The 57,671-nt window shown below is 59.2% G+C and carries 56 protein-coding genes (1 of these 56 running past the window's edge); 7 read left to right on the top strand and 49 right to left on the bottom strand.

Going from position 1 to position 57,671, the window contains the following annotated elements; genetic code table 11:
* Positions 1–805: the 5' portion of a cytochrome ubiquinol oxidase subunit I gene (locus EII30_RS06760; protein WP_124886585.1), read on the bottom strand. Its footprint begins 629 nt before the window's first position; 805 of the gene's 1,434 nt are visible here — the first part of the coding sequence; the start codon lies at positions 803–805; the stop codon falls past the left edge of the window.
* A gap of 292 nt (positions 806–1,097) precedes the next feature.
* On the opposite strand from EII30_RS06760, the gene EII30_RS06755 reads away from it, so the two are divergent.
* Complete coding sequence (locus tag EII30_RS06755) at positions 1,098–2,144, top strand: App1 family protein (protein WP_124886571.1); 1,047 nt, start codon at positions 1,098–1,100, stop codon at positions 2,142–2,144.
* Between the two features lie 37 nt (positions 2,145–2,181).
* On the opposite strand, the gene EII30_RS06750 is transcribed toward EII30_RS06755, so the two are convergent.
* The 6 genes from EII30_RS06750 to EII30_RS06725 all read right to left on the bottom strand — a co-directional run bounded on the left by EII30_RS06750 (position 2,182) and on the right by EII30_RS06725 (position 7,321).
* Positions 2,182–2,745, bottom strand: coding sequence for a YceI family protein (locus EII30_RS06750; RefSeq protein WP_124886570.1), 564 nt, complete (start codon positions 2,743–2,745; stop codon positions 2,182–2,184).
* Between the two features lie 204 nt (positions 2,746–2,949).
* Entirely contained in the window at positions 2,950–3,690 is a 741-nt protein-coding gene (locus EII30_RS06745; RefSeq protein WP_233569382.1) for a type 1 glutamine amidotransferase, read from the bottom strand.
* Positions 3,687–5,054, bottom strand: coding sequence for a Mur ligase family protein (locus EII30_RS06740; protein WP_124886569.1), 1,368 nt, complete (start codon positions 5,052–5,054; stop codon positions 3,687–3,689). The genes EII30_RS06745 and EII30_RS06740 overlap by 4 nt, the downstream gene beginning before the upstream one ends.
* 120 nt (positions 5,055–5,174) lie before the next feature.
* The gene (locus EII30_RS06735; protein WP_124886568.1) at positions 5,175–6,146 is read right to left on the bottom strand and encodes an Fpg/Nei family DNA glycosylase; all 972 of its coding nucleotides are present in this window, start codon (positions 6,144–6,146) and stop codon (positions 5,175–5,177) included.
* Between the two features lie 5 nt (positions 6,147–6,151).
* Entirely contained in the window at positions 6,152–6,649 is a 498-nt protein-coding gene (locus EII30_RS06730; protein WP_124886567.1) for a ribose-5-phosphate isomerase, read from the bottom strand.
* Between the two features lie 36 nt (positions 6,650–6,685).
* Positions 6,686–7,321 (bottom strand): DsbA family protein, encoded by a 636-nt coding sequence (locus EII30_RS06725; protein WP_124886566.1) that lies wholly within the window; start codon positions 7,319–7,321, stop codon positions 6,686–6,688.
* A gap of 149 nt (positions 7,322–7,470) precedes the next feature.
* Here EII30_RS06725 and pepN point away from each other — a divergent pair, with 149 nt between their 5' ends.
* From pepN to EII30_RS06710, 3 genes are all read left to right on the top strand, one after another.
* Positions 7,471–10,041, top strand: a complete 2,571-nt coding sequence (pepN, locus tag EII30_RS06720) for an aminopeptidase N (protein WP_124886565.1) — start codon at positions 7,471–7,473, stop codon at positions 10,039–10,041.
* A gap of 153 nt (positions 10,042–10,194) precedes the next feature.
* Positions 10,195–11,118 carry a mechanosensitive ion channel family protein gene (locus EII30_RS06715; protein WP_233569368.1) on the top strand — a complete coding sequence of 308 codons (924 nt, stop codon included), beginning with the start codon at positions 10,195–10,197 and terminating at the stop codon, positions 11,116–11,118.
* On the top strand, positions 11,115–11,642 hold the full coding sequence (locus EII30_RS06710; RefSeq protein ID WP_370267034.1) for a globin: 528 nt from the start codon (positions 11,115–11,117) through the stop codon (positions 11,640–11,642). The genes EII30_RS06715 and EII30_RS06710 overlap by 4 nt, the downstream gene beginning before the upstream one ends.
* A 12-nt stretch (positions 11,643–11,654) precedes the next feature.
* Here EII30_RS06710 and EII30_RS06705 read toward each other — a convergent pair whose 3' ends face one another.
* The 15 genes from EII30_RS06705 to EII30_RS06635 all read right to left on the bottom strand — a co-directional run bounded on the left by EII30_RS06705 (position 11,655) and on the right by EII30_RS06635 (position 25,995).
* Positions 11,655–12,479 carry a Trp biosynthesis-associated membrane protein gene (locus EII30_RS06705; RefSeq protein WP_124886563.1) on the bottom strand — a complete coding sequence of 275 codons (825 nt, stop codon included), beginning with the start codon at positions 12,477–12,479 and terminating at the stop codon, positions 11,655–11,657.
* A gap of 20 nt (positions 12,480–12,499) precedes the next feature.
* Positions 12,500–14,107 (bottom strand): chorismate-binding protein, encoded by a 1,608-nt coding sequence (locus EII30_RS06700; RefSeq protein WP_124886562.1) that lies wholly within the window; start codon positions 14,105–14,107, stop codon positions 12,500–12,502.
* 115 nt (positions 14,108–14,222) lie between these two features.
* Positions 14,223–14,576: a phosphoribosyl-AMP cyclohydrolase gene (gene hisI, locus EII30_RS06695; RefSeq protein ID WP_124886561.1), complete on the bottom strand. Its 354-nt coding sequence runs from the start codon at positions 14,574–14,576 to the stop codon at positions 14,223–14,225.
* A gap of 9 nt (positions 14,577–14,585) precedes the next feature.
* Positions 14,586–15,350: an imidazole glycerol phosphate synthase subunit HisF gene (hisF, locus tag EII30_RS06690; protein ID WP_124886560.1), complete on the bottom strand. Its 765-nt coding sequence runs from the start codon at positions 15,348–15,350 to the stop codon at positions 14,586–14,588.
* 73 nt (positions 15,351–15,423) lie between these two features.
* Positions 15,424–16,275, bottom strand: a complete 852-nt coding sequence (gene hisG, locus EII30_RS06685; RefSeq protein ID WP_124886559.1) for an ATP phosphoribosyltransferase — start codon at positions 16,273–16,275, stop codon at positions 15,424–15,426.
* Between the two features lie 27 nt (positions 16,276–16,302).
* Positions 16,303–16,566, bottom strand: coding sequence for a phosphoribosyl-ATP diphosphatase (locus EII30_RS06680; RefSeq protein ID WP_124886558.1), 264 nt, complete (start codon positions 16,564–16,566; stop codon positions 16,303–16,305).
* 31 nt (positions 16,567–16,597) lie between these two features.
* Positions 16,598–17,266: a ribulose-phosphate 3-epimerase gene (gene rpe / locus EII30_RS06675; protein ID WP_124886557.1), complete on the bottom strand. Its 669-nt coding sequence runs from the start codon at positions 17,264–17,266 to the stop codon at positions 16,598–16,600.
* 9 nt (positions 17,267–17,275) lie between these two features.
* Entirely contained in the window at positions 17,276–17,806 is a 531-nt protein-coding gene (locus EII30_RS06670) for a DUF805 domain-containing protein (RefSeq protein WP_233569366.1), read from the bottom strand.
* A 306-nt stretch (positions 17,807–18,112) separates the two neighbouring features.
* Positions 18,113–18,910, bottom strand: coding sequence for a DUF805 domain-containing protein (locus EII30_RS06665; protein WP_124886555.1), 798 nt, complete (start codon positions 18,908–18,910; stop codon positions 18,113–18,115).
* Positions 18,911–18,915: 5 nt separating this feature from the next.
* Positions 18,916–20,706: an RsmB/NOP family class I SAM-dependent RNA methyltransferase gene (locus tag EII30_RS06660; protein ID WP_124886554.1), complete on the bottom strand. Its 1,791-nt coding sequence runs from the start codon at positions 20,704–20,706 to the stop codon at positions 18,916–18,918.
* Positions 20,703–21,638, bottom strand: coding sequence for a methionyl-tRNA formyltransferase (gene fmt / locus EII30_RS06655; protein ID WP_124886553.1), 936 nt, complete (start codon positions 21,636–21,638; stop codon positions 20,703–20,705). The genes EII30_RS06660 and fmt overlap by 4 nt, the downstream gene beginning before the upstream one ends.
* Positions 21,635–23,680 (bottom strand): hypothetical protein, encoded by a 2,046-nt coding sequence (locus tag EII30_RS06650; RefSeq protein WP_124886552.1) that lies wholly within the window; start codon positions 23,678–23,680, stop codon positions 21,635–21,637. The genes fmt and EII30_RS06650 overlap by 4 nt, the downstream gene beginning before the upstream one ends.
* Before the next feature lie 13 nt (positions 23,681–23,693).
* Positions 23,694–24,884 carry a methionine adenosyltransferase gene (gene metK / locus EII30_RS06645; RefSeq protein WP_124886551.1) on the bottom strand — a complete coding sequence of 397 codons (1,191 nt, stop codon included), beginning with the start codon at positions 24,882–24,884 and terminating at the stop codon, positions 23,694–23,696.
* A 120-nt stretch (positions 24,885–25,004) separates the two neighbouring features.
* On the bottom strand, positions 25,005–25,259 hold the full coding sequence (rpoZ, locus tag EII30_RS06640) for a DNA-directed RNA polymerase subunit omega (RefSeq protein WP_124886550.1): 255 nt from the start codon (positions 25,257–25,259) through the stop codon (positions 25,005–25,007).
* A 46-nt stretch (positions 25,260–25,305) separates the two neighbouring features.
* Entirely contained in the window at positions 25,306–25,995 is a 690-nt protein-coding gene (locus EII30_RS06635) for a hypothetical protein (protein WP_124886549.1), read from the bottom strand.
* 88 nt (positions 25,996–26,083) lie between these two features.
* Between EII30_RS06635 and EII30_RS06630 the strand changes: the two genes are divergently transcribed.
* Together EII30_RS06630 and EII30_RS06625 are read left to right on the top strand one after the other, a co-directional pair.
* Positions 26,084–26,986, top strand: a complete 903-nt coding sequence (locus tag EII30_RS06630; protein ID WP_233569364.1) for an acyl-CoA thioesterase II — start codon at positions 26,084–26,086, stop codon at positions 26,984–26,986.
* Entirely contained in the window at positions 26,983–27,870 is an 888-nt protein-coding gene (locus EII30_RS06625) for an alpha/beta fold hydrolase (protein WP_233569352.1), read from the top strand. The genes EII30_RS06630 and EII30_RS06625 overlap by 4 nt, the downstream gene beginning before the upstream one ends.
* Here EII30_RS06625 and EII30_RS06620 read toward each other — a convergent pair.
* The 25 genes from EII30_RS06620 to mraZ form a co-directional block, all read right to left on the bottom strand.
* Positions 27,867–28,343: a thioesterase family protein gene (locus EII30_RS06620; protein ID WP_124886548.1), complete on the bottom strand. Its 477-nt coding sequence runs from the start codon at positions 28,341–28,343 to the stop codon at positions 27,867–27,869. The genes EII30_RS06625 and EII30_RS06620 overlap by 4 nt on opposite strands.
* A gap of 98 nt (positions 28,344–28,441) precedes the next feature.
* A complete protein-coding gene (gene ettA / locus EII30_RS06615; RefSeq protein ID WP_124886547.1) occupies positions 28,442–30,124 on the bottom strand; it encodes an energy-dependent translational throttle protein EttA in 1,683 nt (560 codons plus the stop codon).
* Between the two features lie 90 nt (positions 30,125–30,214).
* Entirely contained in the window at positions 30,215–30,718 is a 504-nt protein-coding gene (locus EII30_RS06610) for a hypothetical protein (RefSeq protein ID WP_124886546.1), read from the bottom strand.
* A 10-nt stretch (positions 30,719–30,728) separates the two neighbouring features.
* The gene (locus EII30_RS06605; RefSeq protein ID WP_124886545.1) at positions 30,729–31,346 is read right to left on the bottom strand and encodes a single-stranded DNA-binding protein; all 618 of its coding nucleotides are present in this window, start codon (positions 31,344–31,346) and stop codon (positions 30,729–30,731) included.
* Between the two features lie 259 nt (positions 31,347–31,605).
* Positions 31,606–32,136 (bottom strand): peptide-methionine (S)-S-oxide reductase MsrA, encoded by a 531-nt coding sequence (msrA, locus tag EII30_RS06600; RefSeq protein ID WP_124886544.1) that lies wholly within the window; start codon positions 32,134–32,136, stop codon positions 31,606–31,608.
* On the bottom strand, positions 32,133–33,029 hold the full coding sequence (gene nadE, locus EII30_RS06595; RefSeq protein WP_124886543.1) for an ammonia-dependent NAD(+) synthetase: 897 nt from the start codon (positions 33,027–33,029) through the stop codon (positions 32,133–32,135). Before nadE ends, msrA begins: the two co-directional genes overlap by 4 nt.
* A gap of 54 nt (positions 33,030–33,083) precedes the next feature.
* A complete protein-coding gene (gene dnaE / locus EII30_RS06590) occupies positions 33,084–36,629 on the bottom strand; it encodes a DNA polymerase III subunit alpha (RefSeq protein ID WP_124886542.1) in 3,546 nt (1,181 codons plus the stop codon).
* 113 nt (positions 36,630–36,742) lie between these two features.
* The gene (locus EII30_RS06585) at positions 36,743–37,762 is read right to left on the bottom strand and encodes an RluA family pseudouridine synthase (protein ID WP_233569346.1); all 1,020 of its coding nucleotides are present in this window, start codon (positions 37,760–37,762) and stop codon (positions 36,743–36,745) included.
* A complete protein-coding gene (gene lspA, locus EII30_RS06580; RefSeq protein ID WP_124886541.1) occupies positions 37,662–38,342 on the bottom strand; it encodes a signal peptidase II in 681 nt (226 codons plus the stop codon). The genes EII30_RS06585 and lspA overlap by 101 nt, the downstream gene beginning before the upstream one ends.
* Positions 38,343–38,363: 21 nt before the next feature.
* Entirely contained in the window at positions 38,364–38,948 is a 585-nt protein-coding gene (locus tag EII30_RS06575; protein ID WP_124886540.1) for a DivIVA domain-containing protein, read from the bottom strand.
* 173 nt (positions 38,949–39,121) lie between these two features.
* Positions 39,122–39,433 (bottom strand): YggT family protein, encoded by a 312-nt coding sequence (locus EII30_RS06570; protein ID WP_124886539.1) that lies wholly within the window; start codon positions 39,431–39,433, stop codon positions 39,122–39,124.
* Between the two features lie 6 nt (positions 39,434–39,439).
* Positions 39,440–39,934 carry a cell division protein SepF gene (locus EII30_RS06565; RefSeq protein ID WP_124886538.1) on the bottom strand — a complete coding sequence of 165 codons (495 nt, stop codon included), beginning with the start codon at positions 39,932–39,934 and terminating at the stop codon, positions 39,440–39,442.
* A gap of 107 nt (positions 39,935–40,041) precedes the next feature.
* Positions 40,042–41,250, bottom strand: coding sequence for a cell division protein FtsZ (gene ftsZ, locus EII30_RS06560; protein WP_124886537.1), 1,209 nt, complete (start codon positions 41,248–41,250; stop codon positions 40,042–40,044).
* Between the two features lie 128 nt (positions 41,251–41,378).
* On the bottom strand, positions 41,379–42,734 hold the full coding sequence (locus EII30_RS06555) for an FtsQ-type POTRA domain-containing protein (protein WP_124886536.1): 1,356 nt from the start codon (positions 42,732–42,734) through the stop codon (positions 41,379–41,381).
* Positions 42,735–42,739: 5 nt separating this feature from the next.
* Positions 42,740–44,173 carry a UDP-N-acetylmuramate--L-alanine ligase gene (murC, locus tag EII30_RS06550; RefSeq protein ID WP_124886535.1) on the bottom strand — a complete coding sequence of 478 codons (1,434 nt, stop codon included), beginning with the start codon at positions 44,171–44,173 and terminating at the stop codon, positions 42,740–42,742.
* Between the two features lie 38 nt (positions 44,174–44,211).
* Entirely contained in the window at positions 44,212–45,285 is a 1,074-nt protein-coding gene (locus EII30_RS06545; RefSeq protein WP_124886534.1) for a glycosyltransferase, read from the bottom strand.
* A 15-nt stretch (positions 45,286–45,300) separates the two neighbouring features.
* A complete protein-coding gene (ftsW, locus tag EII30_RS06540) occupies positions 45,301–46,623 on the bottom strand; it encodes a putative lipid II flippase FtsW (RefSeq protein WP_124886533.1) in 1,323 nt (440 codons plus the stop codon).
* A gap of 41 nt (positions 46,624–46,664) precedes the next feature.
* On the bottom strand, positions 46,665–48,128 hold the full coding sequence (gene murD / locus EII30_RS06535) for a UDP-N-acetylmuramoyl-L-alanine--D-glutamate ligase (RefSeq protein ID WP_124886532.1): 1,464 nt from the start codon (positions 48,126–48,128) through the stop codon (positions 46,665–46,667).
* Positions 48,121–49,206 carry a phospho-N-acetylmuramoyl-pentapeptide-transferase gene (gene mraY / locus EII30_RS06530; RefSeq protein WP_124886531.1) on the bottom strand — a complete coding sequence of 362 codons (1,086 nt, stop codon included), beginning with the start codon at positions 49,204–49,206 and terminating at the stop codon, positions 48,121–48,123. The genes murD and mraY overlap by 8 nt, the downstream gene beginning before the upstream one ends.
* Positions 49,203–50,612, bottom strand: a complete 1,410-nt coding sequence (gene murF, locus EII30_RS06525) for a UDP-N-acetylmuramoyl-tripeptide--D-alanyl-D-alanine ligase (protein WP_124886530.1) — start codon at positions 50,610–50,612, stop codon at positions 49,203–49,205. The genes mraY and murF overlap by 4 nt, the downstream gene beginning before the upstream one ends.
* Positions 50,609–51,832, bottom strand: a complete 1,224-nt coding sequence (locus EII30_RS06520) for a hypothetical protein (RefSeq protein WP_124886529.1) — start codon at positions 51,830–51,832, stop codon at positions 50,609–50,611. Before EII30_RS06520 ends, murF begins: the two co-directional genes overlap by 4 nt.
* 59 nt (positions 51,833–51,891) lie before the next feature.
* Positions 51,892–53,688, bottom strand: a complete 1,797-nt coding sequence (locus EII30_RS06515) for a penicillin-binding protein 2 (RefSeq protein WP_124886528.1) — start codon at positions 53,686–53,688, stop codon at positions 51,892–51,894.
* Positions 53,689–53,749: 61 nt separating this feature from the next.
* Entirely contained in the window at positions 53,750–54,382 is a 633-nt protein-coding gene (locus tag EII30_RS06510; protein WP_124886527.1) for a hypothetical protein, read from the bottom strand.
* On the bottom strand, positions 54,379–55,338 hold the full coding sequence (rsmH, locus tag EII30_RS06505; protein ID WP_124886526.1) for a 16S rRNA (cytosine(1402)-N(4))-methyltransferase RsmH: 960 nt from the start codon (positions 55,336–55,338) through the stop codon (positions 54,379–54,381). The genes EII30_RS06510 and rsmH overlap by 4 nt, the downstream gene beginning before the upstream one ends.
* Before the next feature lie 12 nt (positions 55,339–55,350).
* Positions 55,351–55,779: a division/cell wall cluster transcriptional repressor MraZ gene (gene mraZ, locus EII30_RS06500; protein ID WP_124886525.1), complete on the bottom strand. Its 429-nt coding sequence runs from the start codon at positions 55,777–55,779 to the stop codon at positions 55,351–55,353.
* Positions 55,780–56,104: 325 nt separating this feature from the next.
* Here mraZ and EII30_RS06495 point away from each other — a divergent pair, with 325 nt between their 5' ends.
* On the top strand, positions 56,105–57,046 hold the full coding sequence (locus tag EII30_RS06495) for a DNA cytosine methyltransferase (protein WP_124886524.1): 942 nt from the start codon (positions 56,105–56,107) through the stop codon (positions 57,044–57,046).
* A gap of 4 nt (positions 57,047–57,050) precedes the next feature.
* Here EII30_RS06495 and EII30_RS09080 read toward each other — a convergent pair whose 3' ends face one another.
* Positions 57,051–57,470 carry a NaeI family type II restriction endonuclease gene (locus EII30_RS09080; RefSeq protein ID WP_370267037.1) on the bottom strand — a complete coding sequence of 140 codons (420 nt, stop codon included), beginning with the start codon at positions 57,468–57,470 and terminating at the stop codon, positions 57,051–57,053.
* Positions 57,376–57,579: a NaeI family type II restriction endonuclease gene (locus tag EII30_RS09185; protein WP_370267029.1), complete on the bottom strand. Its 204-nt coding sequence runs from the start codon at positions 57,577–57,579 to the stop codon at positions 57,376–57,378. Before EII30_RS09185 ends, EII30_RS09080 begins: the two co-directional genes overlap by 95 nt.
* Positions 57,580–57,671 lie beyond the last annotated feature (92 nt).

Below are 57,671 nucleotides of genomic sequence, written 5' to 3'. Positions count from 1 at the left end.
TGGCGTCAGCTCCGGAGGCGCTCTCGTAGATTGCCTCGGCGGCGGCCATTTTCATTGGCTGGGTTTCGGTCATCACAATACCCAGTTCGTGGCCGGAGAAGCCAACACCCAGGAAGCCGATAATGTTTGCCCAGAGGCCAAACTTCAGGCTGCTGCGCATCATCTCGGTGTGCTGGTTGCGCTTCAGGTGCCAGGCTGCGGTTGCGACGATCACGGTTGCCGCGAACATAATGGACGCGAACACGGTGTGTGGGAACTGCAGCAGCGCAACCGGGTTGAGCACAACGTCGATGAAGTTGTCGAGTTCGGCCCTGCCGCGCTCCTCATTGATTGTGAACCCGACCGGGTTTTGCATAAAGGCGTTCGCGGCGAGAATGAAGTACGCTGAGAACCAGGTGCCCATTGACAGACACCAGATTGAAATCAGGTGGATCTTTTTAGGCAGTTTGTCCCAGCCGAAGATCCACACACCAATAAAGGTTGCTTCAAGGAAGAAGGCGATCAGGCCCTCCATAGCGAGCGGGGCGCCGAAGATGTCACCGTTAAAGCGTGAGTAGTTTGACCAGTTCATGCCGAACTGGAACTCCTGCACGATACCGGTGACAACACCCATCGCAAAGTTGACTAGAAAGATTTTGCCAAACAGTCGCACCATCTGCAGCCACTTGTCTTTACCCGTGCGGACCCAGATGGTCTGCATGATAGCGATCAGAAAGCTAAGGCCGATTGTCAGCGGTACGAAGATGAAGTGGTAGAGGGTTGTTAACCCGAACTGCCATCTGGCAAGCGTTACCGCGTCAAGCATCTCAAACACTTATTACCTCCATCAGGAGGGAGCGCCTGGCGAGGTGCCTGGCACCCCACTGTGTGTTACTTACCTTATTTTGAGATATGTTACTTCTAAGGTATGGTGTCAGCCCGTTGCCGACAAGATCTATTTTAGCGAAGCTGTGAATTATCTTAAAATTCGCTTCGATATCAAAATATTAATTTAAAATACTCACTTTCATCTGATAATTGCGTAGGTTTTCAGCAGATTCACCGCCTAGATTCAGGCAAATGTTTCTGCCCTAGGAAAACTCCCGTAAGATAGACTGGTGAATTCTTCTGACGGCGGCAGCAAGCCGCGTTTTCCTTTGCGCCTTGAACGGTGGTTTCACGGCAAGCGTGTGCAGCGAGCTAAGAAACGCGGCAAGGTTGCGACGGTTATCCCCTTCTACAGCTACGGTTCTAACAGGTGGATCCGCATCCTCGGCAGAACCCTGCTGTTGCACGCCGAAAGTCCCGAGCATCAGCACCACAGTTCGGCTGGTCACCCGCTCACCCGGGTGCGCGGTTGGCGCTCTTTTACGAGCGTTCACGCCGCCGACGAGTCGATTGAGATCTTCGCAAACGGTCAGCTGGTGGCAACCACCAAAACCGATTCAGGCGGTGTGCTTGACGCGGTTGTGAACGTTGATTTACCGACCGGCTGGCACACGGTTGAACTGAAAACAGCCCACAACTCCACGAAAGCGGTTGTGCGGATCATCGACAATTCAACCCCGATCGGCATCATCTGCGATGTTGATGACACAATCTTAAACACCGCTCTGCCGCGCCCCTTTGTCGCCGCTTGGAACAGCTTTGTTGCCAACGAGAACGCCAGGCTGGCAACCCCCGGCATGCCGGTTTTAATGGATCACTTAAGCGCCTCAAACCCTGGCGCACCGGTTATTTATGTCTCCACCGGGGCATGGAATGTGGCGCCGGTACTAACCCGCTTCCTGAAACGGCACCTCTACCCCGCCGGCCCTTTCCTGCTAACCGACTGGGGTCCAACCCATGATCGCTGGTTTAGAAGCGGATCCGAGCACAAGCGCCGGGAGCTGCGCCGGATTATCTCCGAGTTCCCCAACACCCGCTGGGTTCTAATCGGTGACGACGGTCAGCTGGATGAGGAGATCTACCACGAGTTCAGTTCGGAGTTCCCGGATCACATCGCTGCTGTCGCGATCCGCCAGCTGTCAACCGGTGAGGCGGTGCTAGCGGGTGGCCGCTCAAAGGCACAACAGCATCGCGCGGTTAGCGGTGTGCCCTGGGTTTATGGCCCTGACGGGGCGGTTTTGCGGCAGCAACTAAAAGAGCTGGGGCTGATTCGCTAAAACCAACCCCAGCTCACTAGCTCACTTAACCCCTGTTTTAGCTCTGCAGCACCGCCGCAATCTCAAGTGTCAGGGTGACGGTGTTGCCGACAATCAGGTTGCCGGTCTTTTCGACTGTGCCACCCCAGGTGAGGTCGAACTCTCGACGGTCGATTGACGCAACCGCGGTCAGGCCGAGACGCTGTGCATCGTAGGCGTCGGTTCCGATGCCGCCGAGCTCGAAGCTGAAAACAACCGGCTTGGTGACACCGTGCAGGGTGAGGTCACCGTGGATCTCGCCGGTTTCTGCGCTGTTGAAGCGCACCTCGGTTGATTTGAAGCTGATCTCCGGGTACTTCTCGGTGTCGAAGAAGTCCTCGTTCTTTAGGTGTGCGTCACGGTCAGCGTTGTTGGTGTCGATTGAATCGGCAGCAACGGTGGCTGTGACGGCGGATTTTTCTGGATCCGCCGCGGTTGTGATCTCGCCTGAGAAGGTGTTGAAGTTGCCACGCACCTTGCTGAGGCCCATGTGGCGAACACTGAAGCTCACCTCTGAGTGGACGGGGTCAATGGCCCAGACACCCTCCTGGTAGCCTGCGATGTCTGCTGCTGTAATTGCCATGCTTTTCTCCTTTACAGTCTGTTGCCGGTGACTGTTGTGTCTTCGGCGCATGACAAATACAACTGGTCAGGCAGCGAATCTATTCCAACAATTTGAAAAAATATTTATCCTTGCCATAAGCAGTGCTAATAACGCGGGTCTAGCGCGGCAGCCCGCAACCTGTTTAGCGGCGGGGTACGGATCCACCCCACGCCCGTGCGGGGTCTAGCGCGGCCGAGATTTTGCGGCCTGGCGTGCCTGGTTTATCGCGGTGTCGTCGATTGCTGCGGGGGTAAACTCGCCGTACCGGTTAATCGCCGCAACCCTGATCAGGTGGTCGGTTATGCTCGGGTTCTTCGGCAGCAGCGCCCCGTGCAGGTAGGTGCCGATAACCTCCCGGTAGCGAGCTCCCTCGGTGCCGTCCTCGGGGTTGTTACCGTCGCCCTGCTTTACGGAGCCGAACGCCTCCGCGTCGGGACCGAGCACGGTGTTGCCGCTGTGGTTTTCGTAGCCGATAACCTCCCCCAGCTCACCGCAGTCGAGCACAATATTGCCGATCATGCGGGTTTGCCCGCCAACGGTTGTGACGTCGAGGATGCCAACGCCCTCCATAATCTCGCCGTTAACCGTCCGGAACTCTTTGCCGAACAGCTGATACATGCCGCAGATCATCAGCATCGGCACCCCGCGATCCGCCAGCTCGCTAAGCGCAGCGGCTTTGCTTTTCAGGTCTTTAGCAACGCGCACCTGACCGGAGTCCTGCCCGCCTCCCCCGACATAGATATCGCCGTCAAGCGGTAGTTCGTCACCGCAGTTGACGCTCACCAGCTCGGCCTCAAAACCGTGTTGGCGGATCCGCTTCAAAAGCGCGAGGACGTTACCGCGATCACCGTACATGTTCATGTCGCGTGGATAGAGTGACACAACCCGCAGCGTGCGCTGCTCGGTTTTCTCCTGCTTGCTCACCAAACCTCCTCAACGTCGGTAATTTCGCTTAAGATTTTGCGCAGCGCGAGCATCGCGGTGTAGGTGCAGTAGATGCGTTTCACCTGCCCGCGGCTTGTTTCCCGGAACTGTTTTAGCCCCTTCGCCAGATCGGGTTCAACCTGCTGCACAGTAACCTCGTCGTGATCCAGTCGCACCGCCATATCCCAGGCGCGGGTGCCGCTGACCAGGGCAACGGGTTTGCCGTTCAGTGCTTTAAAATCAACATCCCACAGCCACGACATGTCACGGCCGTCCGCGTACTGGTCGTTGATCGCGATCATCACCGCGGTGTCGGCGTTGCTGTAGGAGGCGAGGCCGAGCCTGAAACCTGCCGGGTTTTTCACCAGCACGAGTTCGAGCGGGCTGCCGTCAAGCTCCAGACGCTCACCGCGGCCGAACGCGGGTTTAATCTGTTCAAGCGATTTCACCAGGTCGGCGTCCGCGGGTTTACGGCCGAGCTGCTGGGTAATGATTTTGACAATGCCGAGCGCGGCCGCCGCGTTGAGTTGGTTGTAGAGACCGGTTAGCTGCAGTTCCGCGGCATAGCGCCCACCCGCGAGCGAGAACTCGGCGGTGTTGCCGCGCGTTGCCACAAGCGTCACCGTCTGGTCGATAGCGCCCTGATCGGCGGTTTCAAAATCGCCGGTCGCCGCCGCAGCAGCTACTGCAGCATCGCTCGCCGTCGCCGGATCCTCCTCCAGGATCACCTCGATCAGATCGTGCAGCTGCTCATCACTCGGGAAGAGCCGCTCCAGCTCCCGACTAACCCCAAACCTGTGCACGGTCGCCTGGCCGCCTTTCGCGATCTTATCCCCGATCGCGTTCACCAGCGGATCCTGCCCGTTCACCAGCAGATGCCCGGTTGTGGCGTCGGCGATCCGCTCTAAAAACCTCGCCGTTGTGTCAAGCTCGCCGAAACGGTCAAGCTGGTCGCGCAGCACGTTAAGCAGCACCGTGTAATCGGGTTTAACCCGGTTGATGAAGTGCATTGCGTGCGCCTCGTCAAGCTCTAAAACCGCGATGTCGGCAGCCAGGTGGCCCGCGGTGTTCGCCTCCGCAACAGCCGCCGCGATCACACCGCGCGAGAAATTCGAACCGGTTTTGTTGCTAAAAACCGTTAACCCCTGCGCCTCCAGCATCTCAACGATCATCTTCGTTGTTGAGGTTTTACCGTTGGTGCCGCTCACAACCACAACACCGCCGGGCAGTCGGGTAAGGATCCTCGCCAAGTAGTTACTGTCGAGTTTATCGACCACGAGGCCGGGCAGCGCGGATCCGCCGCCACGTAATTTTGCGAGGCGCAGCACAGTTTTACCAACCAGGGTGGAGAGCATATGACGCATGAGCAAAAGCGTATCAAATTTCAGCGGTCGTGAGCTTGAAACATGCCCTTAGCGCGGGCACTATTTTTGCTGCCAAAGGCGCTGTTCTTTGCCGCACAGAAACCGCTTCTGGCGTGGCCACTATTTTTGGCAGCCGGGGCACCAGTAGAGCTTCCGCGCACCAAACTCTTCAAGCACAATGTTTGTGCCGCATCTCGCGCACGGGCTCTGCTCTTTTTTATACACCCAGTGGCGGTCATCGCGGTTAATCAGCGCCTGCTCGTAGGCGCTGCCGGTCAGCCCGTCAATCGTAATCATCTGCCCGACGCGGATCCCGATATCGAGCAGTTTCGCCCAGTCATCCCATAATTCCTGAAGAATCTCGGGTGGCAATTGCTTCGCCGGGGTGTGCGGGTTCAAGCCCGCGCGGAACAGCAGCTCGGCACGGTAGACGTTCCCGATCCCGGCAACCACCGCCTGATCCATTAAAACCAGCCCGATCGGGGTGGCTTTTTTGTGAGCCCGCTCAACAAACCGGGCCTTCGCAGCCTGACTGTTGTCGTTGGCGGGGTCGGGTCCGAGCCGATCCAGCACCCGCTTAACCGCCTCCCCGTCGATTACCTCGCAGACGGTCGGGCCGCGCAAATCCGCGCAAACACTGTCGGTGAGGAGCCTCGCACGCACCTGCCCAACCGGCTCCGGCGGCCAGCTTACCGCCTGAGCCTTCTCAGCCTCGCTGCGCACCCGATCCTGCTCCGCCATGCGCAGCCTGGTTTTGCGTGGCGCGCCAATCGAGGTGACCGAGTCCTCGGCACTCTCATCGACCGCGGCAAACTCGCCAGCACCGTGAATCTCAATATCGGGGTGGATCCTAACCTCCCCCGCAAAATCCCAGGCGCCGTAAATTCCCAGGTGCACACGCAACCACAGCTCGTTTTCAAACCCTAAAAACAGCTGTTTTCCAACCGCCGCAGAGCTGACGAGCGTGCGGCCGTTAATCAGTTCGGCGTCGACACTAAACCTGCCCTGCGGGCTTGTCACCGCAACCGGTTTGTTTAAGAAGTTGCACTCGAACTGTCTCGCTATCCGGTGAACGGAGTGCCCCTCTGGCATACCCGCTAAACCCCCGGCCGATTCACGCCCTTACCGGCAATATCACCGGTTTGCTCGTATTCTGCGAGCTGGGCGATGCGGCGTTCGTGGCGTTCCTCCCCCGGGAAATCGGTTGCGATAAACCGGTCAATCAGCGCAATCGCCTCAGCGGCGGTGTGCTGTCTCGCACCGATTGCGATCACGTTCGCGTTGTTGTGTTCACGCGCAAGCTCCGCGGTTGCCAGGCTCCAGACGAGGGCGGCGCGGATCCCCCGCACCTTGTTTGCGGCGATCTGCTCGCCGTTGCCGGATCCACCAAACACAACACCGAGCGCGGTTTCACCGGCCGCCTGATCTGCTGCGACGGCGAGCGCCGCGTTAATGCAGAACGTAGGATAGTCGTCGAGCGGATCATATTCGCTTGGCCCATGGTCGATAACCTCGTGTCCTGCCTCACGCAGATGATCCTGCACCAGTTTGCTGAACTCCAGCCCGGCGTGATCGGTTGCAATGTGAATACGCATATCTTAAAACCTAACCTGTTTCTCTCGGGGTGCGCACTAGAACTGCGGTGGTGCGGTGCGGGTGCGTTTCACCTCGTAGAAACCTGGCACGGACGCCGCCATCACAATACCGTCCCACAGTTTCAGCGCGTCCTCACCGGTTGGTGCCGGGGTGACAACCGGGCCGAAGAAAGCAACGCCGTCAACCGCGATAATCGGGATACCGACGTCGTTTCCAACCAGTTCGAGTGCACGCTCGGTGTTTTCACGGAGGATCTTGTCGAGGCCGTCGTTTCCTGGCTCGTAGGAGGTGTCAGGATCCGCCGCGGAAATCAGCTCAGCTGGCAGGCCGAGCGCAGCGAGGCTCTCGGTAATTACCTGGGTGATATCGGAGTTGCCGCCCGGGTGGATCCGCTCACCCAGCTGGGTGTAGAGCTCGCCAACAACCTGGTCGCCGTGATCCGCCCGCGCCGCCTCGATAACGCGCAGCGCCTGCATGCCTTTTGCGTGACTGTGGCGGTGAGAGTCGCTCATGTTGCGGCCGTCGTTTAGGATTTTCAGGCTAAAGGGATGCCAGGCAACTGTGAAGCCGCGCACCCTGCTAACCTCGGTTAGCCAGCGGCTTGTCATCCAGCACCAGGGGCAGATGGGGTCGAACCAGAATTCCACGCTTGCAGGATTATTTTCAGCCATAGCAACCAGTATAACCCGCTAATGTGATGAAAAACCGTAAATCTAGAGCTAGGACACAGCCGCGAAAGGTAGACTCTGAGACTGTACAAGAACTTAAAAATAGTCTCTAGCGTACGAAGATAATCAACTACATAAGAAGGGGGCGGTTAGTGCCGGGCACAAACCTAACACGAGACGAAGCACAGCAGCGTGTGGATCTGGTCAGCGTAGACAGCTACAGGGTAGAACTTGACCTGACGCAGGGGCCAAAGACCTTTAACTCAACAAGCACTGTTAAATTCAGTGCGAAAGCGGGTGGCAGCACCTTTATTGACCTGGTTGCCAAGAGTGTTGAAGCGGTGACGCTCAACGGTGAGGCGCTTGATCCGGCAGAGGTTTTTGCCGACAGCAGGATCCAGCTGCCAAACCTGAAAGAGCGGAACGAGCTGGTTGTAAAAAGCACCCAGGCATACACCAACACCGGTGAGGGTCTGCACCGTTTCCAGGATCCAGCAGACGGCGAGGTCTACCTCTATTCACAGTTCGAGGTGCCAGATTCCAGGCAGGTTTTCGCGGTTTTTGAGCAGCCGGATCTGAAGGCAACATTCCAGTTCGTTGTCACCGCGCCAGCGCGCTGGGAGGTTATCAGCAACCAGCCAACACCGGAGCCAACCGCGGCCGGTGTTGCGGGTGAGCAGGCAGACAACCCTGGCGAGGAGATCGCAACCTGGGAGTTTAGCCCAACCCCGATTATGTCAAGCTACATCACCGCGATTGTTGCTGGTCCGTACCATGTTGTGCGCTCGGAGCTGACCAACGCGGAGGGTCGTGTGATCCCGCTCGGTGTGTTCAGCCGTAAATCACTCGCTGAGCACCTTGACGCCGACTACATTTTTGAGAAAACCCGTGAGGGCTTCGAGTTCTTTGAGAAAGAGTTCGACTACCCGTACCCGTTCGCCAAATACGACCAGATGTTCGTGCCAGAGTACAACATGGGTGCGATGGAGAACATTGGCGCGGTCACCTTCACCGAGGCGTATATTTTCCGCAGCAAGGTGTCTGACGCGATTAAAGAGCGCCGCGTTGTCACAATCCTGCACGAGCTCGCCCACATGTGGTTCGGTGACCTGGTAACAATGCGCTGGTGGAACGACCTGTGGCTTAACGAGTCCTTCGCCGAGTACACCTCAACCCTCGCAACCGCTGAGGCAACCGAGTGGACCGAGTGCTGGACCACCTTCGCATCCAGCGAAAAGAGCTGGGCATACCGCCAGGATCAGCTGCCATCAACCCACCCGATTGTCGCCCCGATCCGCGACCTTGAGGACGTGATGGTGAACTTCGACGGTATCACCTACGCGAAGGGTGCTTCCGTGCTGAAAACCCTCGTCGCCTATGTTGGCCGCGAAAAGTTTATGCGCGGTGTTAGCGCCTACTTTAAGAAGCACAACTACTCAAACACTGAGCTGCCTGACCTGCTCACCGAGCTGGAGAGCGTCAGCGGCCGCGATCTGAAGGCGTGGTCTGCTGCGTGGCTTGAGACCGCGGGCGTAAACACCCTCACCCCGATTTTCGAGGTTGACGCTGACGGCAAATTCACAAGCTTCAAGATTGAGCAGAGCTACCACCCCGACTACCCAACCCTCAGGCCGCACCACATCGCGATCGGTCTTTACAGCGTGGTGGATGGCAAACTCGTCCGCACCGGCCAGGTTGAGGCCGATGTAACCGAGGCGCTAACCGAGGTGCCGGAGCTGGTTGGGGTTGCCCAGCCGGATCTGATCATCGTCAACGACGAGGATCTCACCTACGCGAAGATCCGCCTCGATGAGCGTTCTCTTAAGACCGCGGTTTCACATCTCAGCGACTGCGAGGATTCACTCGCCCGCGCCGTTATCTGGAGCGCCATCTGGGATGCTACCCGTGACGCACTGCTGCCCGCTCAAACCTTTATTGACGCGGTCACCCAGCACGTGCACGCGGAGGATCAGGGAACAACCCTGCGCACCGTGCTCGGCCAGTTCCACACCGCCGTTACTCTCTACCTGCCGCACGCGAAACGCGAGCAGGGCATTGTTGCTGCCGCTGACGCTCTCTGGCAGCTAACCGAGGGTGCCCCTGCCGGTTCTGACCGCCAGTTCCAATTCCTCACCGCGTTTGCTGCGCTCACGAGCAGCGAGGAGCAGCTGAACATCGTTGCCGAGCTGCTCGCAGGCGACCGCAAACTGCCAGAGTTTGAGCTCGACACTGACCTGCGCTGGACCCTGCTAAAGGCTCTCGCCGCCGGCAACCGCGCCGGTGAGACCGAGATTGCGGCGATGCTGAAAGAGGACACAACCGCTAACGGTAACCAGTATGCTGCCCAGGCGCGCGCCAGCATCCCAACCGCGGAGGCGAAAGAGGCCGCTTGGCAGAACTATGTTGCAACCGAGGGTGTGCCAAACGCGATTGTGCGTCACGCCGGTTCCGGTTTTACTCGCTCAGCGGATCCGGAGCTGCTGCGCCCGTTCATCAGCGTCTTCTTCGCCAACGTGCTGGAGGTCTGGAACACCAGAAGCCACGCGATTGCTGAGGAGATCGTTGAAGGCTTCTACCCACTGCCGCTCGCAGATGACGAGCTGCGTGACGCAACCCAGAAGTGGCTCGACGATAACGCTGACGCACCAGCTGGTCTGCGCCGTCTGATCAGCGAGGCACTGTCTGATGTGGAGCGCGCACTAGCGCTGCACGCAATCGGCTAGTGTCTAGCCACTGACCGGTCGGTTAGCGAGTATCCGCTAACCGATTTGGTTAGGGAGTATCCTTAAACCACAATGGCGCTGCCTGCGGGAATATAATTATTTTCACCGCAGGCAGCGCATTTTTTAGCAAGCCACCCCTGAGAGGAGATGTTCGTGAAGGAAGTTTGGGCCTGGATTACCGCCTTCTTCGCCGGAAACGAAACAGCGTGGAGGATCGTGCTGATCATCGTCATCTCCCTTGTTAGCTGGTGGATCCTGCGCATCCTGATCAGGCGCAGTGTCGAGCAGATTGTGCACGGTGTGAAGAAGTCGCAGCACATCGACTCCACACAAGAGATTAAGGTTTCGGGCCTGGTAAAAGAGCGTTCGATTCAGCGCACCCGCACTCTCGGCGCGGTCGGTAGGAGCATCAGCACCTGGGTTGTTTTCTGTGTTGCGCTGATTCTCGTGCTCGGTGAGCTCGGCGTTAACCTGACCGCCCTCCTGGCGTCCGCCGGTTTTATTGGCGCGGGCCTCGCTTTCGGTGCGCAAAACATTGTGAAAGACGTCTTGAACGGCATCTTTATGGTGTTTGAGGATCAGCTCGGTGTTGGCGACTGGATCAACGTCGGCACGATTGAGGGAGCCGTTGAGGATGTTGGTGTGCGAGTCACCCAGATCCGCGCGATCGACGGCACGCTATGGTTTGTCAGGAACGGCGAGATTCTGATGCTCGGCAACTCCTCCCAGGGTCACAGCCAGGCGATTATTGATGTCACCGTGCGCGCCGACCAGGATCTCGACAGGGTGCAGGAGGTTATGCTGGAGGCTGGCCGCGCACTGCTCGCTAACCCCGAATACAAGCGGAAAATCACCGGCAACCCCGAGATGTGGGGTGTGCAGAGCATCTCCAGTGACAGGGCAACCGTCCGGTTCAGTATCCGCACCAGGCCGGAAGCGCACTGGTCGGTGCAGCGGGCGGCTCTGAAGGAGATTAAGAAGCAGTTCGCTAACGAGGGTATTCGGATGGCGAAACAGCTGCCGGACCTGCAGGATTTGCAGGGGCTGCCTGGGCTTAACGGTGAGGCAAAGTCGTGAGCGATGCCTCCGCGTCTAACACTGCCGCGCCCAACGCCGGTGCTAACTCTGGCATTGCTAACTCTGCTGGTGCCGCATCCGCCGCGGCTGGCACCCCGAAGCCCCGTCTAACCCTGCGCAGCGGACCAACCGGTGACGCGGTCACTGAGACGGTTTGGAGCCAGGTTGGCGGAACCCCCACTTTTGAGGCGCTTGTCCGCAATTTTTATGAGCGAGTGCGGGTGGATCCGCTGCTCGCCCCCATGTACCCGGACGCTGACTGGGAGGGCGCGATCTGGCGGCTGCGCTCGTTTTTGGAGCAGTACTGGGGCGGCCCGGCAGAGTATTCTGCGCAGCGCGGCCACCCGCGACTGCGGATGCGGCATCAGCCCTTCCCTATCACTCCGGCGGCGCGTGACAGGTGGCTAACCCACATGTATGCGGCGCTCGATAGCGTAGAGCTGCCGCCGATGCACGACGCGGCGATCCGTGACTATGTGACGCGCGCCGCGCACGCGCTGGTTAACACGCCCGAGGGTGAGTGACCGGTTAGAGCCTTATCTAGCGCTCGGATCATTGCCGCGGCTAAGCTCGTCCCAGTCGCTGATTCTGGCGTCGTTATCCTCGGCAGCGTTCTCGTCAGCGGCAATATCTTCGCTGTCGTCAATGTCATCAGCCGCGTCACTTTCGTCCACGGATTCAGCAGCAGCTTCACCGGCAGCTTCGGCAACTCTTTCGTCATCGTGTTCGTGTTTCTCGGCGGCAACATCATATTTCTTGCTGCTCTTCCACCGGTGAGCGCTAAACAGCACAATAATGCCGAGCAGCTGCCCGAGCACGGCAACAAAGATCGTCACCCACACCAGGCTTGAAAGGCTGTGATCTGTCACAAGCTCCGTCTGACCCGCTCCGGTGATCCCGGTTACCTCGCCGAGCTGGGTAGCGACGGTGGCTAGCGGATCCGCCAACAAAGACGCGCTAACCAGCACAATCGTGGTGGCGAGAGCGATGACGATGAGCGCGAGCAGGTATTTGAACACCCTGCCAGCAATGGCGATAACCAGCGACGCAACCAGCATCGCGATCGCGGCAGGAAGCAGCACAGGGTGCATTCCGGCGCCGTTCGCGGATAGCTCGGTGACGGCGGAGCTGCCAGGGTCCAGCTGCACTGTCACCCAGGTTTGTGTGATCAGCACGATCAGCGCGATAGCGGTAACACAGAGCAGCGTCACCACGTTGCGCTGCGAGAACCTGATCGCCCGGCCAGCGGGCAGTTGCGCCCCGCTGACACCGCCCGCACCGCCGGTGATGATGGTGCCGGTGTCAGTGAGACTGTATTCACCCTTAGCGTTGTTGCTGTTTGCTCTGCTGTTACCTGACATGTTCTGCCCTAGCTGTTGTTTTATGGAGCCGATAGACTGTTTGCGATCGCAACCGCACGCAGCGGAGCCGCAGCCTTCGACTCAACCTCTCTCGCCTCGGCGGCGGGATCCGAGTCCGCCACAATCCCAGCCCCCGCCTGCACGGTGGCAACGCCGTTCTTAATCGTTGCGGTGCGGATCGCAATCGCCAGGTCCGCGTGCCCTCCCAGGCCGAAATACCCGACAACTCCGCCGTAAACGCCTCGCCTCACTGGCTCCAGCTCGTTGATAATGCGCAGCGCCCACGGCTTCGGCGCACCCGAGAGCGTGCCCGCCGGGAAAGTAGCCTTCAACGCATCAACCGGGTTGCACTCGCTCCTCAGCTGCCCCTCCACGGTGGACGAGATGTGCATAATATGGCTGAACCGTTCCACGATCATAAACTCGCTAACCGCGACGGTTCCCGGCTCGCACACCCGCGACAGGTCGTTACGGGCGAGATCCACCAGCATAAGATGCTCTGACCGCTCCTTATTGTCGGCGATCAGCTCCGCCTCCAGCGCCTGATCCGCCGCCGGATTGTCGCCGCGCGGACGCGATCCCGCAATCGGGTGTGTCAAAACCGAGCCCTCGTTAACGGTGACAAGCGCCTCCGGGCTCGACCCAACAACGGTGAAAACCTCCCCCGCGCTGTCTGTGCAGCTGAGCAGATACAGGTACGGGCTCGGGTTTAGATGCCGAAGCACCCGATAAACATCGAGCGGATCCGCGCTGCACTCCTGATCGAAACGCTGCGAGAGCACAACCTGGAAAATATCGCCGTCAACGATCCGACGCTTCGCCTCCAACACCTGCTCGGTAAACTCCGCCTCGGTTGTAAACCTGCGTGGGTTTGCCTCCGAGTCGCTGTTAAAGGTGTGGATCGGGGCGGCCAGCGGTTTTGCAAGCTCCGCCGCCATCTCATCCAGCCGCGCCTGCGCGCGAGCCCACTCGGCGTCAGCTGCGGCTGTTGCGTCAGCTGCGCTGGCGGTGGGGTTGGATGTGGGGCTGGCTGCCTCGGCGCTGCCTGCGGTGGTGCCTGCCGGATCCACCCCATCGCAAAGCACGTTAGCGACCAAAACAACGGTGCCCTGCCGGTGGTCGATAACCACCATGTCGGAGACGAAGCCGAGATACTGCCGCGGCACCTCCTGGGCGTCGGCGGTTCTCGGGATAATGTTTTCAAACTCGGTGACGCTCTCCCAGCCGAGGTAGCCGACAAAACCGCTCGCGAGCGGCGGCAGGCCGGGGTACGCGGGGGTTTGCCAGCGGTCGTAGACGGCGGTGAGAGCTGCCGCGGGCTGCAGCTGTGAGACGCCGCCGGGTAGCAGGCGCTCCTCGGTTAGATCGGAGTTTTCTGCCTGCTGCCACTGCGCCCTGCCGTCTTTTTCGGTTAAAACACCGAACAGGCGGGTGCCGACGAAGCTGTAACGGTCGAAGATTCCCTGCGCCGCGGACTCCAACAAAAACGTGCCTGGCCGGTTGTTTGCCAGTTTGCGATAGATGCTGACCGGGGTGTCTGCGTCGGCAAACAGCTCCCGACACACGGGCACAACCGTTTGCCTGGTGCGAAGATCCAAAAACTCGGCTTTTGCAGTAGTTAAACTCACCCGTATATCTTATAGCTTTTATGCCCCGGGAAGATGGGAAAGCCGTTAGTCGCAGGCATTGCCGCCCGACAGGCGAAGCGCCGCCGCTGGGAGGCTAAGCGTCGCCGCTGGGAGGCTAAGCGTCGCCGCCCGCAATCCTCCGCCCGTCGAAGCAGCTGCGCTCCCCCGTGTGGCACGCCGCCCCCACCTGCTCGACCTGGATCAGCAGGGTGTCGCTGTCACAGTCGTGGCTAATCTCCCGCACAAACTGTTTGTGGCCGGAGGTGTCGCCCTTCCGCCAGTATTCCTGCCGCGACCGGGACCAGAAGGTGACACGCCCCTCACGGATGGTGCGCCTGAGCGCTTCCTCGTTCATCCACGCGAGCATCAGCACCTGCCCGTTTGCAACGTCTTGAATAATCGCGGGGATTAGCCCGTCACTGTTGAACTTCAGCGTCGCCGGATCAAACTCTGTGCCGTTTTCTGTCATGCTCTGCCCCTACCCACGCACCGTCACACCCGCGTCCGCGAGCGCCTGTTTCACCTCTCGGATGCTGAAAATGCCGTGGTGGAATACTGAGGCGGCGAGCACCGCATCCGCCCCCGCAGAAACCGCTGGTGCGAAGTCGCTGAGCTTGCCCGCCCCGCCGGACGCGATCAACGGCACATCGGCGATTTTGCGGACCGCGGCGGTTAGTTCCAGGTCGAAACCAGCCTGGGTGCCGTCGGCATCCATCGAGTTGACGAGCAGCTCACCGGCGCCACGCGAAACAGCCTCTTTCGCCCAGGCGAGCGCGTCCAGATCGGTTTCGCGTTTCCCGCCGTGGGTTGTCACAACAAACCCGGACGGCATCCGCTCACTGCGTTTAATGTCGAGCGACAGCACAATCACCTGGTTGCCGAAACGGTCGGCGATTTGGTTAATCAGCTCCGGGTTTGCGATCGCGGCGCTGTTAATCCCGATTTTGTCGGCGCCAACGCTTAAAAGCTTCGCAACATCGTCAACGGTGCGCACACCACCGCCCACGGTCAGCGGAATAAACACCTGCTCAGCGGTCTGTTTCACCATCTCGTAGGTGGTTGAGCGGTTGTCGACAGTCGCGCTCACGTCGAGGAAGGTGAGCTCATCCGCCCCCTCGGCAGCGTATTTCGCGGCGAGCTCAACCGGGTCACCGGCGTCTTTCAGGTTCAAGAAGTTGACGCCCTTCACAACCCTGCCGTTTGAAACGTCAAGGCAGGGAATAACTCGAGTCGCAAGTGTCATTTTTGCCTTCTCTGGTGGATCCGTAAAAATCGCCAATCTGGTTTGCTTAGCGCCGCAGCTCTCACTGCCGCACCTAAAGCCGGGCTGCGTGAATCGCGGTCACCAGGATCGCCTTCGCGCCGAGATCGTGGAGGCGGTCCATAATGTGCGCTGCCTCCGAGGCGGAAACCATCACCTTCACGGCAACCCAGCCGGGGTTGGCAAGCGGCGCAACAGTTGGCGATTCAGCGCCCGGACAGATCCTGGTTGCCTCCGCCAGGTGCTCCTCCGCCAGGTCGTACTCCATCATGACGTATTTACGGGCAACCAAAACACCCTGCAGACGCTGCAGCAGCCGCTTCGTGTGCGGGTTAACATCCGGCAGGGTTGTATCGGTGCCGATAAGCAGCGCGGTGGACTCTAAAATCACCGGTCCAAACACGCTGAGACCCGCAGCGCGCAGGGTTGCACCGGTGGAGACAACGTCCGCAACCGCGTCTGCGACGCCGAGGCGCACAGCCGATTCGACGGCGCCCTCAAGTTTCACGAGGATTGCCTCGATCCCGTGCTTGGCAAGGAAGTCGGCGACCAGCTTCGGGTAGCTTGTCGCGATCCGCTTGCCCCGTAAATGCGCAAGCTCAGAAATCTGGTCAGCCGGTGCTGCAAACCTGAAGGTTGAGTCGGCGAAATCCAGCGACGCGATCTCGGTTGCCGCGGTGTCGGAGTCGAGCAGCAGGTCGCGTCCCGTGATCCCCACGTCAACCGCGCCAGAACCAACATAGGTGGCGATGTCGCGCGGCCGCAGGTAGAAGAACTCAACACTGTTTTTTGGGTCTTCCGCAACAAGCGATCTGCTGTCTCGTCGGCCACGGTAGCCCGCTTCGGCGAGCATCTGCGAGGCGGTTTCTGAGAGCGATCCCTTGTTGGGCACAGCAATTCTCAGCACTGTTTGCTCCTTGCTAAAAGCTGCTTGTTACAGCTTTTTATATATGTCTTCGAGGGTTAGACCTTTTGCCAGCATCAAAACCTGCAAATGATAGAGCAACTGGCTTATTTCTGTTGCGCAGGCGGAATCTGACTCGTGTTCAGCCGCCATCCACACCTCCGCAGCTTCTTCAACAATCTTTTTGCCAATTTGATGGATCCCCGCATCCAGCCGCTTCACGGTGTCGCTGCCCGCTGGGCGCGTTTCGGCTTTCTCGGTTAGCTCGGCAAAAAGTTCGTCAAAGGTTTTCACCCTATAAGATTACCGGTTTTTTGCGGTAGTTTTAAACCCCGCAGCTGTGTTGCCGTGCGCTGGCCCGCAATTTTTCAATCTGCTCAGCTGGATCCCCGCTGTAAACAGCAGACCCCGCAACAAAGATGTCCGCCCCCGCTTCCGCGGCAATCCCGATCGTGTCAACCGTCACACCGCCGTCAACCTGCAACCAGGTTTGGGTGCCGTGTTTCTGACGCGCCTCGGTGAGCAGCCGCAGCTTCGGCATCACCTCAGAAATAAACTTTTGCCCACCAAAGCCCGGCTCAACGGTCATCACCAGAACCATGTCAAACTCTGGCAGCAGCTCCAGATACGGCTCAACCGCGGTCCCCGGTTTTAGCGCGATGCCGGCACGGGATCCGATCTCCCTGAGCCTCCGGGCAAGCTTCACCGGTTCAGCGGCCGCCTCCGCGTGAAAGGTCACCGATGCTGCACCAATCTCGGCGTATCCCGGCGCCCACCTGTCTGCGTCGCTAATCATCAGGTGCACATCGAGCGGGATCGGCGAAACATCCTGGATGCGGGAAACCATCTGCGGCCCAAATGTCAGGTTAGGCACAAAATGGTTGTCCATAACATCAACGTGAACGGAGTCTGCTGTGCTGATTCGCTGCAGCTCTGACTCCATGTTGACGAAGTCTGCGGACAGGATACTCGGGTGGATTCGCTGTGGGTTCACAAGGCTAGCTTACTTGTTTTCGCTGACCACTGTTTTTCGTTGTCTGCTTGGAACACCGGGAACCGGCGCGAAGCCGTTATACAGATCCGCAAGGCGGCTACCCGGTACCGGATCAAAGCGCTGCCCCGCCGCTTTCGACGGCAGCAGTGTAAACACCACCAGCACCAGGTTGATGAACGGCACAAGCCCAAGCCAGGTTAGTGCTCCGTGCAGGTTAGCGTCCTGCAGTCTCCGCCAGGTGACCGCGAAGCTCGGCAGGAACAGGATTATACTCAAAAGCGCGTTGAGAAAGAGCAGCAAAGATATCTGCGGGGTTCCTATAAAGAACAGCAGCTCAAGAAAATAGAAGATGTCAAAGTCCTCGATTATGAACGCCTCAAAACCGTAAATCCTGAACGATGCGGCGTACCAGCTGACTGGCCCGGAGATTTCTTCATAGTAGATGATCAGAAACGGCAGCAGGATCACGATCCGCACCAGCAGCATCAGAAGCTGTGGCCACCAAAACTCGCTGCGGGAGGCGCGGCCGTTCAGCTTCACGTAACCGCGAAAGAACCGTTTCAGCGCCTGCCCGGGTGTCGCCCCGTAGAGTGGGAGGCTTAAATCTGCGGGATTTACGGCTCCTTTGTTCAGGGCTGGGGGGTAGCATTCCGTTCTGCTTACTCATGCCATAAATATATAATCAGCTGGCGTATAGGCGCTGTGAAAACAGTTGGAGTCACCGCGCTCTGGAACTAGCTGGCTAGAGCCTGAGCGAAACAGGAGAAGGCGGAGCCTGCGGCGCTTAGCGCTACAGACTCCGCCGTGGGATAACCGGTTTGGCGCTGCTAAACCGGCGGGTCTGGGTTATTGCTGCTGCGGTGGATCCTGCTGCACCGGCGGCTGCATATACTGCGGCGCTGCTGGTGGTTGCGGTGTTGGCTGCGGTCCCACGTAGCCCGGGGCTGGATAGCTCGGTGACGGGGTGTTTGGCGCTGGGTGCTGGGATCCGCCGCCCGCTGGTAGTTTGTCGAATCGCTGGCCCTCTGGTTTTGCTGGCAGTGCAGCCATGATGAGGACGGCGAGGTCTCCGCCTGGGATGAATTTCAGCAGGGAGAATGCGCCGTGGAAGTTTGCGTCTTGTAGCCGTCGCCAGCTGAGCGCGAGTGTTGGCAGTAGCAGCGCGATCCCGAACAGCGACGAGATGAAGCCCATTATCAAGAACTTTGGTGTGAAAAACAGCGCAAGGAAAGCAAAGAAGTATTCGGCGGAGGTTGAGTGGTATGGGTCGTAGTAGGACTCGTAGTCGAATATAGCGTCGACGAAGTAGAGTAGAACATTCAGATAGAGTGGCAGCATCAGCAGCCACAGCACAGCGTTTGCGATCAAAATGCCTAGTTGCGCCCACCAGAACTCGCGGATGGAGGCGCGTCCACTGAATTTGAAGTAGCCGCGGAAGAATCGGGCGATTGCCTGCCAGAAGGTTGCGGTGTAGAGCGGCAGTGACATGTCGCGCGGGTCTGTTGTGCCACGCAGCGGCACCTGCGGGGCCTGCACGAACGGCTGCTGGCCCCGCCCGTACGGGTGCTGGCTTTGGTCGTATGGCTGGCTGTGCGGGAATGTCTGCTGATTTTGCAGGTTTTGCGGGTTTTGCTGCTGTGTCATGTCTATCAATCTACTACTGTCTTCGTCTCTCTCGCAGCCCGCGGTTCGCTTTTCAGCCTAATTTCATTCTCCGGTTGATGATTTTTTTGCTTTCGGCCGGTGTTTTCATCCTCTGGTACGACCTTTTGCAACAGGCTGATAAACATTGCGTCGGTTCCGTGTTTGTCTGGCCACAGCTGCACGGATAGCGTTTTCCCTGTTTGGGTTAGTGGTTTGCCGGTTACCCGGTTTAGCACCTCTAGGGTGTCTAGCTCGACCATGTCACTGTGGCGTTTTAGTGTCCGTTTTAGCACTCCCCGGGTTTCTGCCGGGTGTGGTGAGCAGGTGACGTAGGCGAGGTAGCCGCCCGGTTTTAGTTTTGTGACCGCCTTGTCTAGCAACTGTTCTTGGAGTTTTACGAGCTGCGGCAGTTCTGCTGACTGTTTCCGCCAGCGCGCTTCTGGCCGCCTGCGTAGCGCGCCGAGCCCGGTGCAGGGGGCGTCAACCATGATCCGCTCAAACATCTGGCCGCTATATGCGGCATCGTCTCGCCCGTCTGCGTTGGTGACGGTGACGATGTCTTGGTAGCCGCACACCGCCTCGGTAACGAGTTTGGCGCGGTGTTGCTGTGCCTCGTTTGCCCACAGTTTCGCACCGGTCGCTTCGGCTTCGGCCGCGAGCAGCGCGGTTTTCCCGCCGGGGCCCGCACACAGGTCGAGCCATTTTTCGGCGGATCCACTCTCTCCCGCCCGCGCGAGTGCCAGCGCCGCCAGCTGCGACCCCTGGTCTTGCACTCGCAGGGTTCCGGGCGGCAGTTCTAATCCCTCGATCAGCCTTGCGGGGTTTCCTCCCCGCAGCTCCAGTCCGCACGGCGAATACTCGCTCTCGGCCAGCACACCCTCCGCCGCGTCGGCCGCCTCGCTAGGGGTTTTGCCTGTGACCGCGCCGGCTGCGTTCTCGGTTTGCCCGCCGCCTGCTGCTTCGGCTGCCTTCTCGGCTTCCCTGCCGCCTGCTTCTTCGGCGTCGGTGTAACTGAGGCTGTCTGCGAGCACAATCAGTTCTTCTCGGCTGACGCCGCTGCGTGGCAGCAGTGCGAGGTTTACTCGCGGGGTCTCGTTGTTTGCCTCCAGCAGTCGCGCAGTGTCGATGTCGCCTGCTCGCAGGTTGAGCTGCTGTGCTTCTCGAAGCGCTCTAACAACCCATTCGGGGTGTGAGTGGATCTGGGCGAGTTTCGCGTCCTCGCTAATCTCTTGTTTGCGGATCCGCTCAAGCCACCCCTCAAGCGGTGTGCGCGTCAGCGTCCGCAGCACCCCGTTGACGAAGCCCGCGGCTTTTTTGTTGGCGACGAGCCGCTGCAGTTCAACGGACTCGTAGATTGCCGCGTGGTGGGCTACCCTGGTCGCAAAAATCTGGTGTGCCGCGAGCTGCAAAACCCTGAGCGTTCGCGCGTCGATCTGCTGCCAGTTGCGCTCTGCCGCGAGCGCGATTATCGCGTTGTATCTGCCTCGAAGCCGCAGCGTCCCGGCCACGAGCTCGGTTAAGAATCCGGCGTCGCGCACGTTAAACCGGTGTTTTTTAATCACTGAAGGCAGCAGCAGGTTGGCATAAGCGTCCCGATCATCAACGTCTCTCAGGATGTCGTAGGCGGCTAACCGCACCCTGTCTACCCGCGGTTTTTGAGCCCTGGTGGATCCCGCCGCACCGGCCCGCTGCGTCCTCCCGCGCCCTTGCAAACCGCCGTGGCCGGGCTCGTTAGCCCTCCCGTGTTTGCGGGTTCGCGCGTCGCCGGCGCGACTGTTTCGCTGGTTGTGGTTCACAGTGTCACCTGCCCGCCGCGGCCGCGTAGCCAGTCAGCCGCCGCCATTCTTGGTTTGCCCGCAGGCTGCACGGTTTTCAGCAGCAGTGCTCCGTTAACTGTCTGCCAGATCACGCCCTGTTTTGTCTGCGTTATTGTGCCAGGTGTGAGACCCTCGGAACCGTTTCCCTCTTCACCGTTCTCGCCGGGTAGCGGCTCGATCTCGTGGAGTTTCAGGGGTGCGCCTGCGATCTCCAAGTAGGCTCCCGGCTCCGGTGTGACACCTGCCCAGTGTGCGAGGATCTCGGCTGCGGGCAGGGCGGGATCTAGTTTGCCGTCTGCTCTTGTCAGCTTGTGGGCGTAGCTTGCTTCACCCTGCTGTGGGGTGCCTGCTGCCGGATCCGCCGCTAATAGCGCGAGTGCGTCGGACACGGTTTTGGTGCCGAGCTGCGCGAGCTTTTCAAGTGCTTCTCCGGCGGTGGTGCCTGGTTTCACGGTGAGGCTGTCGCTTGTCAGAATCGCGCCCGCGTCGAGTGCCATAACGAGGCGGAACACTGAGATGTAGAGTTCGGTTTCTCCCGCCATTAGTGCGCGCTGCACGGGCGCGGCACCTCGCCAGTTGGGTAGTTTTGAAAAGTGCAGGTTAACCCAGCCGTGTTTTGGTGTTTCTAGCAGCTCGGTTTTTAATAGGCCACCGTAGGCGACAACAACGCCAACGTCGGGCTGTTTTGTGGCTGCCCAGGCGGTTGCTTCCGCATCTAGCCGGTTCGTTTTGTAGATTTCAAGCCCTGCTGTTTCAGCGTACTGTGCAACGGCTGAGGGCGTGAGTGTTTTTTTGCGACCCTGGGGTGCGTCTGCTCGGGTGATAACACCGACGATTTCATGCCCTGCCCGCTGCAGTGATTCAAGGACCGGCACCGCGGTTTCTGGTGTGCCCGCAAATATTACTCTCATAGTTTTGTGCTCTCCTCCGCGGTTTCGAGTGTTTCGGCTTTCGCCAGGTCGTCAAAAATTGTGACATCATCAAATCTTAGCCGCAGGTTTTTACTTCTTCTGCCGCTGTAGCCCTGCCCGCTATATCCTTGCCCGGACTGGCTTTTACTCTGCCGCTGCGCCGCGATTCCTTTGCTGCCTGCCGCTCCGGTAACAACCTGTGCGCGTAGCGCGGTCGCAACCTGTTTACCCTGCGAGTAACCGAACCTGACAAGTGACTGCGCTTCCCCGTTTGGCGTTTTAACCATGCCGAGGTTGTCCACACCCGGAATCTCTGCGACGGCCGCGAGCGCGTTTGCAACCTGGGTTTTTGTGCCTGTGAGCTCTGCCACCCTGACCGCTGGCGGATATCTGAGCGCGTTTCTGTCTTGTAGTTCTGACTGTAACCAGGGGCTTATTTGGCCTGTGAGGAACGCCTGCACTACGGGGCCGGATCCGCTCGCGAGCAAACACAGCCCGTCGGGCGCGGTTTTAGCGGCGGCGTTCTCCCACCAGCGCAGTGTGTTCTCTGCTGCTTTCAGGGTTGGCGCTGACAGCATCCTTTCGGCGTCGAGCAGCACGGTTGCACGGTAGCCGCCCGCGGCGATTGGTTCTGCCCCGGGTGTTGCAACAACAATCGCTGGTCTTGAGTCGATGGCGCCGATCGGTGTTTTGCCGTCGCTGACGAGGATCCGCACGCCGGGGAATAATTTTTTAAAGTCTGCCGCTGTGCGTTCACTGCCGGGGCCAACGATCGCGAGTTTTACGCCGCGGCAGTTGCGGCACTGCCAGTGCGTGTTGTCTAGTGAGCAGAGTGAACACTCGGGGTTGTGGGCGGTGGCTTTCAGCGGTCCGGAACAGTTCTTGCAGCCTGCGAGAGCGCGACATTTTTGGCAGATGAGTGCGCTGCTGTACCCGGGTTTGATCACCTGCACGAGCACGGGCCCGGTTTTTAGGCCATGTCTGATTGTTTGCACGGCAACGCTCGGGATCCGTCCGGTGAAGGCGGGAGCAGCCCCGGCGTCGGCGTGCCTGATCGTCACCCGTTGTGGCGGATTTTGTTGCGCTAACACCAGCCCCTTGTCGATAAACCGCTGCATTTCAATGGAGCGCACATGCCCCGCAAACAGCACCCCGCAGCCGGTCAGCTGTGATCTTAACAGCGCGGCATCGCGGGTGTGTACGTATGGTGAGAGTGGTTCGGCAAATAGCGGATCCGAGTCATCCCAGACGATCACGGCTGCGAGGTTGTGTGCCGCGGCGTAAACAGCTGAGCGGTTGCCGACGATCACGGTCGGCTTTTCCTGCAGTGTTTTCAGGTGCGCTAGATAGCGGTCTGATTTTGACTGTTTCGCGTCAACCCTAACCACGTCTGTCACCCCCCGCGCAGTGAGCGCCGCCGTCAACTGCTCCAGGTCACGATAGTCTGGCACAGAAATAATCACGCTGTGGCCGCTCTGGTGGATCACGCCAGCGAGCTCGCTCAGTCGCTCCGACCAACCGCCTACCCACTGCCCGCTGCTCAGCCTCACTGGACCGTGTGAGAGCTCCATCGCGAGTTTGGCACCGCCGAGTAGCAGCCCCGCGGGGGTTTCTTCCCCCGGCTGAACCGCTGCATTTTCGGAGGGGTCTTGCTCGGCGGCCTCTAGCTCGGCGAGGAATTGTTTTTCTGCTCTCACGTGCCTGGTTGGGATTGCGAGCCGGATAATGTCGCAGGCGGAACCTGCGGCGCGATCCGCTGCCGCTCTAACAAGCTGCCACACCTCGCGGATGAGCAGCGGGATTGGCGTTACCAGCGAGTCGATTGCCGCGAGCTCTCCCGTGTAATCACTGCTGTGTTTCAGTTCGATAACCCAGCCGAAGCTGCTGCGACTGTTGCCTCGGAGCGGCACTTTCACTCGCTGGCCGACCCGGATATAACCCTGTAGCGCAGCAGGTATTTTATAGTCGAACAGGTGGTCTAGTTGCGGCAGCCTGCTATCAAGCAGCACCGCCGCAACACTAAACTCACCCTCCGCGCACATGGTCTGCCGTACGCTATCTACCGATTACCTCTTGCAGCTCGGCAAGCTTGGTTGGGTGTTCCCACGCGAACTCTGGCAGTTCACGCCCAAAGTGACCGTATGCTGCGGTTTTAGCGTAGATGGGCTCTAGCAGGTTTAGCTCTTTAATAATCGCGAGCGGGCGCAGGTCAAACACCTCACGCACCGCTTTTTCGATGCGCTCTACCGGAACGGTTTCGGTTCCGAAGGTTTCAACATACAGCCCAACCGGCTCAGCCTTGCCGATAGCGTAGGCAACCTGCAGCTCTGCACGGCGGGCAAGCCCAGCCGCCACAATATGCTTCGCAACCCAGCGCATCGCGTAGGCTCCTGAGCGGTCCACCTTCGACGGATCCTTCCCGCTGAACGCGCCACCACCGTGCCGGGCCGCACCACCGTAGGTGTCGATGATAATCTTCCGGCCGGTTAAACCAGCGTCGCCCATCGGCCCACCAATCACAAACGGACCCGCGGGGTTGATCAAGAATCTGGTGTCTTTGCTGCTGATGTCAAGCTGCTCAAGCACCGGGTTGATCACGGTGTTAACCACGTCACGGTGCAGCTGCTCCTGGCTGATGTGCGCAGCGTGCTGGGTTGAGAGCACAACCGTGTCAACGTTCACAGCCTTATCGCCGTCGTACCCTAGGGTCACCTGGGTTTTACCGTCTGGGCGCAGATAGTCAAGCTCACCACTTTTACGGACGGCGGTTAGTCGCTCTGCAAGCCGGTGTGAGATCCAGCTGGCAAGCGGGTGCAGCTCAGCTGTCTCATCGCAGGCGTAACCGAACATAATGCCCTGATCGCCAGCTCCCTGCAAGCTCAGTTCGTCTCGCACCTCACCGCTGCGTGCCTCCAGCGAACTGTCAACACCGCCTGCAATGTCTGCCGATTGCTGCCCGATTGACACAGTAACACCGCAGGATGCGGCATCGAAGCCCATCTCGCTGCTGGTGTAACCGGTCTCTTTAATAACCCCGCGCACAAGCTGCGGAATCTCAACATAACCGCTTGTTGTCACCTCACCGGCAACGTGAACAAGACCGGTTGTGACCATCGTCTCAACCGCAACCCTGGCACCCGAATCCTGCGCCAACAGAGCATCGAGGATTGTGTCTGAGACCCGGTCACAAATCTTGTCTGGGTGACCCTCAGTAACTGACTCTGATGTAAAGTATCGCAGGTTCATAGCGGCTGCCTTCCTGTTTGGTTTGGTGGTGGTAAATGGGTAAAAGTAAGCGTCGGACCTTACAAATTCAGGTTACCGACGCCCTGGGACATTTTGTTCCCAATCTTAGGGTTTTGTTGGTTAAGCGATATCCTCACTCAAAACAAGCTTGCCCTCTGCGATCTCTCGCAGCGCAATCGTCAGTGGTTTATCGTCAACAGAACAGTCGACCAGCGGGCCGATGTTTTCAAGCAGATTACCCTCGTGCAGATCCGCATAGTAGTCGTTAATCTGACGCGCACGCACCGCAGCAAAAGAAACCAGTGAGTACTTTGACTCAACCTTCTTGAGCAAATCATCAATCGGCGGATCAATAATGCCATCGTAAACAGCCATAAAATTTGCCTTCCTATTTCAACTAAAACAGTCTACCGGTTTTCTTTTAAACTCGCACAATCACAGCGCCATATTTTGTCGTTAATCTGCTCCAGCCTGGTGCCTGAAACAGCTTAACCTCCCGCTCACCCACCAAAAACCCGAGCGTTTCAAGACTGAAGGCCGCTCCCGCAGGAACCCCGTCGAGCACACTGCGACCCCACACCTCACTGCGCAGTTTCTGCACAACCGGCTGCCCACTGCCCACAGGCAGCGCCTCGCTGATCTCGCGCATTCCCGCGTTAGCAACGTCGCGCAGTGACTGGGCGGTGACCGTTCCAGCAAACTGCCACCCGCTAACCGGCGGCGAAACCCCCGCCCACACGGCCGTTGTTTCACTCGGCGGCAGCTGCAGCAAAAACTCTCCGTCGTCTGCCACACGAGCAAACCGCTCAGTTAACGCCTTCGCGAGCACAACCTTATCAACCGATTCCGCCTCAGACACCGCCGGAACCGCCCGCTGCACCATCACAGTTGGCGTCCCATCAAGGATCATCTGCGGCTCCATAGTGCAACCGGTTATCGCAAAAACCCCGTTTGGCGCCGTATTTCCAGAAGATGCGGGGCTGGTGGATCCGCCCACAAAAGCCCGGAACTGCACTCTCACCTGCGGCAACCCAACCTGTGATAGCCGAGACAGGAACGTCACCAGGTCGCGGGTTGCTGCCGGGTCAGGAATCAAAATCGCCGAGCTCATCACACTAATCTTAGCCGCTTAGCTTCGGCGCTGTCTCAGGGAAAATATCTCCGGCGGCTAAGCCTCTAGGGTACTAAAATAGAAGTGTTTGTCTCTTGAGAGGAAAGCCATGCCGCAAACCAGCCAAAACCCGGTTAGTTCCGTCCCGAATCTGGCAGCGCTGCTGTCGGTGCAGAACGTTGGTGCGCGAACCAAGTATGACATCTTCACCGGCATCGCAAACCCCGCAGACACGGGGCGCAGTTTCGGCGGCCAGGTGCTCGGGCAGGCGCTGATGGCCGCGGGCAGCACCGTTGCGGACACACAGGCGCTGCACTCGATGCACGCCTACTTCCTGCGTCCAGGCGACGCAACCGCGCCGATGGTGTTTGAGGTGTCCAGACAGTTCGACGGCAGGTCGTTTAGTAACCGCCGCTCGGAGGCGTACCAGGAGGGCGAGGTGATTTTCTCGCTGAACGCCTCTTTCCAAATCCCGCAGGAGGGGCCTGTGCACGCCGAACAGTTCGACATCTCGTCAGTACCCGCACCCACGGAAATCCCCGACCTGGAAACCACGCTGGTTGGTGATGTTCCACGCCTGACCGCGATAAAAAACCGCCCGGTTGATTTCCGGTTCGTTGAGGGGCCGATCTACACTGAGGCGCTCGCCCCGCACACAAAACAGCATGTCTGGCTGCGCACCAAATATGAACTGCCCGAGAATCAGCTGCTGCACCGCGCCGCCCTGGCGTTCGCGAGCGACTATCTGCTAATCGAACCTGCGCTAAGAAGCACCGGTCAGAGCTGGTCCACACCGGATTTGAAGGCCGCGAGCCTCGACCACGCGATGTGGTTCTACGGTGATTTCCGGGTTGATGACTGGCTGCTCTACGTTATCGACTCGAAGGCGCTCGGCTCAAACCGTAACCTCAGCACCGGTTCGTTCTACAACCGCGAGGGCAAACTGGTCGCGAGCGTCGCGCAGGAGGCGATGGTGAGGATCAGCGCGTGACCGGGATTAACGGCGCCGCTGCCCAGAGCAGCACCGAAGCAGCCGGCACCGCAGCCGCAGGCACCACAGCTGCCGGCCGCACGCCCACTGCGGGCCCGAGGCAGCTGAAAACCGAGCTGGTTGGCGGCGGCAAGCACCGGCTCGTGTTCCTGCACGGTCTAATGGGCAGGGGCCGCAATTTCTTTGAGACCGCAACCTCGCTCTCCGATATCGCAACCTCCTTGCTGGTGGATCAAACCAACCACGCTGCTTCTCCGTGGACTGCCGAGTTTAGTTACGCCGACATGGCTGACGATGTTGCTGACGCGATCCGAACAGCCTTTGGCGCCGGTGAGAAAGTGATTGTGATCGGGCACTCAATGGGCGGTAAAACCGCGATGCAGTTGGCGCTGCAGCATCCCGAGCTGGTTCACGCGCTGGTGGTTGTTGACATCTCCCCTGTCCCCCGGCCGGACGCTGGTGTCTTCCCGGATCTGTTGGGGTCGCTGCTTGAGCTTGACCTGAACGCGATCCGCTCAAGAACCGATGCCGACAGGCTGCTTCGCGACAAAATCCCCGATGAGCGCACACGGGCGTTTTTGTTGCAGAGTCTCATCCGCGGCGATGGCGGTTTTTGTTGGGAGCCGAATCTCCCGCTGCTGCACGCCAGTCTGCAGACGATTATGGGGTTTGCACCACCGGTCGGCGCGAGTTTTAACGGGCCGGTTTTGTGGATAGCGGGCGGCAACTCCGACTATGTTCGGCCGGGTGATTTACCCCGGATGCAGGAGCTTTTCCCGGATGTCTACCCGGTTGTGGTTGACGATGCAAGCCACTGGGTGCACGCAGATAAACCGGAGCAGTTTCAGGCGCTTCTGCGCGAGTTCATCACCTCGGACTGCTAACGGCCGAGTTTCAGCGGGTCGTCGCTCCACTGTTTCGCAATTTTGCGTCCCTCGCTGTCGAGCCGCTGCGGCTGCATTGTCTCCCCGTTGACGATCACAACGGTTGTGATTGCGCGAGCAACAACCCGCGCTTCCCCATTTTCTGCTGTGGTGGATCCGTCAATCACCTCGTAGTGCACTTCAATGCTTGATCCTCCCAGCTTGCCGATCCACATCGCGATTGTGATCGGGTGTTCAGAGTATTCGAGGACGCGCAAGAACTCGATGTGTTGTGCAGCAACAAGCATTTTTGGGCCGGCCGGGTCGTCTGAACGGAAGTACCCTTCCAGTCCGGTTTGTTCGCGGGCGGTGCCGAGCCAAAAGAGACGCACTCGTGCCTCTTCCAGATACCTGGCGAAGGCTACATTGTTGATGTGCCCGTAGGCGTCCTGGTCTCCCCAGCGAAGCTCAATTTCAACGTGTGCGCGAGCCATTTGTCTCTCTTCTCTCTATTGTTTCGCCTGCTTAATCACGATAAGGGGCTAACCGGTTTGTTCCCGGCCAGCCCCTTATCGTGGGTTAGAGTCTGTGTTTAGCCGCGTGTCAACTTCCGGTAGGTGACACGTGACGGCTTTGCAGCCTCCGGTCCGAGACGCTCGATCTTGTTCTTCTCGTAGCCCTCGAAGTTGCCCTCGTACCAGTACCAGTTGGCGGGGTTGTCTGCGGTGCCCTCGTATGCGAGGATGTGTGTTGCAACGCGATCCAGGAACCACCTATCGTGGGTGATAACAACCGCACAGCCAGGGAACTCAAGCAGTGCGTTTTCAAGGCTCGCGAGTGTTTCAACGTCGAGGTCGTTGGTCGGCTCGTCAAGCAGCAGCACGTTACCACCCTGCTTCAGTGTGAGCGCGAGGTTTAGTCGGTTGCGCTCACCACCGGAGAGCACACCGGCTGGTTTCTGCTGGTCTGGGCCTTTAAAGCCGAAGCTTGAAACGTAGGCGCGTGAGGGGATCTCAACCTGCCCGACCTGAATAAAATCGAGCCCGTCAGAGACAACCTCCCAAACGGTTTTCTGCGGGTCGATACCGGCACGGCTCTGGTCAACGTAGCTGAGTTTCACGGTTTCACCGATCTTCAGGTCGCCAGAGTCAAGCGGCTCAATGCCAACGATTGTTTTAAACAGTGTGGACTTACCGACACCGTTCGGGCCGATAATTCCAACGATGCCGTTGCGTGGCAGTGAGAAGCTGAGGTTGTCGATGAGGACGCGATCCCCAAAGCCCTTCTTCAGGTCTTTCGCCTCCAGCACGGTGTTGCCGAGGCGTGGACCCGGTGGGATCTGGATCTCCTCAAAGTCGAGCTTTCTGGTGCGCTCCGCCTCAGCAGCCATCTCCTCGTAGCGTGCAAGACGCGCCTTGGATTTCGCCTGCCGTCCCTTAGTGTTTGAGCGAACCCACTCGAGTTCCTCTTTCAGACGCTTCTGCAGTTTTGCGTCCTTCCGGCCCTGCACCTCAAGACGCTCAGCCTTCTTTTCGAGGTAGGTTGAGTAGTTACCCTCGTATGGGTAGAGGCGACCGCGATCCACCTCGGCGATCCACTGAGCAACATGGTCGAGGAAGTATCTGTCGTGGGTGATCGCAATAACCGCGCCCGGATACTGCTGCAGGTGCTGCTCCAGCCACAGCACGCTCTCAGCGTCCAGGTGGTTGGTTGGCTCGTCAAGCAGCAGCAAGTCTGGTTTTTCGAGCAGCAGTTTACAGAGCGCTACACGACGCTTCTCACCACCGGATAGGTGTGAAACAATCTCATCTGACGGTGGACAGCGCAGCGCGTCCATCGCCTGTTCAAGCTGGTTGTCAAGATCCCAAGCGTCAAGCGCATCAATCTGCTCCTGCAGCTCACCCATCTCGGGCAGCAGCACGTCATAGTCGGCGTCGGGGTTTGCCATCTCGGCGCTGATCTCGTTGAAGCGGTCGAGTTTCGCTTTAATCCCGGCAACACCCTGCTGCACGTTCTCGAGCACGGTCAGGTCCTCGTCAAGCTCCGGCTCCTGCATCAGAATGCCAACGGTGAAGCCAGGCGTTAGCTTCGCCTCACCGTTTGACGGGGTGTCTTTGCCCGCCATAATCTTGAGGATCGTGGATTTACCGGCGCCGTTCGGACCAACCATACCGATTTTGGCTCCGGGGAAGAACGACATAGTAACGTCATCCAGGATCACCTTGTCGCCGTGTGCTTTACGCGCACGAACCATTTGATAAATGTACTCTGCCATTTCTGTTGAGCTGGGCTCGTCCCCTCTTGCTTGGTTGATAAAACTTCTATACTAAACTACCAGTCTACCGGCGTTACCGGGCAACCTGCACTACCAGTCAATCGGCCTGGTTTCACCGATTATGCAGATGTTTTTCTCTGCCCCAAGCGCATCAGCGCGGGTCGCCACAAAGGTGCGATCCGCCTTCGCTACCTGCCCGAGCAGGCACTCCTCACCAACACGGACAGCAACGAAGATTGAGTCCGCCTCGAAGTTGATTCTGGTTTTATCGAAGCTAACGGTCATATCTGCTTTGTTAAAGCCTGCCGCGACCAAGTGGTCAACGAGTGGCTGCCCGGCAACAGGTGTCTCAGAGGTGGCGAACTGCTGCATAATCCAAATAAAATACTCTTCGTTTTCTGCGGCGGATCCACCGGGATAGAACTGCGGTTCTTTCTCGGGCACCTGCTGTTCTTGCCGTTTCACCTCAGGCTTTGGCCCATCCAGCAGTGAACAGCCGCTGAGCACGGTTGTCACTGCCACAGCCGCCGCAATAACGGTGGCAATTCTGGTTTGCTTTGCCACACTCTGGCGCGCACTGCTGAAAAGACTCATGGATCTAATTCTACTGTGCCGACGTTAAATCTCCCCCTGAATCGGCCTCCGTGGCGCTGGTGTCAACAGAAAGCGCGTCTCCCGTGGCCTTGGTGTCGCCAGCAGAAGCTACAACAGGGCCATCGTCTGCGGGGTTAGCTCCGTACAAAACTGCGCTCGGGTCAGTTTGACCGGCGTGGTTTCCTGCCTGCCAGGTGGCAGGTGCGGTGCTGTCTGCCCAGCTTGCCTGACTGTGATGGGAGTTGTAGTCGCATCCCATCTCACCGCCGCTTTTTATTGCTCGCTGGAAGTTTGAGACACCCCAGCGCAGGTCGTGCCCGAGCGAATCGGCATCCACCTCGATGGTTAGCCCCTTGTTTTCCGCCTTCTCCCACTCGCGGATTCTCAGCTTACCCGACACGATCACGCGCTGCCCCTTTTGGAACGAACGCAGCGAGTTCTCACCGAGTGAGCGTGTCGCGTTAATCGTAAACCAGTTGGTTCGCCCCTCTTTCCAGGTGCTTGTTTTGACGTCAAACCATCGCTCGTTCTCTGCTAGACGGAACGTGCATTTGCTGCCGCCGTTAGCAAACCTGATGGCTTTTGGATCCGTTGCGATGGTTCCTACAACAGTAATATGGGTGCTCATTTGCTCTCTCCCAGCTGCTTTGTCGCGCCCTACCTGTGGGCGCTGATATGAGTGTGTTTCTTATAGGTTTAGAGGCACCGGCGCCGTGCCATGGATATCTCAACCGGTGCCTCTGTACTCATTCTTGCGCAGGTTAAAAGTAAAAGAGCTGACGCCCCTGTTTCTGTGGACAACTCTCCTTCAAAACGGGTTTTCCACAGACCGAAAACAGCGGTTCATCACCACCAAAATCAGCGGCTAGCCACCAACTAAACAGCGGTTAAACGCCGCGATACCACTTCGCGAAGTTTGCCCGAACCTTCTGCACCTTGGGAACAGCAACCGCGAGGCAGTAAGCCTGTGTTGGGTTCTTCGCAAAATAGTTCTGGTGGTACTCCTCCGCGTCCCAAAACTCGCCCAGCGGCGCAAGCTCGGTGACAATCTCGCCGTCCCATAGCTGCCTAGCCCGCTCAACCGCCGACTGCGCAGCGGCCAGCTGGTCAGGATCCGCATAGAAAACCGCGGAACGGTACTGTGTGCCGACGTCGTTGCCCTGCCGATTCAGCTGGGTGGGGTCGTGGATAGTGAAGAAAATGTCGAGGATCACGTCGAACGGCACCGTTTCTTCGTCGAAGGTGACAGCAACAACCTCAGCATGACCGGTGGTTCCCTGGCACACTGAGCGGTAGTCTGGGTTTGGCACTGAGCCGCCCGTGTAGCCGCTAACCACATCGCTGACGCCCTTCACGCTGCGATACGCCGCATCGAGGCACCAGAAGCAACCGCCGCCTAAAACAACCGTTTGTGTCACTGTTTACGCCACCAATCATCGCTTGGAGCAACCGGCATCCGCCGTTTATGCTCAGATTTTAGATACAACGCCGTAAGTTTACTACTTGCCGCCTCACTAACCGTCTCACCGGCCAGGTAGTCGTCAATCTCCCGATAGCTCACCCCGAGGCTTTCTTCATCGGTCTGACCGGGCTGATTATCTAGCAGGTCGGCTGTTGGGGCCTTCTGCCAGAGCCGCGGCGGAGCACCCAGCTCAGCGAGCATCGCAGCTCCCTGGGATTTGGTGAGGCCCGCGAGCGGCACAATGTCGGCTGCCCCGTCGCCGTGCTTTGTGTAGAAACCGGTTATCGCCTCCGCCGCGTGGTCGGTTCCGATCACCAGCAGGGAACGCTGCGAGGCGATTGTGTACTGCGCAACCATGCGGATCCGCGCCTTAATATTGCCCCGGTTAAAATCACTGATCACAGCATAATCGGTGGCGGGCGGATCCGCTGCCACCGCGCCCTCGGTTGCCTCCGCGCCCTTGGCTACCACCGCCCTCTCCGCGGCGGCACAGGAGTCTGCTAGCGCGTCAACGCTCGGTTTAATGTCGACCGTCAGCGTCAGATCGGGCTGGATAAACTCCAACGCCAGCTGCGCGTCAGCCTCATCGTGCTGCACACCGTAGGGCAGCCGGACAGCAACGAACTCTGCCGAGTGTCCTGCTTGCCGCAGCTCAGTAACCGCGAGCTGCGCGAGCCTCGCCGCAAGCGATGAGTCCTGCCCGCCGGAGACGCCTAGCACAAAGCCGCGGCAGCCGGGAATGCTCTGAAAATACTCAACTAGGAAACGCACCCGGTTGCGGATCTCACTTTTCGCGTCAGCTTCCGGGTTGACGCCCAGCCGGGTTGCTATCTCGGTTTGTCTGACCATAGTTCGATTCTAGTGGTTTGTTTAACACCATGTCACCGGGTCACCGCCCCCGATCTAAACCTCCTGCAGGCACTGGGGACCGAGCACCGCTTTCAGCTCACCGTAAAGGTCGGGGGTGACCCTGACGCTCTGGCGCAGCTGGAACACGCGCACCTGGGATCCGCTGACGAGCTGCAACTGCACCTCAGCATCGCCCTCGAAACGGCGAAGCAGCTGTTCCAGCGCCTGCATCCGCTCAACGGTTGCCCTGCGGTCGAGGATAGTCAGCCTCAGGGTTTTGTCGAGGTTGATGTTTGCTGCGTCGATCGGCTGGATCGAGGCGGCGTGCAGCGACCTGCTCTCGTCACGCTCCTGCACCCTGCCGCGGATCGCAACCACCTGGTCCGCCGCAAGCCCCGGCGCACACTCCTCGAACGCTTTGCCGAGCAGCATCACCTGAATCTCACCCGAGAAGTCCTCAAGGGCGAGCATGCCGTACTGGTTACCGGATTTGGCGGTGCGGATCTCAACGCTCGTCAAAAGCCCCGCAACGGTTAAAATCTCGCCGTCAGAGACGTTTTCTGAGTTGAGCACGGTCTCAATAGAGTGGCTTGCCTCCCCCGCCAGCACGGTTTCAAGGCCGCTGAGCGGGTGATCTGAAACATACAGGCCGATCATGTCGCGCTCAAACTTCAGCTTGTCAGCCTTCGCGTACTCCGGCCACTCCGGGATCGCGTTGTTTGCGCTATGCTGCGTGCCAGCACCGCCGTCGCCCGCGTCACCGGCGTCGTCAAACAGCGAATCAAAATCGAAGCCGACGTGTCCCTTCTCTTCATCACGCTTGTCGCGCACCGCCTGCTCAATCAGCGGCTCAAACGCTTCAATCAGTGACCGACGGGTGTGCCCGAGCGAGTCGAACGCGCCCGCTTTAATCAGTGATTCAACGGTGCGGCGGTTTAGCACGGCGGCGGGAACCTGCTTCACAAAGCTTGTAAAGCTGTCGTATTTCTGGGATTCGCGCGCCGCAATAATGCCCGAGATAACGCCCTCGCCGACGTTTCTTACCGCCCCAAGCCCGAAGCGGATATCGTCGCCGACCGCGGCAAAGCTGTGCAGCGACTCGTTAACGTCAGGCTGCAGCACCTTAATGCCCATGTGCCGGCACTCGTTAAGATACATCGCCAGTTTGTCTTTGTCTTTGTTGCCGATGCTGGTTAAAAGCGCCGCCATATACTCTGCCGGATAGTGTGCCTTCAGGTACGCGGTCCAGTAGCTGATAACACCGTAGGCAGCCGAGTGTGCCTTGTTGAAAGCGTAGTCAGAGAACGGCAGCAGAATATTCCAGAGCGTTGTAATCGCTTCCTCCGAGAAACCCCGCTCTGTCATACCGGCGGAGAACCCGGCGAACTGTTTATCCAGCTCCGCTTTCTTCTTCTTACCCATCGCGCGGCGCAAAATATCCGCCTGGCCGAGCGAGTAGCCAGCAACCCGCTGCGCAATCGCCATAACCTGCTCCTGATAGATAATCAGGCCGTAGGTTGTGTCAAGAATATCGGCGAGCGGCTCCGCAAGCTCCGGGTGGATCGGTGTAATCTCCTGCAGCCCGTTCTTCCGCAGCGCATAATTGGTGTGCGAATCCGCACCCATCGGCCCCGGCCGGTACAGCGCCAAAACCGCTGAAATATCCTCGAAATTGTCCGGTTTCATCAACCGCAAAAGGCCACGCATCGGACCGCCATCCAACTGGAACACGCCGAGGGTGTCACCCCTGGCCATCAGCTCGTAGGCGGCTGTGTCGTCGAGGCTCAGCTCCTCCAAAACCAGGTCGATACCGCGGTTTTGTTTAATGTTGGTGACAGCGTCCGAGATAATCGTCAGGTTTCGCAGGCCCAAAAAGTCCATTTTGATCAAACCCAAACCCTCACAGGTTGGGTAGTCAAACTGGGTGACGATCTGGCCGTCCTGTTCACGCCGCTGCAGCGGAATAATGTCGATTAGCGGGTCGCTCGACATAATCACACCGGCCGCGTGCACACCCCACTGCCGTTTCAGCCCCTCCAGGCCACGCGCGGTCTCAAACACCTTCTGCGCTTCGGGCTCCTCATCAACAACCTTGCGGAACTCGGCGGCCTCTTTATAGCGCGGGTGGGCCGGATCCACAATCCCGCTGAGCGGAATATCTTTGCCCATAACCGCGGGCGGCATCGCCTTGGTGAGTTTGTCACCCATCGAGAACGGGTGGCCGAGCACGCGCGCCGCGTCTTTAATCGCCTGCTTCGATTTGATTGTGCCGTAGGTGACAATCTGCGCAACCCGCTCATCACCGTATTTCTCGGTGACGTAGTGGATCACCTCTGACCGGCGCCGATCGTCAAAATCGACGTCAAAGTCCGGCATCGAAACACGGTCAGGGTTGAGGAACCGCTCGAAGATCAAGCCGTGCTTGAGCGGATCCAGGTCGGTGATGCGCATCGCATACGCGGCCATCGAGCCCGCACCGGATCCACGCCCCGGCCCGACGCGAATACCGTTGTCTTTCGCCCAGTTGATAAAGTCGGCAACCACCAGGAAGTAGCCGGGGAAGCCCATTTTGCTGATCACGTCGATCTCGTAGTTTGCCTGTTTACGCACCTCGTCGGGGATGCCGTCCGGGTAGCGGTAATTGAGGCCCCGCTCAACCTCTTTAATAAACCAGCTCTCCTCGGTCTCCCCCGCAGGCACCGGGAAGTTCGGCATGTAGTTTGCGCTCTCGTTAAACTCGACGTTGCAGCGCTCCGCGATCAGCAGCGTGTTGTCACACGCCTCCGGCAGCTCCCGAAACACCTGCCGCATCTCCGCGGCGGTTTTCAGATAGTAGCCGTCACCGTCGAACTTGAAACGGTTTGGGTCATCGAGCGTGGATCCGGACTGCACCGCCAAAAGCGCTTCATGGTCCTTCGCGTCCGCCGCGTGTGTGTAATGCAGGTCGTTGGTTGCAACCAGCGGCAGGTTCAGTTCCTTTGCAAGCCTGAGCAGATCGTCGGTGACGCGCCTTTCGATCTCGAGGCCGTGATCCATTAGCTCGCAAAAGAAGTTCTCTTTGCCGAAAATGTCTTGGAACTCCGCGGCCGCCTCCCGTGCCAGATTGTACTGGCCGAGCCTCAGCCGGGTTTGAATCTCACCCGACGGGCAGCCGGTTGTTGCGATTATGCCCTGACCGAATTTTTGCAGCAGCTCGCGATCCATTCGCGGCTTAAAATACTGCCCCTCCATTGACGAGTAGCTGGAGAGTTTGAACAGGTTGTGCATGCCGGTTGTGTTCTCGGCGAGCATCGTCATGTGCGTGTAGGCGCCGCCGCCTGAGACGTCGTCACCGCCGCCGTTACCCCAGCGGACACGGCTGCGATCACTGCGGTGTGTGCCCGGGGTGAGATACGCCTCAATCCCGATAATCGCCTTCACACCGCTGTCTTTTGCGGTGCGCCAAAAGTCGTAGGCGCCGAACATGTTGCCGTGGTCGGTCATCGCGATCGCCGGCATTTTCTCTTCAGCAACCGCCTGGATCAGCTCCTTCACCCTCGCCGCACCGTCGAGCATCGAGTACTCGGTGTGAACGTGAAGGTGTGCAAACTGGTCTGCCATGCGGGTGCTCCAATCAGCTGGGTGTGAGCTTCCAATTCTAGTGGCTAAATCGGAGTCAAAGCTCCGAGTCTGTCAGCTGGGTAAGGCGCCAGCTGATCCAACGCCGCACGCGGTTAAACCACCAAGCGCTCCAGCGCCTCCGCCAGATCAACCGCGTATTCGCTCTGAAAACTCACCCGTTTCGCGCTCGCGGGGTGCGTAATCTCCAGCTCCACCGCGTGCAGCCACTGCCGTTCCAGCCCGAGCCGCATCGACAGCTGCGGGTCGGCGCCGTAGACTGTGTCACCGACGCAGGGGTGGTGCTGCGCAGCCATGTGCACGCGGATCTGGTGGGTGCGCCCCGTCTCCAGCTCGATCTCGAGCAGGGTTGCGTGCGCGAACGCCTCAAGTGTTTCATAGTGGGTTATCGCGTGCCTGCCGTCGGCAACCACCGCGAACTTCCAGTCCGAGCGCGGATCCCTGCCGATCGGCCCGTCGATTGTCCCCGAGAACGGATCCGGGTGCCCCTGCACAACCGTGTGGTAAATCTTCTTCACCTCGCGGTCGCGAAACTGCCGTTTCAGCTCCGAGTATGCATACTCGCTCTTGGCGACAACCATAACACCGCTGGTTCCCTGGTCGAGACGGTGCACAATCCCCTGCCGTTCGGCGGGACCGCTCGTTGCAATGTTGTAGCCGAGACCGGCGAGCGCACCGAGCACGGTTGGTCCGTGCCAGCCGAGGCTCGGGTGTGCGGCAACGCCCGGCGGCTTTGAAACGACCACAATATCGTCGTCGTCGTGCAGAATCTTAAAGTCCTCAACGAAGGTTGGAATAACCCGCGGCGGCTCCTTCGGCTGCCACCTCACAACCAGCTGCGCGCCCGCAACCAGCCGGTCGCTTTTGCGCAGCACCCGGCCGTCAAGCTCAACGCCACCGTCAGCGATAATCGTCACCGCGTAGCTGCGAGAAACCCCGATCAGCTCCACCAGCGCGGCGTCCACGCGCACGTCCGAGAGCCGATGCGGCACAATAAAGAACTCCTGCCGCGTCTCAGCCACGAGCGCTCCGCTCCGCGGTTTTTGGGCGGGTGGATCCCGCTGCCTCCGCCGCTGCCGGATCCGCCGCGGGATCCGCCGCTGCATCCTCTGCATCCTCTGCTTCCTCCGCCGCGTCTGCGTCCTCTGCTTCTGCCTCTGGATCCGCCGCCCGCTCGCGCTTGTACCTGGTGCCGTCTGGCCTGAGCCCGAACAGCACGAGCAGGACGATCAGAATAACCGAGCCGACGATTGCTATGTCCGCGAGGTTGTAGACCGCGGAGAGCAGCCACGGCGTGTAGATGTAGTCAACCACGTGGCCGATCGCGAAGCCGGGTTCGCGCAGCAGCCTATCGTAGAGGTTGCCGAGTGTGCCGCCGAGCAGCATCCCGTAGCTGAGCGCCCACAGGCGTGAGCGTACTCGCCACAGCTGCACGATCAGAACCACCGCAACAACGACCGCGAAAAGCGTGAAAACCCAGGTGTGGCCGCTTAAAAAGGAGAAGGCGGCGCCGGGGTTTAGGACGTACAGCCACTGCACCGCCTCGCCGATAACCGGCACTGTTTCCCCGCGCGGCAGTGTGTTTTCAGCCCACAGTTTAATCAGCTGGTCGGCGACGGCGATGGCAACAGCAACGGCTCCCAACAGTATTACCGCTGGGAGCCGTTTAGAACTGTTTTCCCTTTGCTGTGTCACTCGTGTATGCAGCTTTAAGGACTAGTCGACGTTTGGTGCACCGGCTGGTTCTGGTGAACCCTCGAGGCCGCGCAGCTGTGACTCAATGTATGAGCGCAGGGTGCTGCGGTACTCTGACTCGAAGTCACGCAGTTCGCGGATGGTGCCCTTCAAGTCGTCACGTTCGCTGCTGAGCAGGCGGAGCACGTCAGCACGCTCGGTCTCTGCCTCAGAAACAAGGCGCTTAGCGGTTGCTTCGCCCTCGCTGATCAGCTGGTCACGCTGGTTCTCACCGTCGTGAACATACTTGTCGTGCAGTTCGAGAGCCATCTGCAGCATCGCGCTTGACTTCTGTGCGTCAGGTGATGCGCCGCTGGTCTGATGTGAGCTTGACTCCTGCGAAACGAGCTCTTTCTCCTGCTCAAGCTTTGCAGTCAGTGAGGCAATCTCCTCGTTAAGTTTTGCAATAGTTGCCTCGTGACCTTTAAGGGTCTCATGAACCTGGTCAAGGAAGGTGTCAACCTGCTCTGAATCGTAGCCATCACGGAACTTGGTAATTGTGAAGGTCTGCAGACGGACGTCCTCAGCTGAAAGCTCACTTGATGGCACTTCGATCTGTTCTTCCATTATTTTCTCTTCCTAAAGATATAAAACCCTTACCCATCAACGCTACCAAAAACAGCTGAAATTTGCATCTAAGCAGCTTTGAGGTATCCAAAAGCCCGGCCGCTAAGGGCAAGAACCCCCGCTCCGCGGCGACCCAGGGCGACCCAGCGGCGACCCAGCGGCGACCAAAAAAGCTACACCAGCAACGAGATTCTCAGCGACTGCAGCAGTGAGAGTGCGATCCACACCGCGAGCATTGTCAGCATTAGACCGAGGTCGAGCTGCACCTGCCCGATACGAACCGGCGGCACAACCTTCCTGATGAAGCGCAGGGGTGGATCCGTCACCGTATAGATCAGCTCAACGATAAACAGCAGAATCTTGCGGGGCCGAAACGCCGGGTTGACGACGCGCACCCACTCCAGGATGAAGCGTGCCCAGAGCACGATCAGGTAGGCGCGCAGCGCGAATATCAGGATCAGCAGCGCGAGAGGTAGGATGCTCATGCCGGGTTAGGAGGCCGGGGAGACGAAGAAGGTTTCTTCTTCAGCGCTGTCAGCAACCGGCTCAACCGGCTCACCAACGGTGATGTGCTCAGGGGTGAGCAGGAACACCTTGCCGGTTACCCGCTCGATGTGGCCGTTGAGGCCGAGCACGAGACCGCTGCAGAAGTCGATGATCCGCTTCGCGTCGGATTCGCTGAGGCGTGACAGGTTGAGGATCACGGGCACACCGTCACGGAAGTTCTCGGCAACAACCGGCGCGTCCGCGTAGTGTGTCGGGTGCACGGTGAGGATCTCGTTCATCGCCTGCACGGGCAGCTCCTGCACGGGGGTGACCCGGCGCAGCGGTGTGATCTTAGGTTCTGGGCGCGCAACAGCCTGCTGTGTCGCTGGAGCCTGCGGTTCAGGCTTAGACTCAGCAATCTGCGCGGTGTTGTTGTTGGCGTTGAGGTCCTCCTCAGCAAGACCCAACATAACCATCGTCCTCTTAATTGCGCCGCTCATCATCTACTCCTAAAAATCACGTGAACACTTCTGAGCTTAGTTCCACACAGCAAAAATATGCTGTATTGCAACCGTGTTTTTGCCGTTATTCAGTTGTGGCCTTAGCGCTACCGCAGGAAATCAGGGATGTCCAGGTCTGAATCGTCGTCAGCGCCGAACGCCGGATCCTGCAGCTGCGTCTCAATTGGCGGGTTCGCCAGCGAGTCAGCGAAGGAGGTGTTGCCGGTGTCGTTTGAGCCAGGTGTCTCAATCGGACCGGTTGCGTTCACAGCGCCGGCAGCGGATCCCTGCAGCGGCACCGGTGATGGCTCCTGCTCGTAGACTCCCCTGCGCGGCTTCACAGCGCCTTTCGCGTCTGCGCCGCCGTGCACGGCGTTGTCGTCGAAACCGGCGGCGATAACGGTTATCCGAATCGCGTCACCGAGTGACTCGTCGATAACAGTTCCGAAGATAATGTTGGCTTCCTCGTGCACAACCTCCTGCACAAGCGATGAGGCGTCGTGGATCTCGTTGAGCCCCAGGTTCGAGGATGCCTGGATCGACAGCAGCACACCGTGCGCGCCCTCGATTGAGGCCTCAAGCAGCGGCGATGACACAGCCAGCTCTGCGGCCTTAACTGCGCGATCCGCACCGCTTGCAGAACCGATACCCATCAGCGCGGAGCCTGCTCCCTCCATAACCGATTTAACGTCGGCGAAGTCGAGGTTGATCAGACCCGGGGTTGTGATCAGGTCGGTGATGCCGGAGACACCGGCGAGCAGCACCTGATCCGCCTGCGCAAAGGCGTCGATCATGCTGATGCCCGGATCAGAGTCGGACAGCAGTCGGTCGTTTGGCACAACGATCAGCGTGTCAACCTGTTCGCGCAGGTTGTGGATGCCGCTGTCAGCCTGTGAGGCACGACGCTTGCCCTCGAAGGAGAACGGGCGGGTTACCACGCCGATTGTTAGCGCGCCGTTGTTTTTAGCGATGCGAGCGACAACCGGGGAAGCGCCGGTGCCGGTGCCGCCGCCCTCACCGGCGGTAACGAACACCATGTCGGCGCCGCGCAGCACCTGGTCGATCTCCTCCGTGTGCTCCTCGGCGGCGCGTTTACCCTTCTCGGGGTCTGCGCCAGCGCCCAGGCCGCGGGTGTATTCGCGACCGATCTCGAGTTTCACGTCGGCGTTGCTCATCACAAGCGCCTGAGCGTCGGTGTTAATCGCAATAAACTCAACACCCTTGATGCCCAGTTCAACCATGCGGTTAACAGCGTTAACACCACCGCCACCAACACCGACAACTTTAATCTGTGCGAGGTTATTGCTAAATGTCACCTTAACTCCGATTTAAACCTTAAACTTCAACCTAAAGGTTAAAGTGTATACTGAGTAATTCTTTTTAACCGTAAGGTGAAAACCTGACAGAACCCAGAAGACACACCGCGATTTGCAAAAGCGAATTTTTATTGGAACACCGGTGCTTCGGTTGAGGACACGTCAATCAGGCTGATCTCCCGGCCGCCGAGCGCCGCAATCATCTGCTGCAGCAGCACACCCTTCAGCTGATTCTGTGAATCATCTCCCCACAAAACCGTCAGCCCGCTGCCCATCGCGAACGTAATATCGTTCGCGGTTGTGGCGCTGACCGCAATAAACTGTTCACGCAGCGCCGGATCCATGTCACGCAGCGCGCGGGTCGCCGCGGCAAACGCCGGGCTTGTCACATCCGTCAACTCCCCCTGCGCGAGCGGCGCTCCGGGAAGCAGCTCCGGTGTTTCCGCGACCTGCACACCGGCCGCGTCAAGCACCCGATAGCCCTCAGCGGACTGCATACTGATAACCGGCACACGCTCCTGCACCCGCACAATCAGCGTCTGCGGCGGCACAATCTCAATCGCATACCGCTGAATCAGGTTGAACTGCCCGAGCGACTCAAACACCTGCTGTTCGTCAACGAGCGCGAGCGGTGTGCCCCGCAGCGGATCCAGCGCCGCCTCAACAGTGCCCGCATCAAGCGTTGTCACACCCTCGACGCGGATCTCTTTCACGCTCATAATCGGTGTTAAAACGCCGATCGCAACGGCGCCCGCGGTCAGCGCAACAATCGCACCGGCAATCAGCAGGCGACGTTTTGTCCGCCGAGAATAGCGCAGGAAGCGTCGGCGCTGCTGTTTCGTCCGCCGTTTCGCGTCACGCTTGGCGCGGCGCAGATCACGCTTCGCCGCAGCAACACTGCCACCGGTTAGCCTCGACAGGAAGCTCGGTTTTGCCGCCGCGTCAGCCGCCAGCTCAGCGTCAAGCGCCTGCTCGGCTGCCCGCTGGCGCTGCCGCAGTTTCGCGGCCCTCACCGCCAGTGGCGCGTCGGGGTGAGACGGATCCGCGAGCCCCGCTGCGTCGCCGTTTCCGGCGCTGCCGCTCGCCGCTAGCCGGTCGAGTTCCGCAACCGCGCTGGTTGCGACGCGATCCGCGTCCCATACCGAGTTGGCGAGCTCTTCTTGTTTGTGCAGGCGGCGCAGCTGTTCATAGTCGGTGCTGTCTGTGCCGAGACGTTTGAACCAGCGCTGCGGCAGTTCTGCGCTGCTCTCGTTTGCGGCATCACCGTCAAAAACAACGGCGGTGTCAAGGTTTGCTGTGTCGAGGTTCGCGGTTTCAAGATTCGCAGCATTGAGGTTCGCGGTTTCCGCGTTTGCCGCGGCCTCGTCACCTCCGCCGCGACCGAAAATGGCGCTCTCGAAGGAGTCCTCGGGGGTTGCCGAGTTCTGGTCAGCGGCACCGTTCCGGCGCCGACTGATCCCGTCAAAGCCCCCGGGTCGCTTCACAGCGGCTACTTACCCCCGCCCGGCGGCAGCTCGGCTGCAACACCGTAGCGTTTTTCAAGCGCGGCGAGAATCATCGGGCAGATCCGGTAGAGGCTACCAACGCTCATGGTCACAACAATGTCGCCTGGCTGTGAGAAGTTTGCGATGTACTCGCACGCCTCATCCCAGTCCTCGATCAGCGCAACCTTGCTCTGGTCGACAAACTTGTCGGTGACCAGTTTGCCGGTGACTCCCGGCACGAACTCCTCACGCGCCGCCTCCAGATCGAGTACAACGGTGTGATCCGCTCCCGCCTCAAGAATCTCAGCGAACTCGCTCGCAAACAGCTGTGTGCGAGAGTAGAGGTGCGGACGGTGCACGGCAATAACCCGGCCGCTGCCAGCAACTGTTCGGGTTGCGCCGAGCAGCGCCTTAATCTCGTTGTGGTGGTGTGCGTAGTCGTCGTAAACCTCAACACCGTTAACGCGGCCGTAGAACTGCAGGCGGCTGGTCACACCCTGGAAGTCTTGCAGCGCGTCAACCGCTTGACGCAGTGTGTAACCCATGTGCAAAAGCACCGCGATCGCACCGGTTGCGTTGTAGGCGTTGTAGTCGCCAAACAGGCGCAGCTGCACCGGCAGGCTCTCGCCGTTTGCGGTGACGGTGAAGCTCACTCGGGCGCTTGTGTCAAGGTCGCTGAGCCTAACATCAGCGGACTCGCTCTGCCCGAAGGTGATGATCTCGCGGTCGGTTGCCAGCTGCTCGGTAACCTCTTTCGCGCCCGGATCGTCAGCGGAGATAACAACCGCCTCGGTTGCGGCGTTCGCAAAATCAACAAACGCCTGCATAAAGTTTTCGCGTGAGCCGTAAAAGTCGAGGTGCTCAGGATCAACGTTGGTGATCAGCGCAACCGCGGTGTTGTAGAGCAGGAATGACTTGTCTGACTCGTCTGCCTCCAGCACGAAGGTGTCTGCGCTGCCGGCACTCGCCGTCTCACCCATCCCGACGATTGCCGCGCCGTTGACGTATGACACATCGTTGCCGCCGTGCCTGAGCCCGTGCGCAACCATACCGGTTGAGGTGGTTTTGCCGTGCGCACCGGCGACGGAGATAACGCGGTCGTGCCGGCTCAGCCAGTGCAGCGCCTGCGAACGGTGCAGCACCAGAATGCCGCGCTCACGCGCCCGCACATAGGTTGGATTGTCCTCCCTAAGCGCACCGGTAACAACCAGTGTGTCGATGTCTTCTGCGTAGCGGGCCTCGTGCCCGATTTCCACGGGGATCCCGATGTCCCTGAGCGCCTGACATGTTGAGCTGTCGCTGCGGTCACTGCCGCTCACTTTAACTCCCGCGCGGTGCATCATCCGCGCAATCGCGTTCATTCCAGCGCCGCCGATTCCCACGAAGTGAACACGGCCAAGCTGCTCTGGTATCTCTAAATCGAAATCAGCGTGAATCATGTCTTTTAGCGTACCGTTTTATCGCAGTGAATACGCTGTTACGCGCCGATTGCCTGCTTGACCATCGCAAAAAGCGCAGCGGTGCCGTCGAGCCTGCCAACGGTTCTCGCGTTGTCGCTCAGCTGCCGCAGTCTGTCACCGTCAAGCAGCAGCGGGATCACCGTCTCACTAACCCACTCGGGCGTGATGTCTTTGTCGTCGACGCGCAGGGCTCCCCCCGCCTCAACAACGGCCCGACAGTTAAACGCCTGCTCGCCGTTACCGTGCGAGTAGGGCGAGAAAATTGCCGGGATGCCGAGTCCCGAAAGCTCACTGACCGTGGTGGATCCGGCCCGCGAAATCACCAGGTCGGCGCAGCTAAACGCATAATCCATCCGATCACAGTACTGCAGAATGTGATAGTTAGCCGAGGGCTCTTGACGCACCTCGGTGAGCCCTCCCCAGACGTGCAAAACCTGTGCACCGGCCTGCTCTAGCAGGTTGGCGCTGCGGTAGACACCCTCGTTGATACCGCGAGCACCGAGCGATCCGCCCGTCACCAACAGGGTTGGCCGGTCGGGCTGCAGGCCGAAGTGCGCGAGCGCCTCAGCGCGGAGGGCTGCGCGATCCAGCGCCTCAATCTCGGGGCGCAGCGGCATACCAACGGTTTTCGCGTTGTGGATCGGGGTTCCCGGGAAGGTCACACCAACCCAGGGTGAGTGCCTGGCGGCGAATTTGTTGGCGAGCCCCGGTTTTGCGTTGGCCTCGTGGATCACAAACGGCACGCCCTCGGCACGGGCGGCGCGGTAGGCGGGCGCTGCTGCGTATCCCCCAAAGCCGACAACAACGTCGACGCCCCGGTTCCTAAGGAGGCTGCGCACCTGAGAAACCGCGCGACGATACTGCTGCGGGAACCGCAGTGCGTAGAGGCTCGGTTTTCTCGGGAAGGGCAGCCTGGCGATTGTGCTGAGCTCAAAACCGCGCTGGGGTACGAGCCTTGCCTCTAGCCCCTCGGCGGTGCCGAGCGCGATAATCGTCGAGTCCGGCTCGTGCCTGCGGATGTGTTCGGCGAGCGCGAGCAGCGGGTTGACGTGGCCTGCTGTGCCACCGCCCGCGAGCAGATAAACGGTCATACTGTTGTGCCCTCCTTAGTGCCCAGGGGTGTAGATCATAACCGGGTCGGCGGCCGAACGAGCACCGGAGCGACCAGCTTTCCGCTCCCCGCCAGCGGCGCGACCAGCATCGCGCTCTCCGGCAGCGGAGCGACCCGCGGCCTGCTTCCCGGATCCGCCCGCCTCGCTATCGGCTTTTGCTGCGGCCGCGGTGTTGTTTCGCGCGATTGAGATAACCACGCCCATCGCGCCCATACAGGCGACGAGCGCGGTGCCGCCGTAGCTGATCAGCGGCAGCGGCACACCGAGCACCGGCAGGATCCGCAAAACAACCCCGATGTTGATGAATGCCTGGCCGACAATCCAGATGAGGACGCCGCCGACAACGACGCGGCTGAACCGGTCCTTTGCGCGGTTTAGCACCCGCAGCATCAGGAACGCGAGCGCAACATAGGCGGTAATCACCGCGGAGGCGCCGATCATGCCGAGTTCTTCACCGATGATCGCGAAAATATAGTCGTTTTCTGCGGCCGGCAGCCAGGACCATTTGGCGCTGGAGTTGCCAGGGCCGACTCCGAAGAGGCCGCCGGATGCGAGCGCCCACAGGCCGTGGGTTGGCTGCCAGTCGAGTCCGCTGTAGTCGCCGCTGTCGGAGCCGAGGCTGAAGAGCCTGCGCATCCGGTTTTCGCTTGTGACGACGAGCACAAAAACACCGACGAGCGCTGTTCCGACTGTTAGCATAATGGTTTTCAGGCTGATGTTACCGAACCACATGCAGCCGAGCAGTGCGAAGCCCATAACAATCGTGGTTCCAAGGTCTTGGCCGAGGATCACGGAGAGCAGAATAATCGCCGCCCCCGGAATCAGCATCGGGAACACCTCGTTTTTCACGTTTGTCATCCGGTGCCTGCGCGACGAGATAACGAAGGCAACCCAGAGCACCATCGCGAGCTTTAAGAACTCGGAGGGTTGCAGTGACAGGCCAGCGATGCGGATCCAGTTTCGGTTACCCCACACTTCCTCACCGAGCGGGGTGAAAACCAGCAGCTGGAAAAGCAGCGCCCCAACCAGCAGCAGCGGTGCGAAACGCCGGTAGACCTCCGGTTTTATGTAGGCGGCAACAACCATCACAACCAACCCGAAGAGCGCGTATGATGCCTGCCGGGAAGCGGTTCCCAAAAAGCCTTTGTCTTGCAGGTAGGAGGTGACAGATGATGCCGAGAGCACCATCACAACACCGAAGCCCACGAGGATCAGCGACGCACACCACAGCCCGACAACGGTCGGGTCAGTGTTGGTTTTTAAGACACCGGGCAGGGAGCGCTTTAGGAGGCGCCGCTGTTTTTTAGTGCTGCTCATTACTGCCCTCGTTCGCTGGGGTTTTTAGGGTGTCTTAAAAACTATAGCCCGAGATGCTCCGAAACCGCTCTAATGAACAGCTCTCCCCTGTCACTGTAGCTGGCAAACTGATCCATTGAGGCGGCGGCCGGCGCGAGCAGCACCGTGTCACCGGAGTTCGTAAGCTGATCGGCCAGCTTTACCGCCTGCTGCATAACCGGCAGCCCCTTCTCCGCATCAACCTCGTTCACCGGCACAGCGGGCGCGTGCTCAGCAAACACCGCTTTTAGGTGTTCCCGATCCGCGCCAACGATCACCGCACCGCGCAGTCGTGGCGCGTGGGTCTTAACCAGCTCGCTGAGATCCACTCCCTTTAACAGGCCCCCGAGGATCCACACAACACTCGGCTGTGACTGCAGCGCGGCGTGCGCGGCGTGCGCGTTGGTTGCTTTTGAGTCGTCGATCCAGGTGACACCGTTGTGCACCGCGATCAGCTGCATCCGGTGTGCGTCAGGGGTGAACTCGAGCAGTGTCTCATGGATCACCTCCGGCGAGATGTCGAATGATCTGGCGAGCGCTGACGCCGCGAGAGCGTTCTGCACCATGTGGGGTTGGGCGATGCCGCGCTCGATCAGCTCGTGCAGGCTGATCAGAGGCAGGGCGCTGGTGCGTCTTTCGGCGTGGAATCCGCGATCCACCAGCAAATCTTCAAACACCCCAAGCTCAGCAACCAGCGGGGTGTCGAGTCCGAAACTGACCGCGCGGGCGCCCTCTTGAACATCTGCCTGCTCAACCATGCTGAGCGTCACCCTGTCAGCGCGGTTAAACACGCAGGCGGTTTTGGTGCGCTCAAAAACGTTCGCTTTTGCGCGCTTGTAGGCGTCGAAGTCGCCGTGCCAGTCGATGTGGTCGGCGGCGATGTTGAGGCAGGCGCTCGCCCACGGCTCAACCGTGTGCACGTCATGCAGTTGGAAGCTGGAGAGTTCAACAATCAGCACGTCAAAGCCGTCCGGGTAGCGGATCGCGTCAAGCACCGGGGTTCCGATGTTGCCGAGCGGGGCAACCCGGTAGCCCGCGTTTTTGAAGATGTGGGCGGTCAGCTGGGTGGTTGTGGTTTTGCCGTTGGTGCCGGTGATGGTTATCCACTCGGCGGGTTTACCGGTCTTGTCGCGCAGCCGCCAGGCGAGTTCAATCTCGCCGAAGATTGGTGTGTCTGTTTCAGTCGCCCACGCCCTGATCGGGTGCGCTGCGGGATACCCCGGTGAGATGACAATCAGTTCGGGTTCAAACTCCTGGATCGCGTGAAGCTGCTCGCTGTCGGATCCAACAAACAGGGTTGCGCCGATAACGTCGAGCAGCGGCTGCCTCTCGGGGTCTTGTGCGCCCGCGACAACGAAAACCTCACAGCCGAGCTCGGCGAGGGTGTCTGCGACGGCGAAACCGCTAACGCCGAGACCAACAACCGCGGTTTTTAGGCCCCGCCAGTCTGCGTGCCAGCTGCGCAGCGAATCAACCCTGCTAGTCATTGATAATCAACCACTCTCCGTAGAACATGCCGACGCCCGACAGCGCCAAAATACCCGCCATAATCCAGAACCGCACAACAACCGTGACCTCTGGCCAGCCACCGAGCTCGAAGTGGTGGTGGATCGGTGACATTCTGAAGATCCGCTTGCCGCCCGTGACCTTGAAGAACAGGCGCTGCAGAATCACCGAGAGTGTCTCCATAATGAAAACACCGCCGAGCACGATCAAAAGCAGCTCGGTTTTGGTGAGGATCGCGAGCGCCGCGATTGCACCGCCGATCGCCATGGATCCGGTGTCACCCATGTAGAGCAGCGCCGGTGAGGTGTTCCACCACAGGAAGCCGATGATTGCGCCGGTGAACGCCGCAGCGATAACAACCAGGTCCATCGGATCCCGCACCTCATAACAGCCCGGTTCAAGGCCCGCGAAACAGCTCTGGCTGAACTGCCAGAAACCGATAATGATGTAGGAGATGAACACGAAGATTGAGGTGCCCGCGGCGAGGCCGTCAAGACCGTCGGTGAGGTTAACCGAGTTGGAGGTTGCGGTTGCGATAAACACAACCCAGAGGATGAAGAGGATCAGGCCGATAATTGTGCCCGCCGCCATCAGATCAAAGGCGGTGTCGCGGAACAGCGAAATGCTCGTGGAGGCGGGGGTGACACCGTGCTCGTTCGGGAAGTTCAACGCAATCAGCGCAAACGCAACACCAACAGCCACCTGACCGGTGATTTTTGCCCAGCCGCCGAGACCGAGTGACTGCTGTTTGAGGGTTTTCATGTAGTCGTCAACGAAGCCGACAATACCGCAGCCAACCGACATCAGGATAACGAGCAGCGCCGAAACGGTCGGGGTCTCCCCCATAATTGCCTTCGCAACAAAGTACGCAAACACCGCGCCGGTGACAAACACGATCCCGCCCATTGTCGGGGTGCCGCGTTTCGCATAGTGTGATTTCGGGCCGTCCTCGCGAATGAACTGACCCCACTCGAGTTTCCTAAACCCCTTCACAAACAGCGGTGTTAACACCAGCGTGTAAAGCAGTGAGATAACCCCTGCAAGAATAACCGCGATCAAGCTAGCGCCTCCCCGAGTTTATCGCCGAGGAATCTCAGCCCGGCTGCGTTCGATGACTTAATAAGCACAGTATCATTTTGCCGCACCTGCTCGCTCAGGTAGGCAAGCGCGCTGTCCTGGTCGGTAAAGTAGTGCGCTTCCTGCTCGTCCCAGACTCCCTCGTTGATCGAGCTAATATACATCCGCCTAATGTTTTCACCGACGATCACAACCTGGTCGATGCGCAGTCTGACCGCGAGCAGCGCAACCCGGTCGTGTTCCTCACCGGCGTACTCGCCCAGCTCGCTCATCTCCCCGAGCACCGCGATTGTGCGGCCGTGCGGATCCGCAATCTGCGCGAGTGTTTTCAGCGCGGCAGCCATCGAATCGGGGTTGGCGTTGTAGGCGTCGTTGATAACGGTGATGTTGTCGCGGCAGTGTGTGACCTCCATCCGCCACCTTGCCGGTTTCACAACCTCTTCAAGGGTTGCCACAATCTCATCGAGGCTGAGCCCGAGCGCGTCGGCGACGGTTGCCGCGGCGAGCGCATTTGCGATGTGGTGTTCGCCCAGTACCTTGAATCTAACCGGCTGTTGTTTTTCACCGATCACCAAGTTGAAGGTGCTGCCGAATGAGCCGGTTTCAATGTCGGTTGCGCTCACCCGCTGCCCGCTGCCGAAGTATCTAACCTCCGCGTCTGTTTCCTCCGCCATTGCCGCAACGCGTGGATCATCACCGTTCAGCACCGCAATCGCTGTCGGTGGCAGGCTGGTCACCATCTCCGCCTTTGACTTGGCGGTGACGGCGATGCCGCCGAATCCGCCGGCGTGCGCCATGCCGACCATTAAAACAACCCCGATGTCGGGTTTTGCAATGTTAACGAGTTTCGCAATATCGCCGGGGGCGTTTGCGCCCATTTCGGTGATCAGGAATCGCGTGTTTTCGCTGATCCGCAGCATTGTTAGCGGCGCACCGACCTCGTTGTTAAAGGATTTCTCAGAGGCAACAGTTGGCCCGAGTTTTGCCGCCATTGCCGAAACCAGGTTCTTGGTTGTGGTTTTCCCGTTTGACCCGGTTATTGCAACAACCTGCAGCTGACCGAGCGCGTGGACCCGAGCAACAACCTCGCGTGCCAGGTCGCTGAGCGCGAGGGTTGCGTCGGCGACAATGATCTGCGGCAGCTTCACGTCAAGCTCCCGCTCAACGATCAGCAGTGCCGCGCCAAGCTCGTGCGCTTTTTCGGCGAACAGGTGCCCGTCGGTTGCTTCGCCGCGTCTGGCAACGAAAATACCGCCGGGTGTGATCTCGCGGGAGTCGGTCTGCACCTCACCCGAAACAACCGTCTCAGGGGTTGCGCTGATCCCAGCGGGGATCACGATTTTACCGTCAACTGCCGCGCTCATCTCTGCGATCGTTAAAGCGATCATGCCTCTGCCTGCCCTGTCTGCCCTGCCAACTCAGTCTTGCCTGCCAACTCTGTGCGGCCAGCCAATGCTGTCTGGCTTGCTGCCCTGGTGAGTTCGTCAACCGTTTCGGGATTATTAACCCCGGCATAAAGGATAGCCGTTTCGGGGCTGCTTTGCTTAATCGCCTGCGCGAGCGCATCCTCGCCGCAGTCTGTAAGCACGCCCGCTGCCCCGCCGTTTACCTGCCCGGCGCCGTCGAGGATCGTCTCCGCAATCGCCGCGGTTTTACCGGCTGCCGGGCTGCCCGCCCCGGCATCAGCTCCCGTCTCAGCGTCCGCCGCGCTGCCCGCCGCGCTGCCCGCCGCGCCGCCGACCAGGAAGAACCCGCCGCTGTGCTTCGCGAGGATCGCACCCAAAAGCTGCAGGTGCGAGCGTTCCCCGGTTAGTTCCGAGCCCGCCAGGCGGTTAACGTCCAGCACGATCCGGGGTGGATCCTGCTGCACCGTCTCCAGTTCACCGATTATGCGCAAAAGACGCGGGGCGCTGCAGGCGCTGTCGAACACAACGGTTCGGGCAGTGGGAACAGAGGCGGTGCCACCGGGTTCGGCGGCCGCTGCCGGATCCGCCCCGATAACCCGCTGGGCGCTGTTTACGCCGAGGTCGAGGTCTAGGCTGCCGCGGTTTGTAGCCCGCTCTAGTTCTGTCAGTGAAACACCGGCATCGTGCAGGGCGACGAGTGCGAGGGCGACGCTGTTTACCAACTGCGCTGAACAGCCCGCGATCCGCCCCCGGAAATAGGCGTTGTCTGGCCCCTGCAAAACGAAGGAGGTGCGCGCGAGAGTGTTGCTGGTGATAGCGAGGTGCCAGTCGGCGGCGGCGCCGTACTCGCTCGCTAGCCTGCTTGCGGGGACGCCGCTGCGCGCGGCAACAGCGGCCGCTGCCGGGGTATCAACCTGCACGGTTGCGGCGGTTGCAACGCCCTCGCTTAGCGCAGAGGCGAAACAGTTGGCGAGTTCGATGCCGGTGAGGCTGTGCTCCTCGTAGATCCCGGTTAAAACGACCCGGTTAAGCTCACTGTTTTTGACGGTGCCGGCAGCGATTGCCCGGCTCAGCAGCAGCATCTCTGCCTCACCCAAAACCCGCACGCTCGCTTGCGCACCGGCGAGCGCTGCCAGCTGCTGCAGTGCCTTTGCTGTCGCTGTTTTCCCGGCTGAGCCGATCACGGTGAAGCTTAGTTCCACTTTTTAACCTTTTAACCCTAAAAGACTTTAACCTGTTTACTGTGCTCTGAGAGCCTGTTTTAGTACTCGTGCGGCAGTGGCTCGAAACTGCCGGATGACGGCGCGACGTGGTAGTGGCGAATAATCGCCTCCGCTGCCTGCTTCCACGCTGTTAGCGCGTGAACGCCGCCCTCGCCCTGTTTTGAGAAACCAACCGAGGTGACGATCACGTACTGCGGTGCCTCGGCTGGGAAGAATCCGGCGAAGGAGTGCACATACTCGGAGCGGTAACCACCCTGGCCGTCGGGCTGCTCAGCGGTTCCGGTTTTTCCGGCGAGCCGGTAGCCGGGGATTTCAATAATCTTGCCCGGGTACTGGTTGTTTGCGATGGTTTCCAGGATCGCGGTTGTGTCGGCTGCCGCTTCCGGGCTGATCACCCGCACCGGTTTGCCATGGTCGAGTTTTTTCTCTGCGCCGTCGGCGGTTGTGCAGCGTTTCACGAGTGTTGGCGGGATCCGCTCACCGCCGTTTGCGATGGTTTGGTAGACGCCCGCTGTCTGCACGATGGTGCTGGAGACTGCCTGCCCGAACATGGTGTTGTAGCTGGTTTGTGGATCCCATTTCTCGGGCGGGTAGAGCAGCCCGCTGTCTTCAACCGGCAGGCCCGCCTGCGTTGACTCGCCGAGCCCGAACGCGCGCAGGTAATTGTAGCGGGTTTCGGGGCTTAGCTTGCTGCCGAGCTGCGAGATACCAACGTTTGAGGAGTTAACCATAATGCCCACGAGGGTCCACCGTTTCGCCTCGTGGTGTGAGGCGTCCCGGAAGAACACGTTGGGTTCTGGCCGCCAGCTGTCGGGTGTCAGGTTTTGGGTTGTTGGCGTCGCCTGCCTCTCGTTTAGCAGCATCGCGGTTGTCGCGGTTTTCAGGGTGGATCCTGGCTCGTACGGGTTGATGAAGCTGCGCGCGTCTCGCCGCCCGGGGTCTGAGGCGCTGACGTCGTTGGGATCCACCGAGTAGTCCTCGGCAACCGCCAACAGTTCACCGGTTTTAACGTCCATAACCACCTGGAAAACCCACTCTGCTTGTGCGTTTTCGAGGGTTGTGTTGACGATCTGCTGGCTCTGCCATTGCAGGTCACGGTCGATTGTTAGTTCGACGGTGCCGCCGTTAACAACCTCTTTGGTTGTGACGGTGCTGCCTGGCAGGGCGACACCGTCTGCGCTGCGCTCGTAGGCTTCGCTGCCGTCTTCTCCGACGAGGCAGGCGTCCTGTGAGAGTTCAACACCGGACTGTCCTTGCCCTTCTGAGCCGACGAACCCGGTGAGGTTTCCGGCGACGGCACCGTTCGGGTAGATACGGTTGAAGTTTGAGGCGAAGGTCATCCACGGGATCTGCAGCTTTTTCAGTTTCTTTAACTGGTTGAGGTTGATGCCGCGTTTAATGTAGGCGAAGTCTGATTTCGGGTTTTCGGCGAGTGCGTCGTCGACGATTTTTTTCACCTCGTCGGCGGTCTGCCCTGTCACCTCGGCAATTTCCGCGTATGCCTGCTCGCTTGTGACGATCTCGCGTTTACCACTGTCGATGTCTCCCGCTTGGCGGCCGAAGCGGCCGTTGTTCACCTTCGTGTTCTTGGGTGAGATTTGTACATCGTAGAGTTCGTCGGTGGTTGCGAGAATGTCACCGTTGCGGTCGATAATGTTGCCGCGCAGCGCCGGTATTGTTACCGGCACCGCACGGCGATCCTTCGACTGTGCGTTGAGTGCGTCAGCCTGGATCAGTTGCAGTTCACCGAGCCGCAGAATACACAGTCCCGCAATGAGGACGGTCACGAACAGGGTGATTAGGCGACGGCGGTACGCTCTGCGCTCCTCGTTCATCCTCACTCCCCAATTCCCCACCGGCGGCAGTCAAAAGCAGTTTTTATACTCCTGAATAATACTAGTGGGTATTTGGAGCTGGGAGCTCGCCTTCCCACTCAGTCGGCGCGTTGGTTGCCACGCCTTGATCCGCTGCCGGGTTTACTGCGGAGAGCTGTGCTTCACGGTTGAGCGCAAGCCCTGACTCGTCAATCACCGGCACCTGGCTGAGCATCGCGTTGGAGACGGTGTTTGCCTGCGGGGTTGCGGCCGCAACCTTCGGATCCCCGATCATCGTCCCGTCACTGAGCCGTAGGTACGCTGGCTGCGCGTTCTGCACCATGCCGAGCGAGACAGCGTTTTCTGCCAGGTTTTGTGGTGAGTTGAGCGCCTCAACACTCTGCTCTAGCACCCGTGAAACACGGTTGAGGTCTCGCTGCTGCCCGGACAGGCGATTGAGCTCGTAGGCGTCCTGCTGTGACAGGATGCTGAGCATCAGCTGCAGTCCGAGAATAACTGCGCTCGCGAGCACGCAGAGGGTTGGCATCAGAATGCTCTTGGGTTTGCGTTTCGCCTGAGCAACGAGTCGCAGGTTTGGTCGCTCAGCCCGGGTGCGCAGTGGCTGCTGCGCCAGCTTGGCAACTGCTGCCTGCTGTCTGCTGCTGTGTAGCTGTGGCAGGGCCTGTGTGCTGCGCTGTTTTTGTGCTTGGCTCATGCTGGTCTCACTCTTTGTGCGGCACGGAGTCGCACCGGAATTGATCGGGGGTTTAGGTTTCTTTCTGTTTCGTCTGCCTGTTCGGCGCCGCGGGTTAGCAGCTCAAAGCGAGGAGCAAACTCGGGCAGTTCAACCGGCAGACCCTGCGGCGACTGTGACGCCGCAGCTGCGGAGAGGGTTTTTTTCACAAAACGGTCTTCTTGTGACTGGTACGACATGACGACGATGCGCCCGCCGACGCGCAAAAGCTGCATCGCGCTCGGAATCGCCCTGGCGAGCACCGCCATTTCGTCGTTCACCGCAACCCGCAACGCCTGGAACACTCGCTTTGCCGGGTGACGCTGCGCTTTGATTTTCGCCGGGGTGGCGTGCTGCAGTATGTCAACCAGCTGCTGGCTGCGGGTGAGCGGATCCGCCCCCCGCGCCGCCACAATCGCTGCCGCGTAGCGGGCTGCTAGCGGTTCATCGCCGTAGCGTTGGAAAAGCTGTTTCAGTTCTGTTTCGCTGAGCGTGTTGAGCAGTTCGGCTGCGGTTGTGCCGGCCTGCTGATCCATCCGCATATCAAGCGGTGCATCTTTCGCGTAGGCAAAGCCGCGCTCCGCGAGATCGAGCTGCATTGACGAGACACCAAGATCGAACAGCACGCCGTCAATCTGCTTGAAACCACAGTCGGCGACCGCTTTTGCGATGCCGTCGTAGACGGTGTGAACCGCTTTGAAGCGCTCCCCGAATGGCGCGAGCCGCTGTTTTGCGAGCGCAATCGCCGAGGTGTCTCGGTCGAGGCCGATAACGGTGAGGTTTTCAAACCGCTCAAGCAGCGCTTCGCTGTGTCCGCCGAGACCGAGGGTTGCGTCAACAATCACCGGGCCCGGTGCCGCTGCACCGCTCCGAGCCGCAACGGCTGGCGCGAACAGTTCAACGCACCGCTCTAGCATCACTGGAATGTGCCTGGTCATGTGTTACCGAGGCTAGAAAACCCCCGGAATCACCTCCTCCTCAATCTCAGCGAATGCCTGCTCCTGGGCATCGAGGTACTCCTGCCACTGCTTCGCGTCCCAGATCTCAACCCGCGACCCGACACCAACTACAGCCAGCTCGCGCTCCAGGCTCGCGTACTTGCGCAGCGCCTGCGGGATTGTCACCCGGTTCTGTTTATCGGGCATCTCGTCGTGGGCTCCGGCCAGGAACACCCTGAGGAAGTTGCGCCCCTGTTTTGAGGTGAGCGGCGCCTGTTTGATTTCCTGGTGGATCCGCTCAAACTCCGCCTGAGTGAACATGTAGAGGCAATTTTCTTGACCGCGGGTAATCACAACCCCGCTGCAAAGATCGCGGAATTTGGCAGGCAGGATGAGCCGCCCCTTGTCATCTAATTTTGGGTTAAACGTACCAAGAAACACAGCTCACCTCCATCCACTCCCTCCACTTTACTCCACAAACTGAGAAAATGCGTTGAATAATGCCTCAGAATAGATTTTTAGACGCGCTTAATCCCATATAAATCAAGGGGTGGAGCAAAGTGGAGTAATTTTACAAATTTTTGCGTTTCGGCACCGGAGAAAGATTATTTCCCCAGAAAACTTCTGACCTTTTATGGACACTCTCGAAAATCGATATCGGTTCGCAAACTCGCTTTAGATTTTGAACTTTTTGTCCCTAAGCTGAGGTAATATAGATGGTCATACCAGGCCGTGATTAACCGCACATTTAAGGAGTAATCAACCCATGCCCAGCAAAAGATTAGCGACACTAGAAATCTGCGCTGGCGCGGGTGGCCAATCACTTGGACTGGAGCGCGCAGGATTTGATCATGCTCTCGCCGTAGAGATTGATTCAGATGCGGCTGCGACACTTAAGCTCAATCGTCCACACTGGGATGTGCATCATGGGGATGTGCGAGAAATAAATGGCAAAGACTATAGAGGTGTCGATTTGCTTTCTGGAGGTGTGCCTTGCCCTCCTTTTTCTATTGCCGGGCAACAGCTTGGCGCCAGTGACGAACGTGATCTTTTCCCTGAGGCGCTTCGTCTAGTTTCCGAGGTGCGGCCTCGCGCTGTAATGATTGAAAATGTAAGAGGTTTAGCCGGGGACCGGTTCAAGGCATACCGAGCATCAATTGTGGAAAAGCTGCATAAGCTAGGCTACGAAGCTGACTGGAGGCTAGTTAAAGCCAGCGATTTTGGTGTACCCCAGCTCAGACCACGCTTTATCTTAGTGGCGATGAAGACTGATCTATTCTCTAGATTCAACTGGCCTGCAGAAGTCGTTGAACCACCAACCGTGGGAGAAACACTTATAGATCTTATGCAAGAAAACGGCTGGGCTGGTGCTGACTCTTGGGCAGCAACAGCAAACAATATCGCTCCCACTGTAGTCGGCGGATCAAAAAAACACGGCGGAGCTGATCTTGGCCCCACACGCGCAAAAGCGAGCTGGTTGAAGCTCGGAGTTGATGGGAAAGGGATTGCAGATTCAGCTCCTCCCGCTGATGCACCGGTAGATTTCGTTCCGAGGCTGACAAACCGCATGGTTGCTCGTATTCAATCATTCGATGACAGTTGGGAATTCTCTGGTCGCAAGACTTCAATGTACCGGCAAATAGGGAACGCTTTTCCTCCACCGGTTGCTGCATCAATCGGCACGGCAATAAGAAAAGCTCTCACTTAATCGGTCAAACGATCGGAGCTGCTGTTGTGATTTCAGTTTCCATCGGAACTCGAATCCAGCGTGTGCCTTGAATTAGCACACCGCTAGTATCCGATGAAGGTGCAACCTTAACACTAACCAGTTCACCTCTTTGGGGCACTTCAGTATCAAGCTCTTTGGCAATCTGCTGTTGGTTTTTATAGTCACCAGACAGGATGAGTATTCCCTCAGCAGCAAGAATCGACCGGGCACCCCCGTTTGCGCGTACCCTTTTCATATAGTCATCTTGCTGAGCGACAGTAGCCACGATGTTACGTGTGATCCTGGTTTCTAGGACAGTACGGAAAAGCTCATTGACTCTCTGCTGACCGCTTCTGCCGGACATTATTTTCTGAACAATGTCCTCTGGGAGCCTCAACAGAGCATTGGGGGGGCAGAGGGCGATCCTTGTGAATCCAAGAGATGCGTTTTCTACCATCCTTATTTAAGCTTGTCTTCCTGTCACGATTTTCACTAGACCGGCGGTTCTCTTCACTAACCCGAATGACACCCATGCTCTGGCCTGACCCCTGTTTTTAGATCCGGCTGTTTTTAGAGTCCAGAATGTAGACTGCCAGCATTAACTGGCATCACTTGAAAGGACAAC

Source organism: Leucobacter sp. OH1287, from assembly GCF_003859945.1.
Lineage (GTDB): Bacteria > Actinomycetota > Actinomycetes > Actinomycetales > Microbacteriaceae > Canibacter.
This window is presented reverse-complemented; position numbering and strand designations above follow the sequence as displayed.

Excerpts from the sequence above, each read along its gene's own strand:
- EII30_RS06510 (WP_124886527.1), bottom strand. The coding sequence starts at position 54,382 with ATGAGCCAAGCACAAAAACAGCGCAGCACACAGGCCCTGCCACAGCTA.
- EII30_RS06545 (WP_124886534.1), bottom strand. The coding sequence starts at position 45,285 with ATGACCGTTTATCTGCTCGCGGGCGGTGGCACAGCAGGCCACGTCAAC.
- EII30_RS09185 (WP_370267029.1), bottom strand. The coding sequence starts at position 57,579 with ATGGGTGTCATTCGGGTTAGTGAAGAGAACCGCCGGTCTAGTGAAAAT.
- EII30_RS06705 (WP_124886563.1), bottom strand. The coding sequence starts at position 12,479 with ATGTCAGGTAACAGCAGAGCAAACAGCAACAACGCTAAGGGTGAATAC.
- EII30_RS06570 (WP_124886539.1), bottom strand. The coding sequence starts at position 39,433 with ATGAGCATCCTACCTCTCGCGCTGCTGATCCTGATATTCGCGCTGCGC.
- EII30_RS06740 (WP_124886569.1), bottom strand. The coding sequence starts at position 5,054 with ATGCGTCATATGCTCTCCACCCTGGTTGGTAAAACTGTGCTGCGCCTC.
- ftsW (WP_124886533.1), bottom strand. The coding sequence starts at position 46,623 with ATGAGCAGCACTAAAAAACAGCGGCGCCTCCTAAAGCGCTCCCTGCCC.
- nadE (WP_124886543.1), bottom strand. The coding sequence starts at position 33,029 with ATGGTCAGACAAACCGAGATAGCAACCCGGCTGGGCGTCAACCCGGAA.
- EII30_RS06665 (WP_124886555.1), bottom strand. The coding sequence starts at position 18,910 with ATGACACAGCAGCAAAACCCGCAAAACCTGCAAAATCAGCAGACATTC.
- murD (WP_124886532.1), bottom strand. The coding sequence starts at position 48,128 with ATGACTAGCAGGGTTGATTCGCTGCGCAGCTGGCACGCAGACTGGCGG.
- rpoZ (WP_124886550.1), bottom strand. The coding sequence starts at position 25,259 with ATGGCTGTTTACGATGGCATTATTGATCCGCCGATTGATGATTTGCTC.
- ettA (WP_124886547.1), bottom strand. The coding sequence starts at position 30,124 with ATGGCAGAGTACATTTATCAAATGGTTCGTGCGCGTAAAGCACACGGC.
- hisF (WP_124886560.1), bottom strand. The coding sequence starts at position 15,350 with ATGACACTTGCGACTCGAGTTATTCCCTGCCTTGACGTTTCAAACGGC.
- EII30_RS06650 (WP_124886552.1), bottom strand. The coding sequence starts at position 23,680 with ATGTGCGCGGAGGGTGAGTTTAGTGTTGCGGCGGTGCTGCTTGATAGC.
- EII30_RS06605 (WP_124886545.1), bottom strand. The coding sequence starts at position 31,346 with ATGAGCACCCATATTACTGTTGTAGGAACCATCGCAACGGATCCAAAA.
- EII30_RS06730 (WP_124886567.1), bottom strand. The coding sequence starts at position 6,649 with ATGCGTATTCACATTGCAACCGATCACGCCGGGCTGGAGTTCAGCAAA.
- EII30_RS06635 (WP_124886549.1), bottom strand. The coding sequence starts at position 25,995 with ATGAGCTCGGCGATTTTGATTCCTGACCCGGCAGCAACCCGCGACCTG.
- rsmH (WP_124886526.1), bottom strand. The coding sequence starts at position 55,338 with ATGACCAGGCACATTCCAGTGATGCTAGAGCGGTGCGTTGAACTGTTC.
- EII30_RS06515 (WP_124886528.1), bottom strand. The coding sequence starts at position 53,688 with ATGAACGAGGAGCGCAGAGCGTACCGCCGTCGCCTAATCACCCTGTTC.
- dnaE (WP_124886542.1), bottom strand. The coding sequence starts at position 36,629 with ATGGCAGACCAGTTTGCACACCTTCACGTTCACACCGAGTACTCGATG.
- EII30_RS06750 (WP_124886570.1), bottom strand. The coding sequence starts at position 2,745 with ATGGCAATTACAGCAGCAGACATCGCAGGCTACCAGGAGGGTGTCTGG.
- EII30_RS06725 (WP_124886566.1), bottom strand. The coding sequence starts at position 7,321 with ATGGCTGAAAATAATCCTGCAAGCGTGGAATTCTGGTTCGACCCCATC.
- metK (WP_124886551.1), bottom strand. The coding sequence starts at position 24,884 with ATGAACCTGCGATACTTTACATCAGAGTCAGTTACTGAGGGTCACCCA.
- EII30_RS06565 (WP_124886538.1), bottom strand. The coding sequence starts at position 39,934 with ATGAGCGGCGCAATTAAGAGGACGATGGTTATGTTGGGTCTTGCTGAG.
- fmt (WP_124886553.1), bottom strand. The coding sequence starts at position 21,638 with ATGAGAGTAATATTTGCGGGCACACCAGAAACCGCGGTGCCGGTCCTT.
- murF (WP_124886530.1), bottom strand. The coding sequence starts at position 50,612 with ATGATCGCTTTAACGATCGCAGAGATGAGCGCGGCAGTTGACGGTAAA.
- EII30_RS06585 (WP_233569346.1), bottom strand. The coding sequence starts at position 37,762 with ATGCAGAGGATGCAGCGGCGGATCCCGCGGCGGATCCGGCAGCGGCGG.
- EII30_RS06610 (WP_124886546.1), bottom strand. The coding sequence starts at position 30,718 with ATGAGTCTTTTCAGCAGTGCGCGCCAGAGTGTGGCAAAGCAAACCAGA.
- EII30_RS06620 (WP_124886548.1), bottom strand. The coding sequence starts at position 28,343 with ATGGCTCGCGCACACGTTGAAATTGAGCTTCGCTGGGGAGACCAGGAC.
- EII30_RS06735 (WP_124886568.1), bottom strand. The coding sequence starts at position 6,146 with ATGCCAGAGGGGCACTCCGTTCACCGGATAGCGAGACAGTTCGAGTGC.
- murC (WP_124886535.1), bottom strand. The coding sequence starts at position 44,173 with ATGATTCACGCTGATTTCGATTTAGAGATACCAGAGCAGCTTGGCCGT.
- EII30_RS06575 (WP_124886540.1), bottom strand. The coding sequence starts at position 38,948 with ATGGAAGAACAGATCGAAGTGCCATCAAGTGAGCTTTCAGCTGAGGAC.
- EII30_RS06495 (WP_124886524.1), top strand. The coding sequence starts at position 56,105 with ATGCCCAGCAAAAGATTAGCGACACTAGAAATCTGCGCTGGCGCGGGT.
- hisI (WP_124886561.1), bottom strand. The coding sequence starts at position 14,576 with ATGACAGAAAACGGCACAGAGTTTGATCCGGCGACGCTGAAGTTCAAC.